This window comes from Prochlorococcus marinus str. MIT 9515 (assembly GCF_000015665.1).
In the GTDB taxonomy this organism is placed as follows: Bacteria; Cyanobacteriota; Cyanobacteriia; order PCC-6307; family Cyanobiaceae; genus Prochlorococcus_A; species Prochlorococcus_A marinus_P.
In genome coordinates, this window is the sequence record NC_008817.1 from 1,090,200 (window position 1) to 1,147,870 (window position 57,671).

At 28.7% G+C, this 57,671-nt stretch carries 65 protein-coding genes (1 of these 65 only partly in view); 36 read left to right on the forward strand and 29 right to left on the reverse strand.

The features are described from left to right. Positions 1–105: 105 nt before the first annotated feature. Positions 106–345 (reverse strand): hypothetical protein, encoded by a 240-nt coding sequence (locus P9515_RS05970; RefSeq protein ID WP_144038781.1) that lies wholly within the window; start codon positions 343–345, stop codon positions 106–108. Between the two features lie 488 nt (positions 346–833). On the opposite strand from P9515_RS05970, the gene P9515_RS09765 reads away from it, so the two are divergent. Beyond that, entirely contained in the window at positions 834–1,001 is a 168-nt protein-coding gene (locus tag P9515_RS09765; protein ID WP_187146017.1) for a hypothetical protein, read from the forward strand. 337 nt (positions 1,002–1,338) lie between these two features. Here P9515_RS09765 and P9515_RS05975 read toward each other — a convergent pair whose 3' ends face one another. Then, complete coding sequence (locus P9515_RS05975) at positions 1,339–1,626, reverse strand: hypothetical protein (protein ID WP_011820543.1); 288 nt, start codon at positions 1,624–1,626, stop codon at positions 1,339–1,341. A gap of 565 nt (positions 1,627–2,191) precedes the next feature. On the opposite strand from P9515_RS05975, the gene P9515_RS05980 reads away from it, so the two are divergent. The 3 genes from P9515_RS05980 (at position 2,192) to P9515_RS09770 (ending at position 4,344) form a co-directional block, all read left to right on the forward strand. Further along, a complete protein-coding gene (locus P9515_RS05980; protein WP_011820544.1) occupies positions 2,192–2,431 on the forward strand; it encodes a hypothetical protein in 240 nt (79 codons plus the stop codon). A 1,014-nt stretch (positions 2,432–3,445) separates the two neighbouring features. After that, entirely contained in the window at positions 3,446–3,964 is a 519-nt protein-coding gene (locus tag P9515_RS05990; RefSeq protein WP_011820546.1) for an AbrB family transcriptional regulator, read from the forward strand. 125 nt (positions 3,965–4,089) lie between these two features. After that, entirely contained in the window at positions 4,090–4,344 is a 255-nt protein-coding gene (locus P9515_RS09770; protein ID WP_011820547.1) for a chlorophyll a-b binding domain-containing protein, read from the forward strand. Between the two features lie 460 nt (positions 4,345–4,804). On the opposite strand, the gene P9515_RS06000 is transcribed toward P9515_RS09770, so the two are convergent. From P9515_RS06000 to P9515_RS06005, 5 genes are all read right to left on the reverse strand, one after another. Next, entirely contained in the window at positions 4,805–5,230 is a 426-nt protein-coding gene (locus tag P9515_RS06000) for a cupin domain-containing protein (protein ID WP_011820548.1), read from the reverse strand. 576 nt (positions 5,231–5,806) lie between these two features. Next, the gene (locus P9515_RS09775; protein ID WP_011820549.1) at positions 5,807–5,962 is read right to left on the reverse strand and encodes a hypothetical protein; all 156 of its coding nucleotides are present in this window, start codon (positions 5,960–5,962) and stop codon (positions 5,807–5,809) included. A gap of 286 nt (positions 5,963–6,248) precedes the next feature. Next, a complete protein-coding gene (locus P9515_RS09780) occupies positions 6,249–6,419 on the reverse strand; it encodes a hypothetical protein (RefSeq protein ID WP_011820550.1) in 171 nt (56 codons plus the stop codon). A 582-nt stretch (positions 6,420–7,001) separates the two neighbouring features. Continuing rightward, positions 7,002–7,151: a hypothetical protein gene (locus P9515_RS09785; protein ID WP_011820552.1), complete on the reverse strand. Its 150-nt coding sequence runs from the start codon at positions 7,149–7,151 to the stop codon at positions 7,002–7,004. Between the two features lie 2 nt (positions 7,152–7,153). Further along, a complete protein-coding gene (locus P9515_RS06005; RefSeq protein WP_011820553.1) occupies positions 7,154–7,909 on the reverse strand; it encodes an NAD-dependent DNA ligase in 756 nt (251 codons plus the stop codon). A 148-nt stretch (positions 7,910–8,057) separates the two neighbouring features. Here P9515_RS06005 and P9515_RS06010 point away from each other — a divergent pair, with 148 nt between their 5' ends. Both P9515_RS06010 and P9515_RS06015 read left to right on the forward strand, forming a co-directional pair. Further along, positions 8,058–8,237 carry a hypothetical protein gene (locus P9515_RS06010; RefSeq protein ID WP_011820554.1) on the forward strand — a complete coding sequence of 60 codons (180 nt, stop codon included), beginning with the start codon at positions 8,058–8,060 and terminating at the stop codon, positions 8,235–8,237. 557 nt (positions 8,238–8,794) lie between these two features. Further along, positions 8,795–9,031: a hypothetical protein gene (locus P9515_RS06015; RefSeq protein ID WP_011820555.1), complete on the forward strand. Its 237-nt coding sequence runs from the start codon at positions 8,795–8,797 to the stop codon at positions 9,029–9,031. A gap of 399 nt (positions 9,032–9,430) precedes the next feature. Here the strand turns inward: P9515_RS06015 and P9515_RS06020 are convergent, their stop codons facing one another. From P9515_RS06020 to P9515_RS06035, 4 genes are all read right to left on the reverse strand, one after another. Continuing rightward, positions 9,431–9,679, reverse strand: a complete 249-nt coding sequence (locus tag P9515_RS06020; RefSeq protein WP_011820556.1) for a DUF1651 domain-containing protein — start codon at positions 9,677–9,679, stop codon at positions 9,431–9,433. Then, positions 9,679–9,876 carry a hypothetical protein gene (locus P9515_RS06025; RefSeq protein WP_041710739.1) on the reverse strand — a complete coding sequence of 66 codons (198 nt, stop codon included), beginning with the start codon at positions 9,874–9,876 and terminating at the stop codon, positions 9,679–9,681. Before P9515_RS06025 ends, P9515_RS06020 begins: the two co-directional genes overlap by 1 nt. Before the next feature lie 191 nt (positions 9,877–10,067). Beyond that, positions 10,068–11,378: an NRAMP family divalent metal transporter gene (locus P9515_RS06030; protein WP_011820558.1), complete on the reverse strand. Its 1,311-nt coding sequence runs from the start codon at positions 11,376–11,378 to the stop codon at positions 10,068–10,070. Between the two features lie 34 nt (positions 11,379–11,412). Then, complete coding sequence (locus tag P9515_RS06035; RefSeq protein WP_011820559.1) at positions 11,413–11,844, reverse strand: DoxX family protein; 432 nt, start codon at positions 11,842–11,844, stop codon at positions 11,413–11,415. A 269-nt stretch (positions 11,845–12,113) separates the two neighbouring features. On the opposite strand from P9515_RS06035, the gene rluF reads away from it, so the two are divergent. Further along, entirely contained in the window at positions 12,114–12,836 is a 723-nt protein-coding gene (rluF, locus tag P9515_RS06040; protein ID WP_011820560.1) for a 23S rRNA pseudouridine(2604) synthase RluF, read from the forward strand. Between the two features lie 143 nt (positions 12,837–12,979). Here rluF and P9515_RS06045 read toward each other — a convergent pair whose 3' ends face one another. After that, positions 12,980–13,213 (reverse strand): Nif11-like leader peptide family natural product precursor, encoded by a 234-nt coding sequence (locus tag P9515_RS06045; RefSeq protein WP_011820561.1) that lies wholly within the window; start codon positions 13,211–13,213, stop codon positions 12,980–12,982. Between the two features lie 242 nt (positions 13,214–13,455). Here P9515_RS06045 and psaM point away from each other — a divergent pair, with 242 nt between their 5' ends. Both psaM and P9515_RS06055 read left to right on the forward strand, forming a co-directional pair. After that, entirely contained in the window at positions 13,456–13,557 is a 102-nt protein-coding gene (gene psaM, locus P9515_RS06050) for a photosystem I reaction center subunit XII (RefSeq protein WP_041710626.1), read from the forward strand. Between the two features lie 377 nt (positions 13,558–13,934). Next, the gene (locus tag P9515_RS06055; RefSeq protein WP_011820562.1) at positions 13,935–14,237 is read left to right on the forward strand and encodes a hypothetical protein; all 303 of its coding nucleotides are present in this window, start codon (positions 13,935–13,937) and stop codon (positions 14,235–14,237) included. Between the two features lie 68 nt (positions 14,238–14,305). Here the strand turns inward: P9515_RS06055 and P9515_RS06060 are convergent, their stop codons facing one another. From P9515_RS06060 to P9515_RS09795, 4 genes are all read right to left on the reverse strand, one after another. Then, positions 14,306–14,536, reverse strand: coding sequence for a hypothetical protein (locus P9515_RS06060; protein ID WP_041710740.1), 231 nt, complete (start codon positions 14,534–14,536; stop codon positions 14,306–14,308). A 326-nt stretch (positions 14,537–14,862) separates the two neighbouring features. Beyond that, on the reverse strand, positions 14,863–15,015 hold the full coding sequence (locus P9515_RS09790) for a hypothetical protein (protein WP_187146018.1): 153 nt from the start codon (positions 15,013–15,015) through the stop codon (positions 14,863–14,865). A 309-nt stretch (positions 15,016–15,324) separates the two neighbouring features. Continuing rightward, entirely contained in the window at positions 15,325–15,690 is a 366-nt protein-coding gene (locus P9515_RS06065; RefSeq protein ID WP_011820564.1) for a hypothetical protein, read from the reverse strand. A gap of 528 nt (positions 15,691–16,218) precedes the next feature. Next, positions 16,219–16,395: a hypothetical protein gene (locus P9515_RS09795; protein WP_011820566.1), complete on the reverse strand. Its 177-nt coding sequence runs from the start codon at positions 16,393–16,395 to the stop codon at positions 16,219–16,221. 886 nt (positions 16,396–17,281) lie between these two features. On the opposite strand from P9515_RS09795, the gene P9515_RS06070 reads away from it, so the two are divergent. From P9515_RS06070 to P9515_RS06095, 6 genes are read left to right on the forward strand one after another with little or no spacing between them, the layout of a single operon-like run. After that, entirely contained in the window at positions 17,282–17,812 is a 531-nt protein-coding gene (locus tag P9515_RS06070; RefSeq protein ID WP_041710742.1) for a DUF2231 domain-containing protein, read from the forward strand. Continuing rightward, positions 17,809–18,486, forward strand: coding sequence for a DUF2231 domain-containing protein (locus P9515_RS06075; protein ID WP_011820568.1), 678 nt, complete (start codon positions 17,809–17,811; stop codon positions 18,484–18,486). Before P9515_RS06070 ends, P9515_RS06075 begins: the two co-directional genes overlap by 4 nt. Continuing rightward, positions 18,483–19,418, forward strand: coding sequence for a cytochrome c oxidase subunit II (locus P9515_RS06080; protein WP_011820569.1), 936 nt, complete (start codon positions 18,483–18,485; stop codon positions 19,416–19,418). The genes P9515_RS06075 and P9515_RS06080 overlap by 4 nt, the downstream gene beginning before the upstream one ends. 8 nt (positions 19,419–19,426) lie before the next feature. After that, a complete protein-coding gene (locus P9515_RS06085; RefSeq protein ID WP_011820570.1) occupies positions 19,427–21,118 on the forward strand; it encodes a cytochrome c oxidase subunit I in 1,692 nt (563 codons plus the stop codon). Positions 21,119–21,121: 3 nt separating this feature from the next. Beyond that, on the forward strand, positions 21,122–21,718 hold the full coding sequence (locus P9515_RS06090; RefSeq protein WP_011820571.1) for a cytochrome c oxidase subunit 3: 597 nt from the start codon (positions 21,122–21,124) through the stop codon (positions 21,716–21,718). 46 nt (positions 21,719–21,764) lie between these two features. Further along, positions 21,765–23,333, forward strand: coding sequence for a GMC oxidoreductase (locus tag P9515_RS06095; protein WP_011820572.1), 1,569 nt, complete (start codon positions 21,765–21,767; stop codon positions 23,331–23,333). A 513-nt stretch (positions 23,334–23,846) separates the two neighbouring features. Here P9515_RS06095 and P9515_RS06105 read toward each other — a convergent pair. Together P9515_RS06105 and P9515_RS06110 are read right to left on the reverse strand one after the other, a co-directional pair. Further along, complete coding sequence (locus tag P9515_RS06105) at positions 23,847–24,098, reverse strand: Ycf34 family protein (protein WP_011820574.1); 252 nt, start codon at positions 24,096–24,098, stop codon at positions 23,847–23,849. 20 nt (positions 24,099–24,118) lie between these two features. Then, complete coding sequence (locus P9515_RS06110; RefSeq protein ID WP_011820575.1) at positions 24,119–24,298, reverse strand: hypothetical protein; 180 nt, start codon at positions 24,296–24,298, stop codon at positions 24,119–24,121. 1,264 nt (positions 24,299–25,562) lie between these two features. Between P9515_RS06110 and petP the strand changes: the two genes are divergently transcribed. After that, entirely contained in the window at positions 25,563–25,991 is a 429-nt protein-coding gene (gene petP, locus P9515_RS06120; RefSeq protein ID WP_011820577.1) for a cytochrome b6-f complex subunit PetP, read from the forward strand. Between the two features lie 76 nt (positions 25,992–26,067). Here petP and P9515_RS06125 read toward each other — a convergent pair whose 3' ends face one another. The 4 genes from P9515_RS06125 to psbF all read right to left on the reverse strand — a co-directional run bounded on the left by P9515_RS06125 (position 26,068) and on the right by psbF (position 28,883). Beyond that, positions 26,068–26,349, reverse strand: a complete 282-nt coding sequence (locus tag P9515_RS06125) for a DUF3303 domain-containing protein (protein WP_011820578.1) — start codon at positions 26,347–26,349, stop codon at positions 26,068–26,070. Between the two features lie 979 nt (positions 26,350–27,328). Continuing rightward, complete coding sequence (locus P9515_RS06130) at positions 27,329–27,742, reverse strand: hypothetical protein (protein WP_011820579.1); 414 nt, start codon at positions 27,740–27,742, stop codon at positions 27,329–27,331. A gap of 647 nt (positions 27,743–28,389) precedes the next feature. After that, entirely contained in the window at positions 28,390–28,575 is a 186-nt protein-coding gene (locus P9515_RS06135) for a hypothetical protein (RefSeq protein ID WP_011820580.1), read from the reverse strand. A 14-nt stretch (positions 28,576–28,589) separates the two neighbouring features. Next, positions 28,590–28,883, reverse strand: coding sequence for a cytochrome b559 subunit beta, long form (gene psbF / locus P9515_RS09370; protein ID WP_071818456.1), 294 nt, complete (start codon positions 28,881–28,883; stop codon positions 28,590–28,592). A 207-nt stretch (positions 28,884–29,090) separates the two neighbouring features. Between psbF and P9515_RS06145 the strand changes: the two genes are divergently transcribed. From P9515_RS06145 to P9515_RS06165, 5 genes are all read left to right on the forward strand, one after another. Further along, on the forward strand, positions 29,091–29,459 hold the full coding sequence (locus P9515_RS06145) for a hypothetical protein (RefSeq protein WP_011820582.1): 369 nt from the start codon (positions 29,091–29,093) through the stop codon (positions 29,457–29,459). 437 nt (positions 29,460–29,896) lie between these two features. Beyond that, positions 29,897–31,069 carry a hypothetical protein gene (locus P9515_RS06150; RefSeq protein WP_144038782.1) on the forward strand — a complete coding sequence of 391 codons (1,173 nt, stop codon included), beginning with the start codon at positions 29,897–29,899 and terminating at the stop codon, positions 31,067–31,069. A 199-nt stretch (positions 31,070–31,268) separates the two neighbouring features. Beyond that, positions 31,269–32,249 carry a class I SAM-dependent methyltransferase gene (locus P9515_RS06155; RefSeq protein WP_011820584.1) on the forward strand — a complete coding sequence of 327 codons (981 nt, stop codon included), beginning with the start codon at positions 31,269–31,271 and terminating at the stop codon, positions 32,247–32,249. Further along, positions 32,250–33,422, forward strand: coding sequence for a hypothetical protein (locus P9515_RS06160; RefSeq protein WP_011820585.1), 1,173 nt, complete (start codon positions 32,250–32,252; stop codon positions 33,420–33,422). It abuts the gene before it with no gap. A 150-nt stretch (positions 33,423–33,572) separates the two neighbouring features. Further along, complete coding sequence (locus tag P9515_RS06165) at positions 33,573–34,400, forward strand: class I SAM-dependent methyltransferase (RefSeq protein ID WP_011820586.1); 828 nt, start codon at positions 33,573–33,575, stop codon at positions 34,398–34,400. Positions 34,401–34,759: 359 nt separating this feature from the next. Here P9515_RS06165 and P9515_RS06170 read toward each other — a convergent pair whose 3' ends face one another. Continuing rightward, positions 34,760–35,272: a 2'-5' RNA ligase family protein gene (locus P9515_RS06170; RefSeq protein WP_011820587.1), complete on the reverse strand. Its 513-nt coding sequence runs from the start codon at positions 35,270–35,272 to the stop codon at positions 34,760–34,762. 436 nt (positions 35,273–35,708) lie between these two features. On the opposite strand from P9515_RS06170, the gene P9515_RS06175 reads away from it, so the two are divergent. From P9515_RS06175 to P9515_RS09800, 3 genes are all read left to right on the forward strand, one after another. Further along, entirely contained in the window at positions 35,709–36,419 is a 711-nt protein-coding gene (locus P9515_RS06175) for a YdcF family protein (protein ID WP_011820588.1), read from the forward strand. 749 nt (positions 36,420–37,168) lie between these two features. Continuing rightward, positions 37,169–37,372, forward strand: a complete 204-nt coding sequence (locus P9515_RS06180) for a hypothetical protein (RefSeq protein WP_011820589.1) — start codon at positions 37,169–37,171, stop codon at positions 37,370–37,372. Between the two features lie 309 nt (positions 37,373–37,681). Beyond that, on the forward strand, positions 37,682–37,858 hold the full coding sequence (locus tag P9515_RS09800) for a hypothetical protein (protein ID WP_011820591.1): 177 nt from the start codon (positions 37,682–37,684) through the stop codon (positions 37,856–37,858). 593 nt (positions 37,859–38,451) lie between these two features. Here the strand turns inward: P9515_RS09800 and P9515_RS06190 are convergent. Continuing rightward, positions 38,452–38,808 carry a hypothetical protein gene (locus P9515_RS06190; RefSeq protein WP_011820592.1) on the reverse strand — a complete coding sequence of 119 codons (357 nt, stop codon included), beginning with the start codon at positions 38,806–38,808 and terminating at the stop codon, positions 38,452–38,454. 893 nt (positions 38,809–39,701) lie between these two features. Between P9515_RS06190 and P9515_RS06200 the strand changes: the two genes are divergently transcribed. Further along, a complete protein-coding gene (locus tag P9515_RS06200) occupies positions 39,702–41,045 on the forward strand; it encodes a sodium-dependent transporter (protein WP_011820593.1) in 1,344 nt (447 codons plus the stop codon). A gap of 320 nt (positions 41,046–41,365) precedes the next feature. Next, positions 41,366–43,069: a protein adenylyltransferase SelO family protein gene (locus tag P9515_RS06205; protein ID WP_011820594.1), complete on the forward strand. Its 1,704-nt coding sequence runs from the start codon at positions 41,366–41,368 to the stop codon at positions 43,067–43,069. Between the two features lie 338 nt (positions 43,070–43,407). Here the strand turns inward: P9515_RS06205 and P9515_RS09805 are convergent, their stop codons facing one another. Both P9515_RS09805 and P9515_RS06210 read right to left on the reverse strand, forming a co-directional pair. Then, positions 43,408–43,569: a hypothetical protein gene (locus P9515_RS09805; RefSeq protein ID WP_011820595.1), complete on the reverse strand. Its 162-nt coding sequence runs from the start codon at positions 43,567–43,569 to the stop codon at positions 43,408–43,410. An 80-nt stretch (positions 43,570–43,649) separates the two neighbouring features. Then, positions 43,650–43,832 (reverse strand): hypothetical protein, encoded by a 183-nt coding sequence (locus P9515_RS06210; protein WP_011820596.1) that lies wholly within the window; start codon positions 43,830–43,832, stop codon positions 43,650–43,652. Between the two features lie 131 nt (positions 43,833–43,963). Here P9515_RS06210 and P9515_RS06215 point away from each other — a divergent pair, with 131 nt between their 5' ends. Together P9515_RS06215 and P9515_RS06220 are read left to right on the forward strand one after the other, a co-directional pair. Further along, the gene (locus P9515_RS06215) at positions 43,964–44,254 is read left to right on the forward strand and encodes a DUF1651 domain-containing protein (RefSeq protein ID WP_011820597.1); all 291 of its coding nucleotides are present in this window, start codon (positions 43,964–43,966) and stop codon (positions 44,252–44,254) included. 285 nt (positions 44,255–44,539) lie between these two features. Continuing rightward, on the forward strand, positions 44,540–44,746 hold the full coding sequence (locus P9515_RS06220) for a high light inducible protein (protein WP_011820598.1): 207 nt from the start codon (positions 44,540–44,542) through the stop codon (positions 44,744–44,746). A gap of 1,460 nt (positions 44,747–46,206) precedes the next feature. On the opposite strand, the gene P9515_RS10070 is transcribed toward P9515_RS06220, so the two are convergent. Further along, a complete protein-coding gene (locus tag P9515_RS10070) occupies positions 46,207–46,335 on the reverse strand; it encodes a hypothetical protein (RefSeq protein WP_011820601.1) in 129 nt (42 codons plus the stop codon). Between the two features lie 43 nt (positions 46,336–46,378). Next, positions 46,379–46,672, reverse strand: coding sequence for a hypothetical protein (locus tag P9515_RS06235; protein ID WP_011820602.1), 294 nt, complete (start codon positions 46,670–46,672; stop codon positions 46,379–46,381). A gap of 691 nt (positions 46,673–47,363) precedes the next feature. Here P9515_RS06235 and P9515_RS06240 point away from each other — a divergent pair. From P9515_RS06240 to P9515_RS06260, 5 genes are all read left to right on the forward strand, one after another. Continuing rightward, a complete protein-coding gene (locus P9515_RS06240) occupies positions 47,364–48,302 on the forward strand; it encodes an O-fucosyltransferase family protein (RefSeq protein ID WP_011820603.1) in 939 nt (312 codons plus the stop codon). 96 nt (positions 48,303–48,398) lie between these two features. Beyond that, positions 48,399–48,953 carry a class I SAM-dependent methyltransferase gene (locus P9515_RS06245; protein ID WP_041710629.1) on the forward strand — a complete coding sequence of 185 codons (555 nt, stop codon included), beginning with the start codon at positions 48,399–48,401 and terminating at the stop codon, positions 48,951–48,953. A gap of 146 nt (positions 48,954–49,099) precedes the next feature. Then, positions 49,100–49,555: a WbuC family cupin fold metalloprotein gene (locus P9515_RS09205; RefSeq protein WP_011820605.1), complete on the forward strand. Its 456-nt coding sequence runs from the start codon at positions 49,100–49,102 to the stop codon at positions 49,553–49,555. A 44-nt stretch (positions 49,556–49,599) separates the two neighbouring features. After that, complete coding sequence (locus tag P9515_RS06255; protein ID WP_011820606.1) at positions 49,600–50,568, forward strand: GDP-mannose 4,6-dehydratase; 969 nt, start codon at positions 49,600–49,602, stop codon at positions 50,566–50,568. Next, positions 50,568–51,680, forward strand: a complete 1,113-nt coding sequence (locus tag P9515_RS06260) for a DegT/DnrJ/EryC1/StrS family aminotransferase (RefSeq protein WP_011820607.1) — start codon at positions 50,568–50,570, stop codon at positions 51,678–51,680. The genes P9515_RS06255 and P9515_RS06260 overlap by 1 nt, the downstream gene beginning before the upstream one ends. A gap of 33 nt (positions 51,681–51,713) precedes the next feature. Here the strand turns inward: P9515_RS06260 and ychF are convergent, their stop codons facing one another. After that, positions 51,714–52,805: a redox-regulated ATPase YchF gene (gene ychF, locus P9515_RS06265; RefSeq protein ID WP_011820608.1), complete on the reverse strand. Its 1,092-nt coding sequence runs from the start codon at positions 52,803–52,805 to the stop codon at positions 51,714–51,716. 147 nt (positions 52,806–52,952) lie between these two features. Here ychF and P9515_RS06270 point away from each other — a divergent pair, with 147 nt between their 5' ends. The 3 genes in view from P9515_RS06270 to cysS are tightly spaced (at most 23 nt apart) and all read left to right on the forward strand, a layout consistent with a single transcriptional unit that may run on beyond the window. After that, positions 52,953–54,014, forward strand: a complete 1,062-nt coding sequence (locus tag P9515_RS06270; protein WP_011820609.1) for an efflux RND transporter periplasmic adaptor subunit — start codon at positions 52,953–52,955, stop codon at positions 54,012–54,014. Next, the gene (gene polA, locus P9515_RS06275; protein WP_011820610.1) at positions 54,011–56,941 is read left to right on the forward strand and encodes a DNA polymerase I; all 2,931 of its coding nucleotides are present in this window, start codon (positions 54,011–54,013) and stop codon (positions 56,939–56,941) included. The genes P9515_RS06270 and polA overlap by 4 nt, the downstream gene beginning before the upstream one ends. Before the next feature lie 23 nt (positions 56,942–56,964). Beyond that, positions 56,965–57,671: the start of a cysteine--tRNA ligase gene (cysS, locus tag P9515_RS06280; protein WP_011820611.1), read on the forward strand. 772 nt of this gene lie beyond the right edge of the window; 707 of the gene's 1,479 nt are visible here — the first part of the coding sequence; it begins with the start codon at positions 56,965–56,967; its stop codon lies beyond the right edge, outside the window.

A 57,671-nucleotide genomic window follows, 5' to 3' on the forward strand; every position in this document is an offset into this window, starting at 1 on the left:
TCCATAAGCGACCTCTTTTCTCATAGCGCTTTATTCCTCTATTCCAGCCACCGTTTCTAAGTTTCCAACTCAAATTTCAAGCGGCGCAATTAGTAAGCTTTTCATTTATTTAGAGAGTATTTGGTCGAGGTATTTGGCATACAAGACATTATTCATTTGTTGACTCATAGGGAGATAGGTCAACAACATTAAAATTTCTTTCTCATCATTTTTAGTAATTACATATTGAGAATCTTGTTTCTTAATCCATAACTTACATTGTGCAAATGAGGGATAATTTGGCTCATTATCAATAATCCAATCAGCTAATCCACTAAATAATTTTTTTTTAACTTCTTTATTCAAAAAAATAATCAATTTCATTACAATACTAAAAATTAACCTCTAACCTTGCGAGTTAATCTTCATTAGAAATATACATAATTAATATACGTATCATTTTTTTGAGGTCATTTTGAAGGTCAAATATGCAAAACCACCAAGTAATAATAAACTAGCGACTATATAAGGAATTGCTATTCCATAAGTATAAGTCACTTAATCTTTCTTTTTATTTTTCTTTTTTTTAGTTCCTTCTATATATGGAACAAGTAAGTCGAGTAACCACCTTTTAAATATGTCTATTGGGTTCTTCATTTTTTTATCTAATAAAGTAAATAATCCCACCAACAAATGTGCTTCCTACAAGGATCAAGACCATAACAACTGCAATTAATTTTGGTAAGCTTCCAATCATTTAACTGATTAAAGAAACAAGAAGAGTCATTATCTTTTCTAAAATAAATTTTTTATCCATTAAAAAAAAAGGGTTTTGTTCTTCTATATTAGAGCGAATGTCAATTATCAACAAAAAAAGATTGACTTCCAACTGGAAAGAAATCAACCTTAATGACTTAGTTATGTGTAGTAGGCACTGGTCTAAAGCTAATCAATTTAACGCACCTAAATCATTGATCTACGCTATTAATAACGCACCTAAATCATTGATCTACGTTATTTAATTGGTTGGCTTTTTTAACCAGTAACAAAAAAATAGTATGGATATTTTGTTTTGTATATGGGTAGTTATGCTGGTTTATCTAACTGAAACATGGGAACTCAATAATTACTGATAATTTTCCACCTTTCCCTTCAACAGTTTGACCATCTAGATCCTTTGCAAATAACGAAACACCTACTGACTAGATACAAGGTTGAAATGCTTCAACATATTCATCAAACGCTGTATTTTTAACTATGATGGTTACGAGCCAAAATCCTTTAGACATTAAATAAAAAATAAATTCTTAGTACTTTAATTGGAAATATCGATGTGAGTAGTAAGCGTTTCATTTTTTCTTATTTAATACCTAAATATCTCTCACAGTAGTAGTTGGCTAACTCGCGATTATCATAATTTTTTATTTCCTTTAAATTAAGCTTCTTTATCGCTTCATCGCCTGTGATTTGATAGCTTGAATTTAGTTTCGCGCAGGTATCTTTTACTTCTGATTCTTTATCAAAAGGAGTTCTGAGATAAAAAGTAAAAATAAATAGGAACAAACCAAAAGTTATTAATTTCCTATGATTTCTCCACCATTCATAGGAGTTTAAGTTTAAAACTTTTTTAAATTCTTTCTTAGCCATAAAAAAGAGAGGGTTTACATCTATATTAAATCGACTGTCAAAAAATGGATCTTATATTTCGAAATTTATTTGCCACACATTTAAAATGAAATCAAATACTATAATTCGATGATTTATAAATAAATTTTGAAAAAATTCCTAATAATAAATAAAAGATTTCTACTAAAAAACAAAGGTAAATGTTAATAATGAAGAATAAACCTCATTCACTGAGAGCTTTAAAACAATTATTAATTATGGCGGAGGAGGCTTAATTGGTGTTTTTATTATTCGTGGTGTCATGGAAATTCTTTCCAATTAGGTTCTTTTTATCTATTTATACGAGGTTCATTTAAAAGTACACTAATTCTCTAGCTTTAACCTTCAAAAGTGCTTTACAAGTTAACTAATCGCCACTAAATCAAGTTTTATATGGTTATTTATTCATATACATCGGTTTTTACGATTCGGTTTTGACGTGTAAACCGAAGTTCGGTGTATTTGCCCTATATAATCATTCGGTTTTTAACCTTACAAATATCGCTTATTAACATGAAAATAGATATGTACTAATTCAGAGGAAAAAATGTATTCAATGTTTGATCTATTCTTTGATACTCCAGCATATAGACCAGTATATGTAATCTCTGATAGTGAGATGAAGGAGTTACAAAGAACACAAACTCAAGATGAACTTGAGGAAATTAGTCATCAAAAGAAAAGACTTGAAGAAGCATACAAATCTCAAGTCAAACATCTAGATGAAAGAGCAAAAGAGTTAAAAGCTGAACTAAAAGCTATTGAACCCGCCAAGAAAAAAGTTTAGATTTTGATTTTTTATGTGAAAGAGGGTTTACCCCTCTTTTTTTTTGTTCCTAAACCCCACTATTAATCTAATAACAATAAAAGGACAATATAGAAGTAGATACATGAGCCGTTATGAAACTCATTACTCCTTTCAATATCCTTAATCGAAACTTCAATGAAATGGATTTAATTAAAGATGTAATGAAAAAAAGAAAAATTGGCCACTGAAAAATCGAATGAAGATTATAGAAAAATGTATAAAAATCTCAATTTGCTGATTAGTTCTTAATAAAAAATTTTCAGGCACTTTGGGAGCACTAGTTCACAGGTTAGAATCCTGTCGCCCCGACACTGAAAAACAAATTCATACTAGAGTTATACAAACTATCTAAGTTTAGATTGACTTTCCAAAAACCAATCAATTAGCTGACCTATTTAACACTGGGTACTTTGTCTTTTTTATTTAGGGGGTAGGAATAAATGATGTAATTGTTAAAATAACATTGCAGATTGCAAAAAAAGCTCCCTTATTTTACTTGCAGAGGAAATTAAATAAGATATGAAGAAAGATTTGGATACAAAAATAAGGATACAACTCATAAGATTTTTATCTAAATAAATTATAAATTTCTAAAGTTTATTTTTCTACAATTTCTTCAAAAAAAAAGATCTACTTTACTTGATAAACTTTAGATCGCCCATTACATTTTCTCACTGCCCAAGGGATAGTGGTATCTATACTCTCTTGTTCTATACAAATGTTTTGATAATTTGCCCAATTCTTCAATGAGATTAGATTGAAAGCAATAATACTGAAAATCAGTATTAGTAATATTAAACAAATGCTTATAAAATATTTAAAAAATTTTTCATCAAAAATATTCATTTTTTATTAAATTTTAATCTTGTTTGCATTTTGAGATTAACAAATAAATTTTAATGACACATTAAAAAAGGAAATTTTAAATTATTAACTTGTTTATCTCAAATTAAAACGTATTAATTAATTAAGAAAACAATTTCTTTTTTCAAAATGCCTTCTTTATTAACACTTTTTTTTTATATTCTTGCTGGAGCAGGTTTAGGAACTTTAATGATCTTCACAGGCATTCCCGCTGCTTCTTTATTGGGAGCTATCATTGGAGCTGGAGTTTTAAGTGCAAGTGGTCTAATTGATGTTGCAGTTTGGCCATTAGGTACTAAAACAGCACTGGGGATAGGAATAGGAACTGTAATAGGCACTGGTATTAACCAAGAAACTTTAAGCGAATTACAAAACTTGTGGAAGCCAGCATTGATAATTACATTTTCCTTATTAATAACTGGACTTTTAATAGCATTTCTAATAAGTAAATTTCTAGGAATTGATACTGCCATTGCAATATTAGGTTCGGCTCCAGGAGGGACAATTGGGATGAGCTTAGTTGGATCTGAGTATGGAGTAGGCGCTTCAGTTGCTGCTTTACACGCGGTCAGATTAATAACCGTTTTATTACTAATTCCTGCTCTTTTAAATTTACTTGGTTTAAAAGATGGTATTAATACTCCTTAATTAAATTGACTATATTATTTTCTAATTATCAATGGCATAATATAAGAGAGCTTTTAGAAAGAGAACAAGAATACGATTAACAGTAACTATTTTTCCTTTTTAAGATATAGAAAATTTCTAATAAAATGATTAAATTTAAAGATGGTTTTTCAAGCGAAAGTTATTATCCAGATAGTAATTATAATCTTGAAAAGAACAATACTTCTATAGAGACTCCAGTTTCAGAAAATCAAATATCCAATATGGGTGAATTTTTTGAATGGCCAAATACCTATTGGTTTATTGCAGAAAGAACAAATGGTAGGTTAGCAATGATTGGCTTTATGGCTGTAATTATTAACTACACCTTATTTGGATGGATAGCATATCCAATCCTTTAAATAAATATGGAATTTTTTAAGGAGCTTTGGCATAATCAACCAATTACAGTTCTTGGTGTAGGTGCAACAATAGTACTATTGGTGATGATTTATATCAGATTACTCAATATATATAAGTAATTATTGATAGTCGAAGGTACTTTAGAGAGGATAATGACCCTATTTTTTTCATGTCCATTAATACATTTCTTTTGCTGTTATTAGTTATTGCAAATTACACAAACTTATTTTTAAATATAAAAAATAGAAGAAGATGAAATGCTTACTACTTGCACCTATTTATTAAATGAATAAATCACCGCTTGAATAGCTATAGTAATTGCTCTCTTTGTCATTGGTTGATGTCTTATTGCATATTTTAATGTACAGAGGAAACCACATATAGACCAAAGTAGAATTAGCACAATAAAAAAGAGGGGTTTATCCCTCTCAGTTTAGATCGAATCCAAATCAGTTTTATTTATTCTTCCGGGGTCAAAGTAGGTACACCTTCTACTGAAGCCACAGCAACCCACATAACTGCTGAAGAATCACCATTATTAGCCATTGTGTGAGCGGGAGTATTTGCTGAGAGAACAAATGAATCTCCTTCCTTAAAGGTTTTACTAATCCCTTTCTTTTCAGCAAGCGTTAATTCACCGCTTTCAATATGACCTAGTAAAGGAGCTGGATGAGAATGTATTGGTATAGTTGCTCCATTTTCAACTTCTACTCTAATCAAACGCATTTCAGCTTTTCCTTTTGGATACTTAAAATTATCACCATCAATATTTTTTGAAGAGGTGAAAATTTCTTGAACATCAACAGGAGATTCTGCAGCGATAGTAATATTTGGGTTAATAAGCATTAATGCAAAAACTAATGCTATGAATAAATTCTTGATCATGAATTTGAATTTATAGAAAATTATTTAGACTTATGTTATTTATTTTTTAAATATCTGTCAGTATTTGATTTAACTATTTAATTTTTTGTTAGTTGACTGTTAAACAATACAAATATAAGATCGATCTTGAAAGACATTATTTAATCGACTTATTTAATAAGAGAAACTAGGTCGTCCAATCGAGAGCTGAGGCTATATATTTTAAAGGCATTTATCTGTACGATATTGAGACTCAAACTCGTTCCAGCTAATTATATAAACCCTACTCATTTTGTGAAAATATTGACTAATCTCAGATTAACAAAAGAGTTCTTTAGGAGAAATAGATCGCAGGTTCAAATCCTATCGACCCGAATCTTAGAATCCAATTTTTAGAAAGGTTTCCCAGCCTATCTTTTTTTATTGGTTACATTTTAGAATAATCCTAATGAGAGAAATTTTGCTATGCCTTGCAATACTTTTCTGTCTGAAGTCGCTTACTACAGAAAAACTCTTAAATAAGTAATAAACAAACAATCGTTCCAATACTAAAAATTAAACTCCAACCCTGAGAATTAATTTTCATTTATTTTTTACTTAATCTCTTCCATGGATACTACGGAAATTACCAAAAAATTCGAACTGCTCTCTATTTATACCCAGATTCTGTATAAGCTTTGAAGTTGTAAAAAGCCCCATTCTAAAAGTTGATTTACTTGAAAGAGTAAATTGATTGTTTTTTGAATTTGCCATAAATCAGATAAAACATAATTACATATATAGTAATTATTTTGCTTTTAAATATCTATAAACTTGAAGGATTACCCTCTTAACATTCTAATTAATTTCTAATTTTCCTCATAAAACTATTCGTTTAATTAATTCCTATTTGAATTACTGAAATCAACTTTTTCAAATTGATTAAAAGTAAAAAATCTTTTCATAAATAAGCTTTTAGCCTTAATCAACTATCTAGGAAATGATAAATATTTTTTGTTAAGCAAAAATTAATCAAATATTTCAAGAAAATAAAATTTCATTAATAATGAAAAAAAGGAACTTCTTCAACTTGTCGTGGAGCATAATCACAAATACCAAATTGCATACATTCAATTTGATCATCAGTTAATTTCCTATCAATTGAGAAGATCTCAAGCAAACTACCAATAAATTTTTGAATTTTATGTTTAATGGGATTCCCGCAAGTCATAATTAACCTCCTATGATCTAACAGTTTTATAGTATTAGTGATAGGAAAAAATCAAGAGTGGTAATACCTAAAATAAAAATCCTCAATATAATAGGGTTTAAATATTTCACTATATTCATAATCAGTATTTTTGCTCTATAAAATTCTAATCATCACCTCTAAGTTAAACCCAATGATTGAGGTTTAACTTCATGAGTAAGTACAAGACGAAATACTTTAAAAAAACAAAAAAAATCAATCACACCATTTGGTTAGATAAATTAATAAATCAACTTGAAACAAAAAGAAGGGAGTTTGATCATGAATACATTTAGAGACAAACACTTCAAAAATGGATTGAACCCTAAGAATTCTTTTTATTATTGTCTTCGTAGTTGCGAACTCAAAAGCACTTATGAAAATTCTATAGAGGAATGTGTGGAAAATTGTGAACTTAAACTATTACCAAAGAATCTCGATTGCTAAAAATTAAAAGCTTTTGTCTGTGATTATTCTTTGGAATATTAAATACTAAAATAAATACTTCAAAATTAACTAATCTTGTTTTTTATTTTAGATTGACTGTCAAAAACTAATTGCCACTTAATTCTTATCTACCACTTCTCCTCCATGCTCTCTCGCTATTACATCTAAACACCTAAGAATATCTTTATCTTTTAAAAGATCTGTTTGCTTCAAATAACTAAGAAGAGTTCTTATTTGATCAATTGTGTTTTCCTGTAATTCTTGCATAATTAAAAATTTATTGCCATCTGCCAGTAAGGATAGCAACCAACAGATTTTTCTCTAATTAATTGTAATTTTCTGGAATTTAGTTTAACTACTATTCCATCTGTTGGATATTGAGTAAATAGTTTTTTTTCAGCCCATTGTTTTCTATACATTTCAACTTGAGTTAAATACTTTAAACTCTTATATTCTGGAATTGTAAAACCCAACTTCTTCAAATACACCAAAGAATCATGTTCATTTAATCTGCCATTAATTATCTGAAAGCCACAAAAGCTGAGATGATCGTTTTTACTGGCTTCATTCCGAAGATAACCACCTGCCTTTCTTTGAGAATAAGTTGGCCTTTCATTTTCCAATGGGGCAAAGAGCTCTCCTCTCACTTGGATTAAACCTTTAACTTTTATCTCATTTGGAACATCAAGAATCTCTTTTATTTTGTTAGTAACATCATCACCTTTTCTTGAAATTGCTTTTATTAATTGGCCATCAATATATTGAATACCGATTGCGCAACCATCAATTTTAGGTTCAATAATTAATCTTGTATTTGGCAATAATCCTTCTAAAAATTCTGAAATTTTATCTTTTGGCAATGATGGTAAAGGTAATATTGATTTTTTATGAAAGTAATTAGCTTTTGGATTTACTCGATATAAATTAGCTTCTAATTGATCGAATTGGACATCACTAATTAAAGGAGTTCCCATTCTATAATTATGGTCATACCATTCAATTCTTTCTTCTAAATAAATTGTCATATATTTCTTAGCACTTTAAAAAAGAATCTAATTACCTCTTATTTTAGATCGACTGTCAATTAATTATTTCCTCTTAAAGATGAACTTAATATAAGGAATTATCAAATTAAATTTATGCTTAAATATTCCAGTTCTCATTAAATTACACATGTATTATTCAGAAACTAAAGTGATAATGGGTGGGCTAGCCCATATTCCTATCTTGATTTTCATAGTAAATTTTATTAAAGGTAAGTTTATAGCCATAGCAGAGAAAGTAAAAATAGTTGAAAGTAAAAAAGAGGCAATAAAAATAAAAGAGAGCGAAGTCAAAGCGGAACATCCATAAAGGGTAGAAAAAGTTAAAAATAAAGAGGAATTTATCCCTCAAAATTCCCGATCCACCAGAGAAAAAACTTTTTATGGGAAGGTTTATCAGCCTGTCTTTTTTATTTCTTTCTATTAAGGGGGATAATATAGCATAGATTATTCAACACCTTCGATACCTTACTTTCAAATACCGCTCTATATGAGTAAGAGAAAACATGAAATAAAAACAAATATTACTCACATTTAAGAAATGAAAATCAACCTGAAATCTCCCTAAACGAGTAAAAAATCTAAAACAATATTTGGTATTCGTTTAATAGATACAGGAATTATGGTTATTTCAAAAAAGCTTGTAAGATATTCAAAAGGATAATGCATTTAAGGGTACAAAAATTGAACTTTAAAAATAAATAAAAAAATATCCTTTATATTTTAAACGTAATTTATACCCATGCTCACATTATTCGTGAGCATTGAATTTATTTTACGTTCAAAGAATTAACTTAAAAATGGTATAAATTTGGCTTGATTAGAAATCAGATCTATTTTAATCTTCTATGAAATAATAATTAAAAAATGTTTGCAGCAAATCAAACTAAAAAAACAGAAATAGAACTTCAAAAGAATATAAAAATTATAGATCCTTTAACAATATGGCTTATTAGGATTGCATGTTTATTGATAATTATTGTTTTTAGTGGTCTTTTAATAGGTCTTCCCATTGCAATATCAATTGGGCAGTCTTTAATTAATAACACCTTTTTAAACGCTAAAGAAATCTTGAGAAATCTTTTTGAAACATCACTAGCGTGATTTATGTGAAGACTAGAAATTGATAAAGCTACAGCAGCTAGTGTTAGTTTGATTAGTAAAATAATATAATCGGATGAAGAATTTGATTAATAACTATCTAAATACAGAATTTCTATAAGAGCATAAAAAATTTACAAACTACTAAACATTTTTTAAAAATCGTTATTTTTATCTTTGTCTTCCTTTTTTGCAATTCTTTTTAAAATTAATTATGAAAATTTATCTTCAGAAAGTCTTTTTTTAATCTTTACCCTTCCTACTTTTTAATAATTTAATTCAAATTGATTTTAATTTATTTTAACAAGACTAGGTTTTGCAAGTAAAGCTAAAAAGGATTTAAAGTCTCTACATAAAAAGAGCAAATTGGTAGCTAGAGTTTTGATAATACAAAAAATATATTTAAAAATAACTCTTAAATATATTAGTTTTTTTCCATCCTTCTTCTAATAATTTCTTATATTCTTTTCTCGCATCTTCAATACTTTCCACTCTGCTACCTTTGATTACTGGTTTACTTGCACTTTTATAAACACAACCATAACTAATCTCCATTGCATCAATACTTTGAGAGGGTTTAGAAACATCTTCAAATGGTTTGAATACTTTTATTCGATTTCTATTCTTATTTATCAAACAAAAAATCTCCATTAATCACCTTTGAGTCTTAATTCCGGGAAGCAATTAGCAATAATTATCAACTGATATACCTCCTCACTATCATAATTTTTATTTGGAACTCCACTTCCTACTTCTATTCCTTTAGCTTTCATCTTCTTTAAAATAAGATCTTGTCTTTCTTGGCTAGACATTGACTTATATTTTTTTATTCTTTCTTTTTTATCCAAAATTAAGAAAATTATCATTATTGTCTCAATAATATAAAGCAAGCTCCATTCTTGTGAGTAATCTTAATTAAATAAATTTTTTAATATAAAATAATATTTTTAATAAAATATCTATAAATCATGAAGGATTTCTTTCCTATTATTCCATATCTAAACTAAATGTCTTGCCTAAATTTAAGAAAGGATAAAAATTAATTAGAAGAACCAACTCCAAAGAATGAATTAGCAATAAATAACAAACTAAATGCAGTTAGAAATATTAATCCTATCCAACAAATACTTTTTAAGAAGAAACCGAATCTATGCTTAGTAGGGACTAAATCACTGTTGATAGTATCCATTGCCATCCATGCAAAAATTGGAGCAGTCAAAAAACTTCCTGTCATTGCTCCGAAAACAAAATCTTTAACCCCTATTCCACCCGACCTTGCAATTAATAATGCAAGCAATGAGGCAAATATATGCAAAACCATCCAGTTGCGAAAACGAGTTTTCTCAGATGATGATTCCATATGTCCCTTATCAGTACCTTTCAATAAACCTTGTATTGAAGAAATGCTCCTTGGATAGGCATCTAGACAAGTTAATGTTGTACTAAACATGGCTGCAAATGAAGCGGGAATAATTATCCACTTAGACCAATCTCCAATAGAGTTTGTATATAAACGAATTAATTTTTGAGCAAAGAAAACACCGCTACCTGAAAGCATTTCATCTCCAGTTCCATACATTGTTATCGCGCCGAGAGTTACAAAGAAAATTGCTGTAACAACGGTTATTAAGTAACCAAGATTAAAATCAAATTCTGATTCTTTAACATTTGGTTTATAATTTGAATCCTTAGATCTTGAGAACATCCATAAGGAGGGCCACACACACAGTTCCACAGGACATGGCATCCATCCCATCAAGGGTATTAAAAAACTCAAATTTGATAATTTCCATGGACTTATCTTTGGTTCAATCCAACTAACTGAGAGTGATTCATTAAATGAGCCTTTTGATAAAAGGGATATGACAGCAAATAAAGTTAGAAAGGTTAATAAAGCCACAAGAAATTTAGAAATCCTATCAAGGGCTCTATATTCCCCAAATAATAGAATCAAACCACAAACAATAAGAATTCCAATGGATAAATCCATTGCAGGAAAGTCAGAAAATAAGGGTATAGAAGTTAGAAGAACGCCAGAAACAAAACTTACAGCCGCTATAGTAAAAGTACCTGTTATCAAACTAACAATTACGAATATCGGTAGATAAAGAGAATTTTTCTCTTTAAATCCCTCCAGCAAAGATTTGCCAGTGCTTGAAGTGAAACGTGTACCGACTAGTAAAAAAGGGTACTTTAGTAAATTTGTAATTAAAATTAGTCCAACCAATCCAAAACCAAATCTTGCACCAGCAGTTGTTGATGACAAAAGATGTGATCCTCCTATTGCTGCTCCAGCTAATAAGATTCCCGGCCCAAGACTTTTTTGTATGCCCTGCTTTGTTAAATCCATTTATAATGTCTTTTGATGAGATATTCAAGCCTATCTAATTATCTTCATTCAAATCAGAATACTCAATTTCTTTTGTTTCTAGGTTTGAAGATGGATTTAAGTAATTAATCTTAGATTTATCTATCGCCACTAATAATCCTCCAATTAATGATAGATTTCGAGTAATCGCCATTAATTGAAATGGTACTAAGTGAAAAATAATTGTAGTAGGGACTAAAAAAATAAGAAGCAGCGTACAAGCAAGTTTAGTTTTTTCTGAAAAGATCAAAAGAACTGTACCGCTTATCAAAAGAACTATTGCTCCAATTAACATAACTATTGAAAATGATTCGGGGAATCCTCTGCTAGCTATGTAATTAACTTGACTACCAAAATTTGTAATTTTTCCGGGTATTGCATTTACAAAAATTGCGCTTAGCAATAATTTACCAAGAAAATTTAAAGAATAGAATTTTCTTAAGTCCATAAAAAAAAGTTTCGGTTAATACATAAATAACGTTCTTTCTTTTTATTTTCAAGTTATTTGACTTTTCTAAATAATTAAGAAACTGCCTTAAAATTAAAAATCATCTTGGGACTCTAAGTAATTAATGAAGTAAACTTAAGAATTAATCCTTTATCATTAGAACAATAAATTAACAACTATTATATGAATGCTAAATCAATCTATTAAAGTCATTACTTTTTTCGTGAAGTCAATTAAATTTAAAATAAATAAAAGGTAACTTTTTCAAAATGGCTACCAGAATAAATAAATATTTAAGTGAAGTAGGTTACTGTTCAAGAAGAGTAGCAGATAGATTAATTGAAGAAGGAAAAGTAACCATTAATGGTAAAATTTCAGAAATAGGTACCAAGGTAAAGGAAGATGATCAAGTAGAAGTTGAAGGAATAATAATAGATAAACCAACTAAACAAAAATATATATACTTAGCCTTCAATAAACCTGTAGGAATTGTTTGCACAACCGATAGAAGAGTTGAACCTGACAATATAATAGATTTCATCAATTATTCTACAAGAATTTTCCCCATTGGAAGATTGGATAAGAACAGTGAGGGACTTATTTTTTTAACTAATGATGGTGATATCGTAAATAAAATACTTAGAGCAAGAAATAATCATGAAAAAGAATACATAGTAAGCGTTAATCGCCCGATTAATAGAGACTTTATTCATAACATGAGTAATGGAGTTAAAATATTAGACACCATTACTAAGAATTGTTTCGTAAAACAATTGGGGGTAAAAAAATTTAAAATCATACTCACTCAAGGACTAAACCGTCAGATTAGGCGAATGTGCGAGTCATTGGGCTACAGAGTACAATCTTTAAAACGTATAAGAATTATGAATATTAAGTTAGACATCCCAACTGGAAAATATCGCGAATTTACCAAAGATGAACTCTTAGAATTAAGTGGATTACTTGAAAACTCTTCAAAAACATTTAACTAATTAAAAGTCTCTCTTTGTCGAGAGTTTAAAATTTTTTAATTTCAATTTTCTCCAAAACTATCAAAGAAAAAATTTTTTTTATTCTATCAGTAATAAAAAATCAGACTATCAAAGCTTTTACAAAGAGTTTTGAAAGATTAATTTTAATTTCCACCTTCTCCAAAATTATAGGAAGGCGATGTATCTTGACTTTTAATCTTTACTCCATTAATAACTTTATTAGAAATATTTTTTAATTCGCTACCTGTAAATTTAAATCCTGAATCATTCGCAATTTTGGCAATCTCATCTGCAGTTCCAACGCTCATAACTTGATTAAGAAAATTTTTGTTTTTTTGTATTTCAATTAAAAATTTTTTTATTTGGTCTTCTGACACCAGAAATATAATGTGACTAATATCAATAATAAATTCTTTTCAAAAAATTTTAATAGTCTCAATTAAAAAAAAAAACAAAAGTTTTTAAATAATGTATAAATTTTTTCTTTTCAATGTAAATATCTTATTCTTGTCTCAAAATTTTGGAGAATCAGTTAATTTTAATTGCTCGCACCGCTATGCTTTAATCTGTTAATTATTTATTGATTGGCAAAAAAAATCGTTATTAAAAAGAATCAATTATGGAATCATCTCAAGAGATAATTTTAATCGCTTTAGGATTACTGATTGTAATCTTTGCAGGAACTTTAGCATTAAGACTTGGTATAAGTTTAAAGGATTAAAGGAAATGAACTTCAAATCATTATTTCCCTTAATTGTTGGATTATCATTCTGGATATATGGAAACATACTTTTGGTAATTAAGCTGCAGACAAAAAAAACTAAGATGAAAATTACAGATAAAAAATAAACTAAATTAAAAGGTCTACCCATTCAGGAAAATAATATAATAAGTACTTGAATTTGAAACAAAAGCGACAACATAAGTAAAGAAATTTACGATGACTTTTTCCATTATTACTGTTAGAAAATAATCAAAATATTCTTTAAATAATGTCTTTAGGAATTTATTTGATTCCAATTTTGGTTTTAGGTTCAGTTTATCTTTTCAGATCAATAATGGATCTTATTCAAAAGAAAAAATAAAAATTTATTAACTATGAAAAATTCAAAAAATAAATTAAACTCTCAAAATAAAGAATCAGAAAGAACAAGGGGGGGATCCACCTCTCAAGATTCGCTTGACGAGAATAAATCTTCTGCAAAAGAATATCTAAAGAAAGTTCAGATTAAAGAGCGTTTTCATTTAAATTCACTCATAACAAAAAATATATCGCTTTTTACTAAAAATCCTAATTATAAAATGTTGGCTTGGCTTATTGTTCAGCTAATAATTTTTTCATTATTTATTTTTGCAGTTAATATTTTCAAAAAGAATCTTATACCTTATTTCAATTCATAGATTTTAGGAAAGGGTTCAATTTTATTCTGGAAATTATTATTAAAAAAAAAAAATTGCAAAGTAATATCTTAATTTGTTTTTTCTATTGTCCATCTATAACCACCTTTCCTGTTATTTTCTCGATAACAAATTCCAATTAAATCACCGTTTTTTCTTCTCAAAGAACACTCTATTCCATCTGGAGTTTTGTAAAAACTTGAGGAATTAGGACAAACCTCTTCACCTTCTTGATTCATTTTTTCAATAATTAATGCCCAGACTTCTTTTAAATCATTATCCTTGAAAGTATTGAATTGCATTTTAATTATTTTTATAAACAATATAAAGCTATCAAAAAATCTTTAAATTTAATCTTTACTGATTTCTATATCATTACCTACATTCTTAAATGATTAAATTTACTTTTCCATATTCTTTAATATTTCCTTAAAAGTATTGTTAAGCTCCAACTCTGCGAATTAATTTAAATTTAATTATTCAAAAGATACTGCTTAGTCTACTTTTTCTTAATTTGCTCAATCACAAAAAACCTAAGCAAATTTAGAAGGTATGTCATGATAATTACCTTTTAATCTCTCAGAGAATAAAAAAGCTAAATTAAAACTTATTTTAATAAATTATCATTCTATCTAACTACTACTTTACCGCCATAACCTAAAGCAATTGAATCTAAAAGTTTAAGAACGTCGTCATCTTTAACATGCTCCCATTTCTTCCAATATTTAAGTAAATCATTTAATTTTGCTCTTGTTTCTTGAGTAAATTCTGAAAGTTCCATAACTAATAGTTAATTGCCATACATATTAGTTATGCTTGCTTAAAAATTATTTCGCAATAATTGTAATTTTCTTAAGCTAGTTTTATTATTAAAAGAGGCGAAATTAAAAATATTTCTTATTTATTTTATTAGTAATTATTAAATATAGATAATTACCCATTCCAAGTAAAAATAAATCTAATTAGATTTGGCAAGGCGGAAAAGTTTAAGACAATATTTCCATCTAATTACTAAAAAAGAATTTATCCCTCCAATATATATCGGCTAGTGATTTTAAAAAGAACCAATAAAAGATAATAAATATTATTTTTATTGAGTATAGAGAATCAATACATCATCTATTGGTAATTGAGTATTAATGTTTTTGCCTATATTAGCCCATTCAATTAATTCTTCCTTTGTTAAATTATAAAATCTTTTTGAAAAGCAAGTATTTAACATATCTGGTAATACTCCAAAAATTTCAAAGATATCTTTTTTGCAATAAATATCCTTAAGGTCACAATAATGCCAAGTACTTTGTTCATCTTTAGAAAATCTTTCATAGATAGCTTCTGGGATTATTACTTCTTCTGTCCAATCATTTTCTATATCTTTATTATCCTTTTTAAGATCATCTTCCTCTCTCTTTCGCAGATTTTTTAACCAGTTATTAATTTCAAAGTGATCATCCATAAGTTTTAATCTTTTTTAATAATCTTAAAAGTTAGAGATACCAAATCATCAATTAAAACTAGACTTGGGATCAAAGAATCTATTGAAATATTATTTGCTAAAAAATTGATTTAGCTCTATTAGCTCTTCGTATAGTTTTCTTCAAAATATGATTTTTTATGGAAAGGTCAGATATTGCATAAAGAGTTAAAAAGAATACTGCCTTTGCAAAAATTGAGATTTGCATAATAAAGAGAAACTTATTTATATGGAACCAAATCACGACAGATAAGCAAGTCCTCAACTTATTTAAGTACTACTTAATTAATAATCCAAAAAAAAAAAAGCTTATTAACATTAGCTTAAAAATTTTTTAATCTTAAAAAATTAACCTTGGATTTCATCCGAATTTATTACCGATTATGGGAGCAGATCCTTAATTTTTATCAAAGTAATAATTAATCTTCAAAAATTTAGGGTTATCGGTGATTTGAGGTTAATAAGCCAAAAGTGAATTTACTTATAAATTTGTAAATCTAATAATTTTAATTATAAAAAGATTCCTTTACTCTGTATAAACATATGAAAAGCAGGATTATGAAGATATAGATCATAAGAAGCTTTAGCTAAGAAAATCATTAAACCTGAAACAGCCAGAAAAATTATCTGATCTTTTGAGGCATTATCAAAATTAAATTTTTTTGAAGAAAATGTTTTTGCTTTCATAATTAAATTTAGCTCTAATTATGGTTTAGCAAAAATAATTAAGATGATTTTAAAAATATATATTTTTTTTATATTCTAAAAGAAAAATCTTTGGCTAATTATTTATTACTTCTATATTTTTGTGTATAGATATAAATTATTATTTTATTATTTATTCGAAACTGGTTTTCTCCAAAATCTAATAAGAAATTATATTCCTTTGAAATCTTGAATTAAAATTCCATAATGCCGATTATAATCATCATCTTTATTTTGATCTGAAGAAATTATCTCACCAACTTTTAATCCAAGAATAAGATAGTAAACCCAAATAAAAATATCACCTCCATCTAAATATGGAAACCAACTAAAGATAAGTCCAAGTAATAATCGAACTCCTGCTCATATGATTTCCATTGTTATAAAGTCTCATAGAAAAAGTATTGAATGAAAAAGAAGAGGGGTCTAATTAAGTTATCAAAAGACTGTGATATTTATCTCTCATAAAGTTTAAGATCATTAAAAAAAAATTTATTAATCACAATTTTCTCTAGATAATTTTCAGACTCTATTTTTCTTTGTTTATTTTTATCTTCATTATGTAAATTAAAAACCTTTTATTTTTAGACAAATCTTATTGCTGCAGAATATTCCTGTAATATGCATTTAATTAATTTTAATTTTCATTAAATAAAATATTCTGATAGATAAATAATTATTATGAAGAGGTAAAAATAACTTTTACCTAAATAAATATATATATATATATTCTTGGTATGAAAATTAATACATTAAAAGGTTTCGAAAATTGTTGCTTATCTAAAAATTTATATATAGATTTGAAAAAGAAGCTTTTTATTTAATAAAAAATATCTTTTCAAATATGGTCCATTCAACATTAAATTTTATGGCTTATATCTTGATCAATACTTTTTCTATATTTTCAAGTTTGCTTCCTGCATTGAATGAAAAAAATCTTCCATGGATTGATGTTATTCATCCTATTGTAGTTCATTTTGTAATTGCAATGGCTCTAGGCGCTGTAGTATTTGATTTTGTTGGAATAATATTCAAAAAACCTAATTTATATGAAGTAAGTTTTTTAAATCTAACCGTTGCAACAATTGCTATCTTTATTGCTATTGTGTTTGGTCAAATTGAAGCTGGACTAAGTAATCCATATGGAGTCTCAAGAGATATTTTGAACTATCACAGCACAATAGGATGGTCCTTAGCGGGGGTACTCTCGGTCATTACAGGATGGAGATATGTTTCAAGACAAAGCAATCCTCAAGTCCTGTCAAAAGGTTTTGTTTTTGTAGATTTAATTTTAGCCGCCTTAGTTTGTACTCAAGTGTATTTAGGAGATATGTTGGTTTGGATTTATGGATTACATACAGTTCCAGTTGTTCAAGCTGTTAGAGAAGGATTATTATGATAATTTTTAATAATTATCTTTTTTTTCAAATAGGTGGTTTAAAAAGTATTTACAGCCTTTTCTCTCTTTTAATAAAATCACCAATTAGTGAAATATCAGATAAATTAGGGCCAAATGATTTGCCTTATAAAATTCCATTACATCCAAATCTTGTTCATTTAACTATAGGTTTATTTGCTATTGGAATATTCTTTGATATTGCAGGAGCATTTTATCCTTTTGAGAAAAGAATTCTGAGATTTCTTGCTTTTCCAGTAACAAGAGTGGGATTTCATGATGTTGGTTGGTATAACATTCTTGCGGCTTCCTTTATAACTTTCTTTACAGTTGCAACTGGTTTTTTTGAAATGTTGCTCGCAGTTCCAATACCTGAAGTCAAAAGTATTTTAGGTCAAAGTGCGATTTCTACAATGCTATGGCATGCCATAGGCGGAGTGGCTATTTTATTTGTAATGATTTCGATGACTATATGGAGAGGTTATCAAAGATTTGTTTTTAGGAAGGATTTCGGAAGACAAGTCTCTTGGTCTTATATATTTTTAGGAGCCTTGATTTTAATTTTGATGGGGCTACATGGCAGTTTAGGAGCATGGCTTGCAAGCGATTTTGGAGTTCATATTACGGCTGACCAACTTCTTGTAAGAGGAGAAGATCTTAATCAAATATTCCAATGAATACTAAAATAAGAAGATTAAAGAAAAAGAATTTTTCAAACACTTTTATAATAATTATTGCAGTATTACTAAACTTGCTAGTAAGTCTATTAATGGGTTATTGGTCTTATAGTTGGTTACCAATACAAGCCTCAGAGGCTGCTCATTATGTAGATAATCTATTTGCATTTGAAACCACTATTGGTACTTTTATCTTTCTGGGCTGTACAGGAACAATGGCTTGGATTTTAGTATTCAATAGAGCTCCTAAGTATGACGAAAGCAATGGTGAACCTTTAGAGGGAAATTTAAAACTTGAAATTATATGGACAATAGTTCCTCTTATTTTAGTTTTAGCAATATCAATATATTCAACAGGTGTTAATAATAAACTTGAAAACTTAGGGTCAAAAATAAAATATGATTTCGGCTCAGAGGTACCTTTTGTTGAGGAGAAAAAAGTTTTTGATTATGGACCTATTGACGTGATTTCAAGGCAATGGAATTGGGAGTTTGTTTATCCAAATGGAATACATAGTTCTGAATTACATTTGCCCGTTAATAAGAGATCAAATTTCAGATTAATAACAGAAGATGTAATTCATAGTTTTTATGTCCCAGCATTTAGATTAAAACAAGATATTATTCCTGGAAGTGTAATTACATATTCGCTTACACCTACTAAAGAAGGTGTATATAGATTGAGAGACGCAATGTTTAGTGGTGCCTATTTTTCACAAAATCAAACAAATGTAATCGTAGAGTCTGAAGACATTTTTTTACAATGGATTAATGAGACTGTAAAAAAAGAACCTCAAAATGGATTAAATCCTGCTGGCCGTTTGTACGATAAAAGGCTAAGAAATGGTAATAGAGGTTGGGCGACAGTTAAACCTGCTCCTGATCCAAAAGTTAATGAGGTGGGTTTTGAAGAAAGACCCCATGATAGTTGAAATTTCCTATGACAATTGTTAATTATGATCCAAGATTAGTTAAAACTAAAAATCCCTATCCCAAAGGGCCCAATGATTGGAAAAGGTTTTTTAGTTTTAATACGGATGCAAAAGTAATTGGCATTCAATATATTGTCACAGCTCTTTTTTTCTTATTAATAGGTGGTCTTTTAGGGATGTTGATTAGAGGAGAGTTAATAACACCACCATCAGATCTTTTTGATCCAACCGTTTACAACGGTCTGTACACTATGCACGGAACAATCATGCTTTTTTTGTTCCTATTCCCTATTTTAAGTGGTTTAACAAATTTACTTGTACCTCCCATGATAGGAGCGCCAGATATGGCTTTCCCAAAACTTAATGCCTTAGCATTTTGGCTAGTCCCAGTTTTCTCAATAATACTTCTTTTAAGTTTTTTTGTTCCTGGAGGGCCGGCCTCTTCAGGTTGGTGGTCATATCCCCCTATAAGTATTCAAAATCCTCTTGGAAAAATAATAAATGGGGAAATGTTATGGATAATAGCAATATCTTTATCTGGGATTTCTTCGATCATTGGTGCTGTCAACTTTGTCACAACAATAATAAGAATGCGAGCCCCTGGGATGGGATTTTTCAAGATGCCAATTTTTATTTGGACTGTATTAGCAGCTCAATTATTACAATTACTTGGATTACCTGCCTTAACTGGTGGAGCGATAATGTTATTTTTTGATCTAACATTTGGAACAAGTTTTTTCAGAGTTGAGGGGGGAGGAGACCCTGTTTTGTTTCAGCATTTTTTCTGGTTTTATTCTCATCCTGCCGTCTATGTGATGGTTTTACCTGTATTTGGAATATTTTCTGAACTTTTTCCTGTTTATTCCAGAAAACCTCTTTTTGGATATAAATTTGTTGCTATCGCTTCTTTTGGTATAACTATTCTTTCATTAGTTGTTTGGGTTCATCACATGTTCTATACAGGCACACCAATGTGGATGAGAAATTTATTTATGTTTACTACTATGCTCATTGCTGTGCCTACAGGTGTAAAAGTATTTGCCTGGATAGCTACATTATGGGGCGGAAATATTAGGTTAAGTACACCCATGCTTTTTTGTTTGGGGGGATTATTTAATTTTATTTTTGGAGGAATCACTGGCGTAATGCTTGCAACAGTGCCAGTAGACATTCATGTTGGAAATACATATTTTGTTGTTGCTCATTTTCACTATATTATTTTTAATACCATTGCTTTTGGAATATTTGCAGCTATTTATCACTGGTTCCCAAAATTTACTGGAAAGATGTTTTATGAAGGTTTAGGAAAAATTCATTTTACTCTTACTTTTATAGGAGCGACTTTAAATTGGTTACCGCTTCATTGGGCTGGTTTATTAGGAATGCCGAGAAGAGTTGCCTCTTATGATCCTGAATTTGCAATTTGGAATGTACTAGCAAGTATTGGAGCTTTTATTCTTGGAGTTGCCTCTATTCCTTTTATTTTAAATATGGTTAGTTCATGGGTTAGAGGTAAATCAGCTCCCCCAAATCCTTGGAAAGCTATAGGGCTAGAGTGGCTACTCCCCTCTCCTCCGCCTCACGAAAATTTTGAAGAAGATATTCCAACGGTTTTAAATGAACCTTATTGTTATGGCTTAGATAAACCATTCGTCGAAGATGAGAAATTTTATGTAGAAAAGTCACTCAAAAAACATTAAAAAATGGTTTCAAAAAATCAAACTCTAACCTTAAATCATAAACCAGGCCATATTAAACATGATGGTCATAATATGACTGGATTTATAATATTTTTATGCTCTGAAAGTATTATATTCTTTGCTTTTTTCGTAGGTTACAGCGTCCTTAAAATTAGTGCACCTGTTTGGTACCCCTCAGGTATAAATGGTATCGATGTAAAGATGCCACTAATTAATACGGTAATTTTAGTCTCTTCAAGTTTTGTGATTTACTTTGCAGAAAAATATCTACATAAGAAAAATCTGTGGGGGTTCAGAATCGTTTGGTTCATCACAATGATAATGGGAAGTTACTTTGTTTATGGTCAATATGTAGAGTGGTCTGAACTCACTTTCAGCTTACAGAGCGGAGCTTTTGGGGGGATGTTTTATTTACTTACCGGTTTTCATGGTCTCCACGTTATAACAGGGATCTTACTAATGGGGCTTATGTTGTATAGATCATTTCTTCCAAACAATTATAAAGGTGGAGAAATGGGGGTTGAATCAGTAAGTCTTTTTTGGCATTTTGTTGATGTGATTTGGCTCCTTTTATTTGGTCTTATTTATTTGTGGCAATAAATTTAGTATTATTATTTCTAAATGAAAATTATCAAATTTTCAAAACATGATAATAGATGATCATCACTATGACTTCATAATAATTGGAAGCGGTGCTGGTGGAGCCACTTTAGCCCGTCAATTATCAAGAAAGGGGAAATGGGTCCTAGTTCTAGAGAGGGGAGGTCAGCTTCCTTTAGAAGAACAGAATATTATAGGCACGGATTTATTTAGAAAAACAAGATATCACCCTGAGGGGGAAAATTGGCTTGGTCCTGATGGGGATCCTTTTGCTCCTCAAACTGTATATGCGCTTGGAGGGAACACTAAAATCTGGGGTGCAGTTTTAGAAAGGATGCGAACTGAAGATTTTGAAGATCTTTCTTTACAAGAGGGAACTTCTCCATCATGGCCCATATCATATGAGGAACTCGAACCATTTTATAGAAAAGCAGAAGAAATTTATAATGTAAAAGGGAGGCAAGGTATTGATAAAACAGAGCCTAATAGATCGAGTGGTTATGATAATCCCCCAAAATCTATAGACCCTTTATTCAAAGAGATACAAAATATTTTGATAGAAGAGGGATTTAATCCCTATTATCTACCAATTAGCTGGCCTGAAAGTTCTCAAGATATTGATTTTGATAACTGTGCAATGTTTCAAAAAGGAGATGCCCAACTTTATGGAATTTATAATTCAAATCAAGATTTCCTGAGAATTAAAACCAACGCTAAAGTTTTAAAACTAGATGTAAACTCTTCTGGGAAATCTGTCAAAGGTGTTGAGGCAGAGATAGATGGGGATAAATGGCTTTTCTCCTCAGATATTGTTATTCTCTCAGCTGGAGCAATTAATACTCCTATAATTTTATTAAATTCAAAATCTTCATCACATCCAAATGGTTTAGCTAATAGTTCAAAAATGGTTGGCAAAAATTTGATGAATATTCAAATGACTTGTATTCTTCAAAGAGCTAATAATCTCACCAGTGGATATTTTTCAAAAACCTTAGGATTAAATGATTTTTACTTTGGGGATAAAAACGTTAATTTCCCATTAGGTCACATACAAACTGGAGGAGGAGTACTTAGGGATGCTTTTTTTGCGGAATCTCCGCCAGTTCTATCTTTAATTACAAAATTAATACCCGACTTTGGATTAAAGAATTTAGCAAAAAGGTCAATATCATGGTGGGCAATGACGGAAGTCTTACCAGATCCTGAAAACGCAGTAACCATTCAAAATAATAAGGTAAAAATTAATTACATACATAACAATCTTGAGGCACACGATCGATTAGTTTATAGATGGCTTGACACTTTAAAAGTTATTGAGAATAACCCCCTTTCTATATCAATAACCAGAACGCCGGCACACCCAAGAGGATTAGCTCCGCTAAGCATAGTTGGTTATTCCTGCGGGACTTGCAAGATGGGAAATGACCCGAAAACCTCAGTAGTTAATAAAAACGGGAAGTGTCATGACCTTGATAATCTTTATATTTCAGATGCGAGTATATTTCCAAGCTGCCCAAGTATTGGGCATGGTTTAACAGTTATTGCTATGTCCCTCAAATTAGGAGATTATCTTACTTATGGAAATCTTTATAAACCATTAATATGCAGACCTTAAGAATCTAATTAAGACTAATATTATCCGTAAATTATTAACTTATGATTTAAAAACTTTTCCTATATTTAAAATCAATAAATCATATGAAATAAATTTCGAATTAATTATAAAAGCTATAAATTTTAGATCGAACCAGCCAATATCAACAAAAAACCCAAAATGACAGAAATTCCCATCATAATTATCATCTTATAGAACCAATTTGGAATCTTATCATTATAAAGATTCCAATGCTCACTTTTTGTGTCCATTATTTTTTCCATCCTCATATGATTTTCTAGGATTTCAAAAATATCTTGGTAAGGCTTTAATGCTGTATAAATAAAATATTTCATAAGCATAAAGGCAAGAACTTCTATAATATTAACTAAGTATTTATACTCGTGAGACTTTTATGCTTTTCATCAAACTGATTTCTAAATTTTATTGTTAAGTATCAAATACTTACAGGAAGGTTTAAAACTAAAATTCTTTTGATAAACAAGTATTCTTTGGATACAGTTATGTATTTCTTTAAGCAGGAACCTGAATTCCAGGTTTAATTTTTGACCACCGACCAATCTCCTCATAAAAACTAGAACAAGATCTAACATCCCATTCAATTGAGACATTCCCATTTTTTTCTTCAACTAGGCTTACATGTATTAATGGATTTTTAGCATTAACATCTGGATAAGAAGTTAGATGTTCAACTTTATGATTTTTTTCTACATCATGATATGTCTTACACCTATCGACCCATTTACAATTAATACAAATACACATTTTAAAAAAAGAAAATTAATTTAATTTTTAAAGTTGCCAAATTTTTTATTTAAAAATGCCGATTCAGTTTGGAATTTTAGTTTTTCCAAATAATTTTGTTGAAATTTATTATTACCTGAACATTGCATCCCAAAAAGTAGATTGATATCTATCTCATTGAATAAATTGTTATTTATTTCCTTATTTATTCTTTCTTTCATTAGAGATGATTTTTATTATGAACTATAAACATGACAACATTTCTCGATAATAAACAGAGTAAAAATACTTACATGTAAAAAACAATATTAATTCGTGTAAATTCTGTTTAATTAGATAAATCATTCAACATATTTGACTTATTCATTTGATATTTTTAAACAATTATTTTTAGATTTTTCTTGAGTAAAATTTTATCAATTGTAAAAAACCTTTATAACTTTTCTCTAAAAATATTACGATGATCTAGAGAGTTTTCTAAAGAATGTTTAAAAATTTATATAGTACTAATCAAAAAGCATAAGTAACAAGAATAATCTGAAATTTCCTGGTAGATTTAGCGATTCATCATAAAGATTGCGAAACCAGCAAAACTAAATAATTTAGCAACTATAAAAAATGGAACTAATTTTTGAACTTTTAATCCAAAAGGTAGAATTTTGTTGATGCCTTCCATAGCTTTTTATTATTTGTTTTAGACCCTAACAAATCTTCCATAAATATTTTGTTAATAGTATAAATAAGCTACTTGAATTAGTGACCTTAATCACTCAATTTTTTTTTAAAAGGATTTATTCTTGATATTTATAATATGATTAACTATTTACGATCTCTCCTCACAATCATAAGTTTAGATTTCTGATGTATTTTTCATATGAGGAAGGTTGATTATAGATTTTTTCTAATAAGTCTTTAGCATTATTTCTATTTGAGCTCGAGTTTCTTTTAAAAAATAATATAAACTGTAAAAGCTGAAAAATGAATCCTATTATTGCAAGATTTAGAAAAATAATTTGCCAATATTCCATCTTCATTTAAGTTGTCTCTTAGTAAATGTAAACATAAATTTTCAATTCGAAAAGTACATTTAATTCAAATTATTTCAAAGCCATAACATATTAAGTATATTTTGATTTTCATTTATTTATTTTTGAGTTAAGACATAAATTTTGTTTTGAAAATTGCTCGTTACATGTTTGAAAGATTTCAATAAATCAATTATAGAATGCCCGCTTAAATTCATTAAATCAATTTTTTTTAAAAGCAAATAAAGATAGATATATCTTTATATCTTTATATTCCAGTCAAAAAATAGATGGATTTTTATAAATTTAGTCCTCTTTCTTCCATACAAAAAGAATTTATAATTAAAAAGATTTATTTTTCAGAATTAAAAATTTTTTTGAATTTATTGAAATAATAATTAAATAGACTTTCAAGCAATTCCTCAATTCAGTTAAACAGTGAGTATAATTACTTATAAAAATGAAAATTTTTGAAAGGGCGAAAATAGGTTCAACAGTTCAAATTAAACTTGATTTAGCAAAAAATCGATTAGAGAAAGAGAGTCTAAAGGCAATTGAAGCTTCCTCAATATGCAAAATAATTGATTTCAAAATTACTGATGGTAAAGGTATAGGAGTTATTTTAAAATTATCGAATGGGAAAGAAGAATGGTTCTTTGAAGAAGAGATAGACGTTCTCGATGAAAATGGTGAAATTATCGAATACATAGAAATCTTAGAAGAAAATAATTTGTTATTTGAAATTTTCAATTTCATTAAAATAGTTTCTTGGACTTTATTAGCATTAATAATTCCTACAGATTATAAGCAAAAACATAAAATTAAAGATCTTATAAATCCACTAAATTTTCTTAGTTGGTTATTAAATTCATTTAAAGATGTTTTATAAAATCTTCAAAATGCACTATAAAAATAACTTATATTTATCAACATTAAAGCGAATCTCATTTTGGCGAATTATCCAATTAACGATATAGCGCTACTGTCTCATCTAAATCTGCACAAGGTTCAATAGTGATTTCCATTAAATTTTTCCAAGGACGCCATTGTTTCCAGATAATTTCTAATGAATTTGAATTTACTACAGAATAACCTTTTCCTCGTTGAGGTAAGAACACCCAAGATTTAACATCGTAGCCTTTTGGTCTATTTTGCGGTCCTCCTTTGTCATACCATTCCGTTAGCATTTTAGCTCCATTCTCCTGTTCGTTAGGATCAGTAAATTTATAAGAAATCAGAAAAAGCATAAACAAAGATGAGCTAATTTACCCTTATTTTAAATCGACTGTCAATCATTTACACATTAGGAACTAATTTAGAAGCTGTTGTAATTTATTTATCTACAAATAGGATTCTTGTAATAGTAAAAGTTATTGTAACTTCAACATCTACTCCAAAATTATTGCCCCATAAAATCCCCTTTTCCATATATAGATTATAGGAAGTTTATAAAATTCCCAAGTCATAAGTTTTCTAATTATTTACTAATTTATTTGCAACAAGAAACCCCTCCAGAAATTCCAATCACCAGAGAGGTTGTTAAATCGATTCGTACTATATTGAACCAATCTATGTCTTGGAGTTGAACGTAGAGTTAACTCGTTGAGGTTTGGCCTCATTTAATTTATAGCACAATAAATAAAAACAAACTTTTTAAACTTCTTAATACAATATTGCAATCTTCATCAATCACTTCATAACCATCTTTCTATTAATGATCTACTCTTCTTCAATTTATCAGTTATTTATTAGTCATTCTAAAAGTTAAATAGACAAAGCAAACAAGTAATAATAAATTTACAGTCCCATAAGTAATTGCTATCCCATACATATGCATCACTTGCCTCGTTTTTTAAAATAAATTTGTGAAGTTAGAGATAACTAATAAACTAAACATAATAGAAATGTATTTATAATCATAAAAAATTTTCTAATAAACTAAGTTTATATAAACCCTCAGCTATTTATATTAATCATTATAAATAGAGGGTGAAATAAAAGACTATCTAGGACCTATAAACCTATTTAATAATTTCCAAAATTATATATTGATAAGTCTCAATTATCCCCCGTTTTCAATTAGATATATTTATGGAGAGATAATATATGGAAGATATTAATTTGAAAACTATTCCTAATAACGAACCAAGTAAGATAATGTAGTGATTTCTCTAGGACTTAAATATTCTGAGAATAATAAATAAGTTCTAACATTTTTTTAGATAATTAACTAAAAGGTGAAGTGTTATTAGTAGGAGCTATTAATAATATCTCAAATACAATTCCTGTTAAGGCTATGGGTAATACCCAAATACCTATGAATCTATGGTCAAAGAATCTTAAATAATCATTACCTTTGAAAACATTTTTTAAAGCAGTATATAAAGTTTCAGGCTGCTTATAAGAAGGTCCTGTATTTGAAGGTGAGTAAGGTTTTATAAAAGCAGATGATGCATAGAGTTTTGAAATTTTCTTTATAAAAAATATAGGCAAAACCCAAATAGCTACAAATCTAGCTCCTAACCACTGTCTTGCGTTTGGAAGTGCGTACTCTTTTATAGATTTGTTCTCTGGAATGCCAGATTCTAAATCTGCATAAATATTTTCTAAAGTTGTTTCTTTATTAGGTTTAGTAGTCATGTAATTTCTTCTATTGAGACTATTCTATCATTTTCAATTTTTATAAATTATTACTTACAAATTAATATACAAAAACTTAATAAAAATATTCCTAACTACCAAAATAACTAAAAAGCAGTTAGGAATATTTTCTTTGGCTAGGTTCATAAAGACGGATATTAAACCGCTGCAGATTCGCCAAATATCTACATATTATTTATATATAAAAAACAAATTTTTTTAAAGTAAATAATATACAAATTTATGGATATTTTTTTAATATATAAGTTATTTTTAATACAGAAATTCAACGCAGAAATTCAATAAAAATAATCTGGTAAAAATTTAAACCTCATTTTCTAAGATTGCTAAAAAGAAAATGAGGTCAAAGAGAGGTTCTCATTACAAACCGAAGGTATCAAAGCTTACGGCTAGTAGATTTCCCTAGTTTCTACTTTTATATTTATACATTGAGTTCATCAATTAAGGAAGATTTATTTTATACAATTAAGTGTCTTAAATTTTTTTAATTAATATTTTTATTGAAAGCCAATAAAAATATTAACAATACTCATTGAAAGATGGAAAAAAGCGTATAAGGAAATTGCAAAGAAGAAAAATTGCTCTTGAGGTATCATGATAATTCTTAAATTTATTAATAAAACGTTTTAATTCTTTGTAATAAAGATATTTTCTATTATCAAGTTTTCACCTGATGAATCATTTTTTGTAATCATTTTTTTTGGGTTATCATCAAAAGATGAATTAAAAGCTCCCCATTTTTTAAGCCAAAATAATGTATAGAAGAATGCAAGAATAAAGGGAGCTCCCACAATTAAGAATCTGATATCCATTCAAATCTCCCTTTTTAATAAGATTTAAACTGCATCGCCAAAATAGCTCCTAGGAAGAAAACAGTTGGAATTCCCAATGCATTTACAGCGGCAGTTCGTACAGTAAATACTGGGTAACCTTCCTCAGGCCTGTTTGTATTAATAATCGATGAATCTTCCCATACTTGATAATTTTTAAAAGGAGCCACACCCTGTTTTGGCAATCCAAAAGGTGTCAATCTAAATACATCCCATTTGCCTAACCAAAAAACTGTAAAGATCCAAGAAAAAATTATAGGAGTAATAACTAGTACAACTCTAAAGTCCATTTTTTAAAAGTTAATTTGTTATATATTTTGACCTTTTAAGAAAAATAACGTTCATATCTTTAACTTATATTTAAGCAAAAACACTTATTAACATAAGTTCTTATCAAAAGTTACTTTCTGAAATGATTTATTGGTTAGATTGAAGTATATTTTTTTTTATTTACAAAATAAATCTATTGTAGATTTGGTTCAATCTCAATAATAATTATGGAAACATTTAGATTCCTACTTTTTGGTATTGCAGGTTTAAGTGTGATATTTTGGACCGCGATCATAACTTTATGGCATACTTACATGTTCCCAACCTTCTTTAATGAAGATAAAACTTTTAATTCTGCCATAACCCAGAATAACCCTATTGCTTCAGAGCCTATTCTTGGTAATTTGGTTAACAGTAACAACTTTATAAGCAGAGAGAAATATTCAATGAAAAATCTTGTAATAGCTGATTTTTCATCTACAGAAAATAGTTTTAAATTGAACAAACTTTATACTACTGTGATGATTGGGGTATCGTTTGCAACTTTTATATTTCTTACATACGGATTAAGTAGTTCTATTACCACGGTTAGTTAAATGGAATCAATATATACTTTAGTTTTTATAACTTCTTTCCTTTATTTAATTTTTGATTCTTTTAAAGATTTCAATATTAAGTAAGTTTTCTAGTTCATTTTTTATTATCTAATAAGAATTTTCTTCTTATAAAAAAGAATACTAATGTAGTTATTATCATCACTGGTGGATGGAATGATATCGAATTCAAATATTCGTAATAACTAAAGTTTTCCAATTACTTCTTAAAAATATTGCATAATGACTATATATCATATACTTACATTTAATTGATCTAAATAATTCAATTCAATGTATAAAATGAGAATGAATTTTGTTTTAAAATAAGAATTGGATTGAAAAACTCTCTTTCACGAGGATTGTTAAGTTCTTTTGGAATTAGCAAATACTTTATAAACTGGAGTGATAATTGAGATAAATTTTATGATATTTTAGTTTTGAAAGAAGTTTCTAACATGAAAATAAAAGTTTTAATAATAAATTTTTCTATTTTAGTATTTTTTCTGCTTGCTCCTGCAGTTGCTTTAACTTTTTATAAGAGTGTAAAAAAAACATTTGAAAATCCAGCAAATAAAATTTTTTATTTATCAGATCACTTAGAAAAAGATGAAGTGAAAAATATATTAGCAATGCTAAATAACCCAGTTACTTATCAGTACAAATCTTTCACTTCTTGGGAACCTAAACAGATAAATAATGATCTAATGAAAATACAGGGTAAATATAATACAAGGAAATCATTAAATGAAAATTTAAATAACTCAAACTGGTTCTTCGGTGGATCTACGATATTTGGAATTGGCGCAGTTGATAACGAAACAATTCCCAGTAATTACGCATCCATTACAAGTGAAGAAGTTATGAATTTTGGAAGAGAAGATTGGGCTTCAAGACAATCTTTAAATCAACTCGTTAATTTGATTGGTGACGGATTACAGCCTAAAAGAATAATTTTTTATGATGGTGTTAATGACATAAGTCATCAATGTAGTAATCTCACAAAAAATGAAAAAATACCATTCCATAATAGAGAAACAATTTTTAGAGATTATATAAATAAAGGCGAATCTGATTTCTTAAGTTCTTTAAAAGTATCCTCTCAAAATTTCTTTAAAAGATTTCGTACTTACATTATTTCACCATATAAACATTTGATTATTAAATTATATAGGTCCGGAATAGTTAAAAAAAATCCATACAAATTAACAGAAGAATTACAGTGTGCCAATAATCCTATAAGAGCAAATTTAGTAGCTAAGCATTTAGTCAATAATTGGTTTGTAGCGTATCAAATAGCTAAGTCTAAGAATGTAAGTTTTTTAGCCATACTTCAGCCAAATATGTTCACCTCTAATTCAAGTATTTTCATAGACCCATATTTCGAAAGATTCTCTTACTTAAAACCTAGTTTTGATGCTGTATATCCTGAGATAAGAAAAGAAATGAGAAATTCATGTAACTATGATCTCGATTTTTGCAAATCATTAATTGATGGATCTCAATGGTTAAAGGGAAAAGAAGAAGAGCTTCTAGACTTCTGTCATCTTACTGGAAGAGGTAATATTATTATTTCTGAAAAATTGAATCAGGTAATTTTAAAAAATAAATAAATAAAAATATTGCTAGTAATTTTTATTATTCTTTAATACCATCTTGTTGGAACTTCTTTTTTATTTTATTAAATAATGAGAAACTTATGAGGAGTTTGAATAATAGAATATTTCTAGACTTTCATTATAATTATCAAACACGTCTTGACTTGGTATTATGTTACTTAATATCAAAATGAACTAAAATTAGACTTTTATAATGGTTTTAAACTTTTGCAAGAAAATAATCTTAAAGTTCATACCATTAAAAGTTGTTGATAAATTCTTTTACTACCAATTATTGATTATTGCCCCATTTATAAAACTATATACTAAATATACCGGAGCAAGTTTACCAAAATCTAGAGAACTTTTAAAAAAAGTAGGCGTATACCCTCTTTTAGATCATTATTATCAGCCATTATTTAATGATGCCAGATTAAAAAAATCTTTAAGAGAACCAAGACATCTTCCAGGAATTAATTTAAATCATAATGAACAAATTGTTTTAATAAAAGAACTAATTTATAGCAAAGAGCTTTTAGATCTAAATCTTACTAAATTTCCTGAATCAATTTACGATTTTGATATTAGAGGAGCTTTTAAATTTGGAGATGCAGAATTTCTTTACCAGATTATAAGACTTTTAAAACCAAAGAAATTTGTTGAAATCGGATCAGGCAGCTCAACAAAAATTGCTTACCAAGCCTTGATGAAAAATAAAGATGAAAGCAATATTAAATGTGAACATCTATGTATAGAGCCCTATGAAATGCCATGGTTAGAAGATCTTGGAGTAAAAGTAATTAGAAAACTTGCAGAGGATTGTGATACAAGTATTTTTTCCAGTCTTGAAGAAAATGATATTCTTTTTATTGACTCTTCACATATAATCAGGCCACAAGGGGATGTGCTTAAGGAATATCTTGAAATAATTCCAACTTTAAAAAAAGGAGTATATGTGCACGTTCATGATATTTTCACACCAAGAGATTACTTAGACGAATGGATAAGAGAGGAAGTACATTTTTGGAATGAGCAATACCTTCTAGAGGCCTTGTTGTCAGATTCAAATAAATATGAAGTAGTTGCAGCACTAAATCACCTTTACCACAATAACTTTAATGAACTAAAAATAGTTTGTCCATACATTACAGAAGGATTGGAACCCGGTTCATTTTATTTTAAAATTAAAGCTTAAATGTTTAAGATTGCATTCATCAAAGAGGCCTGTTATCAGGATCTATGGATTGGTGACAATAAAGATACCTCTTCTGATCTTATAAGGTCAACTTTGTTTAGAACTGGGCCTATAGGATTGTTAGAAACATTTGGAAGTGATTTTTTCATAGTAAATAGTAACAATTCAAAAGCTGGTGAAAAGATTAGATTTTGTCAAATACCTAAAAATTATATTTCAAAAGAAGATTATAAATTAATTGAAAGAACCAAGATTAGAATAAACTCATCTAGATTTCCCTCGAGATGTCCAAATGATTTTTCCCAGGATCCTGAGAAAATAAATTGGTCAAAATACGATATTGTAATTAGCCTTAACTTTGCTGTCCCAATTTCAATAAGAAGAAAATATCCTAATATTTTATGGACTTGCATGACAGGAGAGGGGAGATTTCCTATTCAAAGTTCATTTTGGGATTACTTTATTTCTCATGATTATCCAAATACTCCAATAGCTAACCTTAAAACAATTAATATGCCCTATACATTCATACCACCTAGATATGTTTTTGATACATTCAGAAATTCTCAAAATAAAAAAGGCATCTATTTAGAAGTTAACAGCAAAAGTAATCCATCAAATAGCATCGCTTTATTTAAAAAATTTGATTCATTAAAATTAAATATTGAATTTCACTCTGAAGAAATTGAGGAAAATTTAAAAAAACTTGCATCATCCAAATACTTCATTAAGTTAAATGGGCGTCCTGTGAGAGGAAATAGTTTTTTGGAGGCAATGTCAGCAAGTTCTCTTTGTTTACTTAATTACAATGATTGTTATGGTCAGATTCCTTTTCATCAATATTGTTACTTTAAAGATGAAAAATCTTTAATTGATAAACTTCAATTTCTTGAAAAAAATAATGATTTTCTTCTTGAACTTTTAAATTATCAAGATTTAGTACTTAAAAATATGATTGAAAATGTAAAGATTCAATTTGAAAATGCCCTCTTAAAAAAAAGAAAGTCTTTGAATTCAAAAAAAAATAAGTTATCTTCAAAAAAGATTGGGCTTAAGTCAATATTCAAGAAATCATTGCAACCAATTATTGTTGGTACTTGTCATGAGAGCCTCATTAGAATTAATGATCCAATTATAGATCCAACAAAATATCTCCCTTCAATATTAGAGTAAATTTCGAGATTACTTTAATTTCTTATCAAAAATCATTTTCATTTTGCGAAGGAGTTTAAGGTTATTCTCCTAAATTCTTGCATAGTATAGGATATCTAAAATCTTATATCCTTAATCGCATGGTATATTTTTGAGTGATTAAAAATTTTTATGAAAAAGATAGTTTGTCCAATATGTTCTGATGAGGGGGAATTTTCATTTATATCAAAAAACCATTATGAAATTTATTGCTGTAAAAATATAAACTGTAAGCACTACTTCTTGCCAGATCCTCAAAAAGGACAAGGTATTCACTTAAGGAATGATGATCTAACAATTGAATCTGATAAAAATCTTAAAGAATTCGGAGATAGAAATAAAAGACTTTTAAAACTATTTCTCAAAAAAATACCTCGAAGCAAAAAATATAAATTCCTAGACTTTGGATCAGGTTGCGCTCATATATCACGAACATTTAAAACTTCTTTGAAAAAGAAAGCAAAAATTTACTGTTTAGAAGCAAATCAAAAATGTAGAAAATTTTATCCTCAATGGGATCTTATACCAGTTAATAATTTAGATGCTATTGAAGAAAAAATTGATTTAGTTTATATGATTGAAGTGATTGAACATTTAAAAAACCCAAGAGAAACATTATTAAATTTGAAGAAAGTTATGGATAAAAATAGTCTTTTATTTTTATCTACACCGCCTGGATACAATGATGAAAAATTAACAAATGCATATGATAATCCAACCCATATTCACTTTTTCACGCCTCAAAGCCTTAATAACCTATTGACCTCAATTGGTTTTAAAAAGCTTTCTTTCGGTTCTTTTTCAGAAATGTATCCTCTAAAAAGAAAACAATCGATTGTGAAGGAAATTATATATAAATTTAAAGTTTTTGTAAAAAAGACTCTTATAAAAAATAAAGGGAAAAGCATTAAAAAAAAATATCCTTTTCATTTAGTTGGATTTACTAAATTGGATATTTGATTACTTAAATTCTTTAAATTTATATAATTTTAAATCTAAGCTAAGAATTAGGTAATACTTTAAATTACGATATTCAGTAATGAATTATAGAGTTTTTCCAATAACCTTTTTTGATAAATATTCTTTATATATCGTGGGAATTCTAATCACAAAATCCCTCTCAAATTATTTATTAACTTCTATTTTGTAGAACAATAAAAGAACTTATGAATATTAAAAAATATCTACGAGTACTTTAATGTACTAGGTCTTAGAACGAATCTAGGAACAAAGATTTTCTTTTTAGCGATTAACTCATTTAAATTTGGTAGAAATCAGAAATAAAAAATAAAAATATCACCTCTTTAATTTGAATTATTTTAATTCAAATCAAAACTTTCTAAAATCTTCCAAAGATGTATATCCTCATCTACTTGAACTAAAGCTATTTTTGACATTTTGATTGGTTTATTAAATTTAGGTAATTTTGAAATTAATATTTTCTTTTCTTTTATTTCATGATTTCCATAAGACAAACTAATATGAGGAGAATAGTTATTTCCCACATCAAATTTGTTTAGTTCGTAGATATTTTTTCTAATTTCATTTAGAGGTCTAGATTTTTTTATTGAAATATAAAATGATTCATACTTTTTTTGTTTAAAATCGTAACCTTCTACATTCAACATAATTACGGAATTACTTTCGCCAAAAGTTTTTAATTTATTTAAAAAAGGTTTATCAATACTCAAATAAGGTCCTGCAAGAGTTATATGAGTTTCAAAAAATGGGCTTTTTAATTTACTTTGAACTTTAACTTTTATTTCATTTAAAATATTAGTCTCTTTAGAAGGGAATAGTCCCCATAGCCAATAACCTTTATTTATTCTCATTTTATTAATTTAGATAATTAAGGGTAGAAAAGTGAAAAGGTATATTTTTTGAAATAAGAACTTAAAATTTAGTATAAAACCACCTAAGAAAAACATAGAAAAAATCTATTAATCATTAAAAATTCTTATAAGAATATATTAGAAAAAAGACTTTTAACTAGAGAAATATTTTCAGATTTTGATTAAAGATTCCTCCTATCTATTTAATTGAATCACTTAGTAATAAGTTAAAATCCTTTTTCCATGATTTATTTGGAAGCGATTTGAAATTATTCGTTTGGTGATTATTTATAAAGGTTTTAATTAATAAAATCTATTAAAAATATTTTTTTTTAATTCTTTAAGCTTTTTTGAATTAGAATATTTAAAGATAATAAATTTAGATACGTATTTACTAAGTAAGTTACTGCCTTTAATTTTTTCTCCATTAGGTATTGTGTTAATACTTTTGGTTATTTTTATTATTAGAAAAAAATTAAGATTTATTTATTCCGCGCTTATTATTTTATTAGTCTTTAGCAATGGGGTTTTTTCTGAATGCTTATGGCGATTGCTAGAGTATCCATGGAAAAGATTAGAATTTTCCTCCATTAATTCTGCAGATGGTATTGTTGTCTTAAGTGGGGGCAGGCATTTACCACTAGGTAATACCAAAATAATTGAATGGCATGATCCAGACAGGTTTCTAGCTGGTATAGAACTTTATAAAGCTAATAAATCAAATAAATTGATATTTACTGGAGGAGTAAGTCTACTAACTTCAAATTTACCTCCTGAGGGAACTATCTATATCAAGGAAGCAATATCAATGGGTATTCCTAAAAAAGACGTTTTAACTACATATCCTGTTTACAATACCCTAGAAGAAGCTGAAGCAGTTAAGGCATTACTATACAGAGAAAAACCCTTAAGTAAAAAAAAGATAATCTTAGTTACTAGTGCATTCCATATGAAAAGAGCAAAAAAAGTTTTTGAGAGAGAAGGAATGAATGTTTTACCTTATCCTGTAGATTTTAAAAGTAGTAGAAATTTCATCTCGTCATTAACTAATATATTTAAGTGGATTCCAAGCTCTTCTAATCTATATAAAAGCTCAATGGCAGTTAGAGAAATTATTGGGAGAATGATATATAATTCTTGGAGATAGAAGTTAGATTAAGACTTTATTTAAATAGCAGAGATATTTCTTTTAATGCATTTTATATTATTTCCTAATAACATTTAACTTTATAAAAACCTAAATAAATATATTAAAGGTAAAAATCAATAAGATATAGAATCACTTTTTTATTTCAAGTATGATTATTATTTAAATATCTATATAAAAAGGCAATTATATAGATGAAGTTTCAAGCGTGTAGTTAAATATGAATTAATCAAAGTTATAGAAATTATTACCAGTCTCGATTTTTTTATGAATTAAATTTTATCTCTTTTTATATGAATATACGCTAAATAAATTTATTAAAAGTCATTCAGATTTGAATCATAAAAACTTTTTAATAATGATTAATAAATTTTAAAAATGGTGGAGAAATAATATTAAATTTATAGCTTATAGAGGTTTTTTAATCTTGTTTTTTTTTGTTTATTTGTTTATCCAATAATTAAAGAACCAAAATATAAAAACATATTAATTTTCCTCACTAGAAAAGTTGATTAAAGTAATTTTAAGGAGGATGAAATAGAGAAAACACTTTTATGAGAACCTCTTAAAATATTATGGTATTGTTATAAAAACAGGGTTATAAAAATTTCTTAGGATTTAATGCAAGTATTCCTCAATCAATATAATTAATCACTTTCAAAAATAAATTATCTATATGAAGTGGATGATCTAAAATACAAGCCCTAAATAACTGTTTATAATAAAGGGAATAAAATTTTAAAATTTAAATGTTTAATTCTATAAATAAAGAAGATTTACCTTTAAAAGATTTAGTCACCTCTGGTTTATTAATATTTATAGTATCTACAATAATTGCAAATTTATACAATCCCTTGTGGGGGTTTATTTATGCTTTGGGTAATATTCTAACTCTTGCTTTCTTGAGCTGGCTTTATCAAGATTCATGGAATACCCATCGGAAAAAAAAATAGAACACAAAAAAATTCATAATGCGAATACAACTCAAGAGATCAATTAAAATCAACGTTAGTAACAAAAATTTTTTAAAATAGTAAAACAATAGTTAACTTAAAAATTGAGTAATTCTAATTTTGATAAAAATGGAATAGATAGTAATGGAACTCATTGGCTACAATATGCTGCTTTTACTTTTTCTGCTATTGCCATTTTCACTACTTGGGCTTTCTTTTTTGATTATAAATTCCACAACTTGATAGTAAATATTCTTAGAGTTATAGATTGTAGCGGCTTTAATTGTAACGGGGTTTACTAAAGTTCACATGGCTAATCCAGATCAAAAAACAATCTTAATTGAGCAAGCATTCAAAGATATTAAAGAAATTTGTAAAAAGTACCAAGATGATTCGGGTTCATCAAATTTAGAGGTTAAAGCTCTATTAATTGAAATAGCAAATTTATGGGAAGCAGATGTAAAAAATAAATTTGGTTTTAGATAAAAAACAATTAATCAAAAATCTTCAACTTAAAATTCACACAAAATATACGAAATAATCTCTAAATACTTTATTTATTACAATTTATTTGTTCCAATATTTCTATAGATATAGTTTAAATTATGTAAGAAATAAATCTTTATCACCTTTTAATACTTTTATACCTTTTATAGATCTGGTCCAATAATTAGTGCTTTTTTTTTTATTGAATCATATCTGCTATTTCTGTTTGCTTAATATCTAAAAATCTTTGCGAATTAGTACCTTTAGCGAGAACCAAAACTCTTTTTTCATGACAAGTTAAACAAACATTCTAAAATAAAATTTCATTATCTCTTTTAGTTGAAGAGATAGGGTATCTATCTCTAAATAAATATTATTTAAAAATTAAAATCTCTTTAAAAAGTAAATTACTACTTCTGTACTTTTAAGTTAGAACCATACTTTATTTTCACAAGATAAGAAGCTAATAGCGACAGCACTAAAAAAAATAATAAACTTTCCAAAGTAGATTGAGGCATAACCATAATTGAGTGAGAGAAAATTACTATATTTCTATGAAAACGAACTTTATGAAAAAATCAAATCGTAATGTTTTAATTCGCTAAATATTTCTCTGATCGCCTTATTGCTCTTATAGCTCCTTTGTAATCTCCTTTGTTATATTTTTCATCACTTTTTTGTTCTAGTAACTTGACAATTTTATTTTTTTTAACTTCATCAATTTTCAACTTATGATCATTTATTAAATCGAATTTTGACTTGTATAGTTTGGATAATTCTTCTTTGAAGTTTTCAATGATCTTTTCATCACAATATTTAGAATTTAAGATGGACCTTACTTCCCTTTTTTCTTCTATTGCTCCTTTAAAATTTCCCTCTCTAAATTTTTTTTCGCTAGACCTAGTCTGATTAACTATATTTTCAAAAGAGAATTTATCAGAATTCAGCATTTTTTGAATTTTATCTCAGTTAATAATAAATCTAACAAATTATATTACATAGATTTTTAGTTATTTATATCTTTTTAACCTATTAAAAGTTATTTCTCTAGAAACAAATAATACACTATTTCATTTGTTGTTTTTTCCATCCTTTGAGGTCTATAGTTATCTGAAATTTCAACAAGTCAAATTATCCAAAAAGTTCCTGTTATTAAATTTAAGGCTTTTGTAAATATACAAAGGTGCTATATTGTGATTAAGAAATTCTGAAAATATCTTCATATTCATAATCTGAGTTTTAAGTTTTAGACTTTAAAAATTTCTATTTCTTAATTGGATAGAGTTATTCCAAAAGAATAAATTTTTATTGAAAATTGATAATTGATTCAAAGTAAAAAGGTTTTAAAAGAAGATTTATTAAACATTTAAATTGATTAACTGATCCAACGAGTGATTTTTTTTCCTTCATAAATATGTCCAGAGGCTTCAACAATTGGTTTTGTATCGGGATTTATAAAAATATCACATAAAACATTCTTATTACCTTAAAAAATTACTATTGCTTTTTTTGGGATTATCTGAAGATTTACCAATATAAAAAGTCCCAACACTCATCTCACTGCACATTGCTTGTTGTTCCGGTTTCCTCATATAGGCTTCATATTCTTAAAGGTATTGCTAAATCTAAATTCAAGAACTGTAGTTTCAATCGCCATAAATTAATGAATTAGATATCTATAGCTTAAGTTCTTTTTCAACAATTACTCAAAATATAAAGCACTTTAAAAAATCTTAAATATCATGGAAGTATTTAATTATTAAAAAATAAGTTTTTATTCAAAATAATTATTAATTATTTTTATAAATAAGTTATAAATCAACTATAAATATCGTTTAATATTTTGGACTCAAAAATTTCTCAAAGAGAGCAATGGACAAGTAAGCTCGGATTTATTCTTGCTGCTGCTGGGAGTGCTGTGGGACTCGGCAACTTATGGGGATTTGCTTACCGGGCATCTCAAGGAGGAGGAGCTGCTTTTGTAGTTTTATACATACTAATTGTATTAATTGTTTGTCTTCCAGTTTTTGTAGCCGAAATGGCTTTAGGAAGAAGTGCAATGGCAAGTTCATTACTGGCTCCGGTGAAATTAGGAGGGAAGAATTGGTATCCACTAGGAATTCTTTTCTTTATAGCTCCTTTAGGTATTGCTTCATATTACTCAGTGATAATGGGATGGACGGCAGACACTTTATTTCACTCATTATTTTTTGGATTACCAAAAAATCTAGGCGAAGCTGAAAATTTCTTTGGTTCTATAAGTACTGGAAGTAGTGTTTTGTTGGGGCATTTATTAAGTCTTCTACTTACAGCTTTTATAGTTTCGTCAGGAATAAAAAAAGGGATCGAGAAAGTCACAAGATATTTTATGCCTATCCTCTTTATAATTATTGTAATTCTAGCAATTTGGGCAACTTCCCTTTCAGGAGCATGGGAAGGATATAAAGCTTTCTTATTTAAGTTTGACTTTTCAGAATTAAGAAACCCTCAAACGATAAGGAATGCTTTTACTCAGGCATTCTTTTCTTTGAGTTTAGGTATTGGAATAATGGTTACCTACTCTTCATACTTAAATAAAAAAAGTAATTTACCAAAATTAAGTATTGGTGTTGCTTCATTAGATACCTTAGTAGGACTAATGGCGGGCTTAATTACTTTCCCAATAGTTTTAACCTTTGGCTTAAGTGATGCAATCTCTGAGTCAACAGTTGGGGCATTATTTATTTCTATCCCGACAGGATTAGGTTCCTATGGTTTTGCAGGTAGGTTAGTAGCTGTTGCTTTTTTTGCATTAGCTTATATAGCTGCTATTACTTCTTCTGTTTCTCTTTTGGAAGTGCCTGTTTCCTCATTAATGGATAAATTTGGATTTAAAAGGGGTAAATCTGTATGGATAATCACTTTATTTCTATTCTTAGCGGGAATTCCATCAGCATTAAATTTAAATATCCTTGGAACGGTTGATTCAATATTTGGGGGCGTATTACTTATCTTCGGAGGATTCCTAGTATCGTTCTTCATGGGATGGGTGGTTCCAGGAAAGTTCAATGAAGAACTTAATACTTCTAAAGTAGGCAAAAAAACTTATCTATATTTAAAGTTTATGTTGAGATGGGTATCGCCTCCAATTATTGCTTTTGGATTAGTGATAAGTATTTTTGACTTACTTAAAAGCTGGGTATCTTGAGAGAAAAAACGGAATATATTCTTAATTTTTTAATATCGGTTAATAAAGTTTATTTTATGAAAGTAACTAATATAAAAAATTTATTAGCTTGCAAGATTTTTATATAAAAAAAATTTACAATAGGTTTTAACAACAATACATTTTTATTGGTTATTCTGCGATAAAACAAATAAGAATTTTTAGACTAACTAACTTTTTTAACTGAATATTTTGTAGAAAACAAATTAGTTTAAATTTATCTCTATGAAATAAAATATAAGATAATGATAATTATTTACTTTGAGAAATAAAAACCTAATTGATAATAAAGGCGTAAATTAATGTCACAAAAACCTGAATCACTTAAAGATAAAGAAACTAAAAATTTTTCTGAGTTTTCACAATTAGCAGATTTTTCTTTAATGAATTCTCTCAAAGCTGATCCTCATTCAACAAAAAACGGTAATGATCACAGGCCTAGGCCAGTTTATTCAGGTCATTATGTTCCTGTCACCCCAACACCAATTCCAGAACCAAAATATATCGCTCATAGCAAAACATTGTTTGATGAATTGGGATTAAGTTCTGATCTTACAAAAGATAAAAAGTTTTGTAGTTTTTTTTCAGGAGATATCGAAGTTTCAGAGTACCCAATGCGACCCTTTGGCTGGGCAACGGGGTATGCATTGTCTATTTATGGCACTGAATATACTCAGCAATGTCCTTTTGGGACCGGTGATGGATATGGGGATGGTCGAGCAATTTCTGTATTCGAAGGTTTATTTAATGAAAAAAGAATGGAGATGCAACTAAAGGGAGGTGGTCCTACACCTTATTGTCGTGGTGCAGATGGCAGAGCAGTCCTACGATCAAGTGTTCGCGAATTTCTTGCACAGGAATTCATGCATGCCTTGGGAATTCCCACTTCAAGATCTTTAATACTTTATGTATCAGGAACAGAAATAGTTAGAAGACCATGGTACTCAAAGGGTTCAAAGTACTATGAGCCTGATATCATGCTTGATAATCATGCGGCGATTACTACTCGTGTTGCTCCATCATTTTTACGTGTAGGCCAGATTGAGCTATTTGCTCGCAGAGTTCGAAGTAATTCTCATAATGAAGCTTTTAATGAGCTAAAACTTATAGTGCAACACCTTATAGATAGGAATTATAAAGAAGAAATTGATCCCAGCAAATCATTTGCTGAGAAGATTATTAAGTTGGCTTATTTATATCGAGAAAGACTCATATCACTTGTCAGTAATTGGATGAGGGTTGGTTATTGCCAAGGGAATTTTAATAGCGATAATTGTGCGGCTGGAGGATATACTTTGGACTATGGTCCTTTTGGTTTTTGTGAATTATTTGACCCAAGATTTCAGCCTTGGACTGGAGGTGGAGAACATTTTTCATTTTTCAATCAGCCTTTTGCTGCAGAAATTAACTTTAAGATGTTTTGTTTATCTCTCAAACCTTTACTTTTAGAAAATAAAAAAGACATAGAAAAATTAGAGCAAATCAAAAATGATTTTTCTAAAGTAATGAACAAAAAAATTCAATTAATGTGGGCACGAAAGCTTGGTTTAGAAAAATACGAAGAAACTCTTACCCACGAACTTTTCAATCTTATGTTTACCTCTAAGGCTGACTTCACTATTTTCTTCAGAAAGCTTTCCAATATTCCCGAAAATATATCTTCTCTAAAAAAGAGTTTTTACGTACCTCTTACTGATGAACTTGAACAAAAATGGAACATTTGGCTCAAAAAATGGCAAGACTTTATCAAAAAAGAGATTGATATTAAAGAAATATCAAAATCAATGAGACAAGTAAACCCAAAATTTACTTGGCGTGAATGGATGATAGTTTCTGCATATGAAGATGCTGAGGAGGGTAACTATAGCAAAATAAAAGAATTACAAACTATTTTAAGCAATCCATATGAAGAGCAATCTTTGGAAACAGAGCAAAAATACGATCGCCTAAAGCCAAATCAATTTTTCAATTATGGAGGTATTTCACATTACAGTTGTTCATCTTAATAAAGATATTTTTTAATTATTGAAATTAGTAAATGATTAAAATATATTCTTTATTTGTTGATTGACATTGGTATCCTATCTGCTCATATTGAGCCAATTTTTTTATTGCAAGAATATTTTCAATACTTTTATCGTAATGTTATCAGCCATTAATACTTTAAAAAAATATCTAAGACTTTACATGGATTTTTTACATAAAACTTTTGCATGATTGAACTAGGCTAAATTGACACATAGCAAAAGAGGAAAACAACTATAATGACGCTAAAGTGAGTAATTTTTTATAAAAGTTAAACATTTACAAAATAAGTGAAGTTATTAAAGGCACACAAAATCTTCTACTTTTTATAAAGTTTTTCTAATTTTTTTATTTCCTCCCTTAATACTTTGCCTTTCTCATTCAATTTATTATTTTTATTAATTAATGGAATAACCCACCAAGCTTGGAGACCAAAAAAAACAAATATTAAAATTATCAAATCAGGAGTTCCAGGCGACATAAATATCTTAAATGATTTGTTTAATGAGTTAATCCACAATAAAAGTCGATTATTACTTTTAACAAACAAACTTTATAAGTCTAAGCAGCTTCCAAGTCAATACGAAGTTCCTTACTCTTATATATTACTGCCTCTTTAATATTAATTAATTTTTTTATTCGCTCTTGCCTTTCCTTATCCGTTATTAAGGAATTCTCTATAACCTCTTGTATTGCTAAGCTGATTTTCTGAAGCTGAAACTCTAAATCCTCTCTATGATTCATTTTTTTTTGAGATAATTGTTTCCCAATTAAAATAGAAGTTTTTAAATAGTAAATAAGTACTTAACCCAAAAAAAGTTGACAGAAAGACGCATTGAACATATAACTAATAGTACATATGTATTATATTAACAATGGCACTTGGCGGAGCTAATGTATGGTCCAATTTCTCTTACGGCATTCGTATTGATACGCCCAAAGGCTGCCTTCTTAATGCCGAAGGCAGCAGACTTATCTTCTTTGAAAGAAGCAGAAAATCACCAAAGAACAATGTCAAAATCTTTATCCATTTATTTTACACAAATCACCTTGGAGAGCCCGCAGGACTAAAATCCACTAACCAGCTCAATTTAGACGAAGCTTGGGTACAATGGCATGAACTTCAAGAACATGGATGGACAGAAGTTGCTCACAATTTTGGCTAGGAGAACATCTAAAAGCTGAATTCATCATGCTCTCATAAGAACACTTAATCGAATCAGGCGAAATCAAACCGAAGGACCTAGTAAAGTAATTTTCAAACATTCAAGAATGAGAATCAACCTTGAAATAAACACGGTCTAAAAGACAAAAAGCAAAAAGTTACCACACATTTTTAACACAATTGTACCTTAATTGATACAAACATTGTAAAATCAGGCTTTTGAAGCCTATTTGCTTTACATTTGTTAATCCTCATGTTACATTAATTAACAATCTAGCAATTAGTAATGGCTGACTCACAAGTAACAACAGAATCAGGTGGAAGACAGAATATGTTTCCAGCTGAAACACGTCCATACATTGATGAATCCGTCTCTTATGATGGTTATCCTCAAAATGCTGAGAAGATTAATGGTCGTTGGGCAATGATCGGTTTTGTTGCTTTGTTGGGTGCTTACACGACAACAGGTCAAATTATTCCTGGAATCTTCTAAAAATGGAACCAATTACGCCTGAACTATACAAAAAGTTGGTTAAAGCATATGAGTCTAATAGATAATTTTTATTATTAAAAATTTCACTCACAAAATTCCAATTTAATACCAATTAATAATTTAAAGACTAAAAAAATTTATTCCATAAAAATCTAATGGCATGTTTACAATGATCTGAATAATCATCGAAATTGGAACAGGATTAATTTTGTGGCTAATTTTACCTGATATATTTTAGATCTTCATATCAAATAACCACAAAGAAATTAAATAAAATAATTAAAACCTAAATATTGGCAAAATGCTGAAAAAACTAATGTAAGAATGTCAATGATGAGATTTTTAGCCCTCATAGTCAATTAAGGATAATTTGGACGGATATACCAAGAATTTCCAATAAGAGCTTTGATATCTTCCTCATTTCTTTACTTTGTATTTTTGTAAGCGCCAGTAATAATGATTGAGAAAGATAAAAAAGAAGTTAACCAGAAAAAAAGGTTTGAGTTTACTTTTTCTTACTATCAATAATATAAAATTTATATTTTTAGTTTAATTAAACTGAATAACTAATTATCAACCAAGATTTTGAAAAATAAAGTCACATTAATCTTAAAAGTTTGACTTTTAATAGACTCTAGAGTTTTTAAAGAGATACTATATTACCTTTTAAATATTTTGCTCTCTAAATTAATTGTCATGAGTTTTCAAACAATAAGGAAAATAGTAAGCCCTTTTTAATTTCATTAAATTGTTACTGTTAAAGGAGAACGTTTAAGCCAAAAAAGCCTATTATTTTCAACTCTTTAGAATAGTTTCAAATAAAATTACAAAATTTCTATAATTTGATAAAGTTTAAATCCAAAATATTATTATTTCTTCCTATTGTTTAATCCACCTCTCTTAATCCACAAAAACCAAGTCAACCAAATGGGAGGAATAAACTTTATTAGAGATCCAATCTTATATACATAAAAAGGGGCATTATCCCCAATAAATAAATTCAAGATCATTGAAGATAATAATACCCAAATTAGAATAATAAAAATATTTGCTCCCAATAAAGCAAACTTATTTTGCCTAAATATTTTTGGCATAAAATAAAAAGTTATTACACCAATATTAAATCAAAGTAGGATATAAAAGAATATTTTTCAAAAATACTTCAAATTTAAAATCCATAACCAAATAAAAAATATATTAAATTTTATCCCCTCACCTAATAAAATCCCTAAAAAATAAGGTGGGAAAAAGAATATCGAGCAAATTGAAATCAAACTAAAAAGAGCAAAAGAGCTCCTAAGGAAAATATTCTTTCTTTTTTTTCTTCGGAGTTGTTTTAAGAAATTCCACTCCCATTCGATTAAACCGTAAAATTTCTCAGAAAATAAAAATAAATATTTCATAAATGTTAATTTTCATTTGTTTTTGAGTCATGTAACTCAATTTTTCCAGCAAGTCTCTTAAACCATACCAAGATGAAGATCTTTTCTCAGCTCTTTAGTAATTTCCTGCTTTCCTTTTGATGTTAATTTATATCTCCTTAATAATTTTCCTAAGGTTTTTGAATTTATAGAAATCCAAGCATTCATTATTTATTCCTCGTTTTAATTTTAATAGACTAAATTTCTAATCTTAGCAATAAACTTTAATTCCTTCCTCAGAAATATAGTAAATTTTATCGTCTGAACTAACGAAAAAAGTTAGACCTTTATATTGAGATCTACCAAATTTGATTAATCTATTCTTATGTAAATACCAATTATTAGTATTAATATCAGGATTATTTGCGAGTTCCTTTGGGGAAGTTATTAAAGATGAAAAATTTTTTGTTTTAATTATTCGACTATTTTTTTTCTTATAAATCAATAGAAGAAATATCGCGATAAAAAATAGGAAAATTGAAAAAAGAACTAATAATTTTGTCATTATCCAGCACTCAAGAATTTTGTTTAATAATTACTTTATTAATAAAATAATTAAGTTAAACATATAGATAGAAAAACTTGTTTTGATTATTGCATTTTTGAATACTTAATATCTGTAAAAATAAAATATTTGTGTAGCCACAAATTTAAGCTAGTTCAAACCTTAATGAAAACTTATTTAGCTATGAGATTTGATAAGAGATTAAAAGTAGATCAAATTTATTAAATAAATAACTGATTGAGTAGACCTAAATAAAAATTTTAGAGGATATTACAAATATGGGAGTGATATCATGCAAAACACTCCAAATTTACCCCAGCCGAATTATTAATATTTGGGCTTAATTACTATATTGGCTTAAATCTACTTAGTAGCTAGTTTTCAATAACATGTCTTAATTTTATCAATATTTTTTTTCGAATTTTTATTTGATATATAAAAGAGCGAAACTCAGTTTTGAAAGTCCTTTGTTAAGTGCAAGAGAAAATAAAATTAATCATTTAAACAAGATCCCCAATTAAAACTTTTCGATTGAAGCAATTCTTACAAAAAAAAGAAAGCCTAATTTTTTTCCTTTATAAATCTTTTGTTTTGAAATATTATATTTAGCAGTATTACTTTATTTTTATTCTCACATAAAAAATGACTAACTACTAAAAATAAATTTTTACCACAATCATCTATAGTCACAATGTTATTAACTCATTATTGGGGAACTGAGGTCTCAATTAGAACTATTGGTTTAGCAAATGTTATTTTGAAGAATATTGGTTATTCGATTTTGGGGGAGGACCTATGTCTCAAGGTTAAAAGCTATAAATTGGGAGAAGAATTGGATCCTTTTGGTATGGAATTGTGGAAAGATGGTAGAGAATTTGAAGTTAATTCAAAAATTAGAAAATATGACGATTGCGATCTATCTACTTTATTAAGTAAAGGGAAAAAACAAAACGAGAGTTTAATTTATGAAGGACTTTTTCAAGAGGGCTGGTTTCTTAAGGAAAATGAAGAACGTATTAGGAACATGTTCAATCTACCAAACGTTAGTATAAGAGATCCAAATGACATGATTGTTTTTGTAAGACTTGGAGATGTTGCTCATATAGCACCTCCTTATTCCTATTATCAGGATGCTATTGAAACAATTCAACGAGACCTTTCACCTAAATCCAAATCTTATTCAAATGTCTCATCAATGAATAATAGTTATATCGCAACAGATTCGCCCAATCACCCAATAGTAAAAAGACTAATAAAGAAATATTGTCTTAAATTAGTAAAGTATAACGATGTAGACACTATTCTTTTTGCGAGAGAATTTGACAATATAATTCTTACCGCTGGTACATATAATTGGCTTGCAGCATTCTTGTCTAAGGCGAAAAATATTATCTACCCTGAACACGCGCATTTCTGGCATGGAGATATTTATGGAATATTTAATTGGACAAAAATCAAGTGGAGAAGTAAGGCTCCATTAAGATATCTAATTATCAACAGATATTTTCAACAATATGACGATTTTATTCATTTTTATCGTTACTTAAAGAGGATCATTCGAGGTGTAATAATCTCTCCTGCTATTAAGATAAAAGGCTTTTTAAGAAAGATAGGCAATTTTAAATTTTAACGTTACTCGAATATAAATTATTAATTAGATAATCCAAAATTAATATTCAGCATTTATCTTATTTGCTAGGTTTTAATTAAATAAATAGTCCTAATTATGTTAAAGCTTCATTTAGGCTGCGGGAAGAGGTATTTGAAAGGATATAAGCATATCGATTACTCTTCTTACGACCACATTGACCATAAACAACCTATCTACCCCTTGCCATTTATTAAAGATTCAAGTGTAGATGAGATTTATTGCTCTCATGCATTGGAATATTTTGACTACAACGAGGGAATCAAAGTATTGAATGAATGGAAGCGCTGCTTATCCGAGGGTGGAATTTTAAGATTGTCAGTCCCCGATTTTGATCAGTTGATCAAAGTCTACGAACAGAATAATAACGACATAAACTCAATTATTGGTCCTGTATTTGGTCGTTGGGAAGTAGAAGAAAATAAATTTATATTCCATAGAACAGTTTACACAAGACAGAAATTATTACAGGCTTTAGAAAAGGTTGGTTTCAAAGAAATATGTGACTGGGATCCATTAGAATTTCATGGATGTGAGTCAAACAGTTTCGACGATTATTCAAAGGCTTATTTTCCCCATATGGATTTTGCAAAAGGCTTTCCAATTAGTCTTAATATTCTTGGAAAAGTCTAAATTACTTATGCAAGTAATTTTTAGTTTATTATTCCTTAATTAACTTTGATTGAAAAGGAAGTTAGCAAAATACTATATTTATTTATTTTATTATTTTATATGTAAATCTCATTCTTTAGATAAGGCTTATAAAGTAGATTAACTATATGAGTAACAAAAATGTCATGTCATTGACAGCAGATGATAATTCAGTAATTAAAACTATTTATTCAATTATAGAGCCAGACATAATGCTTCATCAAGTCGTTAAACCTAAAAATACATCCCCAGGGAGGATAAATGTTTCTCCAGATCATGAATCACTTCAGGTTGCTCATATTGGATTAAAATTCAACCAAACGTTTAAACCTCATAGGCATGTTTTTCATGATAGAAATATGCCTATGGCTCAGGAATCTTGGGTAGTAATTTCGGGGAAAGTAAAAGTATTTCATTATGACTTGGACGACAATATAATTAATGAATCTATTCTTCTTCCAGGTGATTGCACGATCACTTATAGGGGCGGACATAACTATTTAGCTTTGGAAGATAAAACTGTTGTGTATGAGATTAAAACTGGGCCTTATCACGGAGTTAAAAATGATAAAACATTTATATAAAATTCACCTCATTAACCTGTAAAATAAGATTTTCTTGTTGAATTATGACCAAGGCATTTATCACAGGTATAAATGGTCAGGACGGATCATATCTAGCAGAACACCTTTTATCACTTGGTTACGAAGTAGGCGGACTTGTAAGAAGAAGCTCAGTTGCTGAAAATCAGACTTATAGAATTAATCCTATAGAAAGTAAGTTAAAAACATATTATGGCGATTTAATTGACCAGAATTCACTAGCAGATGCCTTTCGACATTTTAAACCTGATTTGATTTTTAATTTAGCAGCTCAAAGTCATGTCAGACTTTCTTTTGATATGCCAGGTTTTACTGCACAAGTAAATGCAGTTGGTGCTTTAAATGTTTTTACTGCGGCCAAGGAGAATTGTGAGGGTGCAAGAATCTATCAAGCCAGCTCCTCTGAAATGTTTGGAACTTCAGTTGACCCAGATAATTATCAACGAGAAACTACACCAATGCATCCCGTAAGTCCTTATGGATGTTCAAAATTATATGCATATAGTATTGCTAGAAATTTCCGAAGAGCCTATGGTCTTCATATTTCAAATGGCATCCTTTTTAATCACGAATCCCCAAGGAGAGGGACAAATTTCGTGACAGCTAAGGTTGTAAAAGGTGCTCTTGACATTAAATACAAAAAAGAAAAATTCCTAGAATTAGGGAACCTAGATTCATACAGAGATTGGGGACATTCTTACGACTATACGAAAGCAATGATTAAATTATTAGAATATAGTGAACCTTTGGATATCGTTATATCTACTGGGAAAGCCCACTCAGTCAAGGATCTATGTAAAGTGGTTTTTTCGAAACTTGGCATGGATTATGAAGAACATATAAAAATCAATCCTAAATTCCTCCGCCCTCAAGAACTTCCATACTTACAAGGAGATTCGACAAAAGCAAAACAAATCCTTGGATGGGAACCGGAATTTACTTTTGAAACTTTAGTTGAAGATATGATTATGCATTTTGAGGCCTCTTACAAATAATGAGAGAGCCTTTAAATCAATATGAACCTGATATTACAGAGGATGATATTGCAGCAGTTAATAAATACTTAAGGTCTGGAGGTTACGTCACTGAGTTTAAAAAAACCAGAGACCTAGAGAAATCAATATCAGAATATTGTCAAACAAATAATGCAGTCATTTTCCCAAATGGAACGCTAAGCTTATTAGCAATCTTAAAGAGTTTGAATATAGGGAGAGGGGACACCGTAATAGTGCCAAACTATACAATGGCTGCAACGGCTTTTGCCGTTATTGAGACAGGTGCTGAAGTAATATTTTGTGATGTTGAATTACCTTCTTGTTGTATATGTTTTGATTCCTTTAAGAAAGCTATTGAGTGTCAAAGGAAAAGACCAAAAGCGGTTATGTTAATGTCCGCCAATGGCAGATATCCTAGTTATGAAATTAATGAATTTATTTCTTTTTGTACAAATAAAGGTATTGAGGTTGTAGAAGATAGTGCTCAATCTTTAGGCTCAAAGTATAAAGATGGTCAACATATAGGAACAAAGGGTGTGGCCGGGAGTTTCTCCTTTTCAATGCCTAAAATCATCACGGCAGGTCAAGGAGGGGCGGTCATCTCTAATGACGAAAACCTTATCTTTAAATTAAGAAGTTACAGGGACTTTGGAAGACTATCAGGGGGGAATGACCTACATCCAGAAATTGGACTAAACCTCAAATATACTGACTTGCAAGCGACATTAGCATTATCTCAAATCAATAGAATAGACCGTTTAGTAGAAATAAAAAAAAGAAACTTTAAGCTTTTAATAGATTCAGTACAGAGTGAATATCTTTATATAAATCAAAATGATCTAAAATATACGACACCTTGGTTTTATGAGTTGATGACTCCACATCGAGAAAGCCTAATTAATTGGTTATCTGAACAAAATATCTTTACTAGAAATATGTATCCTGAGTTAAATCGTCAAGGAGCCTTTTCATTTCATCATCAGCATAAACATGAGTTTAAAAATAGCAGTTTTATCAGTCGTAATGGTCTTTGGTTGCCATCCCACACTAAACTTAACCACAATGATATGAACAGAATTATTGAGGCTTTAAATACTTTTAGACCTGTGTAATTTGGGTAAAACTTTATTAATAGCAATTGATAATCACACGTTAAATAAGAACTCCATAACATCTCCCTCATTCACTACATATTCTTTCCCTTCACTTCTTAGTAATCCCTTATTTTTAGCGTTAGCCATAGAACCTGACTCTAACAAGCTTTTATATGAAATTGTCTGAGCTCTAATAAATCCTTTTTCAAAATCAGTATGTATTACTCCTGCCGCTTGAGGTGCTGTCATTCCATCTTTTATTGTCCAAGCTTTTGTCTCTTTTTCTCCAGTTGTAAAATAAGTTTTTAATCCTAATAATTTATAAGTAGATTTTATTAAGGATTTTAATCCTCCTTCCTCTACACCTAAACCTATGAGGTAATCCTTTTTATCTTCAGGCCCTAACTCAATTAATTCAGATTCAACTTGTGCTGATATTTTTATACATTCTGTATTTTCAGTTTTTGCTAACATTTGGACTTTTGAAGAGAGATTATTACCTTCAGCTAAATCATTTTCATTTAAGTTAGTTGCATAAATAATTGGTTTTGCAGTAAGGAATCCCAATTGTTTAATCATTAAATTCTCTTCAACGCTCAAAGATATTGATCTAACTGAAAGACCTTTTTGTAACTTATCCTCAATTTTTTCTAATAAAGCATCTTCCTGTTGTGCTTCTTTGGATGTTTTAACTTGCTTCTTAATTCTTTCTCTCCTTTTTTGAAGCTGAGTTAAATCAGCTAGATTTAGCTCTAAATTAATAATCTCAATATCTTCTAATGGATCAATTTTTCCTGAAACATGAATAACTTCACTATCTTCAAAACATCTTACGACATGAATAATTGCATCAACTTCTCTAATATTGGATAAGAACTTATTGCCTAAACCCTCTCCTTTACTGGCACCTTTAACGAGACCTGCAATATCGACAAATTCAATCTTGGTAGGAATAACATTTTGACTAGAACTTAATGTAGCTAACTGATGCAGCCTATGATCAGGTACTGAAACGATACCTTTATTTGGTTCAATAGTACAAAAAGGAAAGTTTGCAGCTTGGGCTTTTGCATTTTCAACAAGTGCATTAAATAAAGTTGATTTCCCAACATTTGGTAATCCTATAATACCGGCTTTTAACATTTGAAAAAATTTATAGATAAATTAGTCAAGGAATCATCTTCTTGTAATATAGAGTTTACTTAACCAATCATGGATAAGTTAATCATAATCGTTTCGATTATTCACTATAGTTTCTACATATCCTTATTGCCTGCCTAAACAAAAGATATGCTTAATTTAATAAAAAGATTTTTAAATATAAAAAATGGAATCATATTAATTGTACTAACAACTTTTTTTGTCTTTTTAAGTAATTCCTTTAAGAAAAACAAATCAAAAGACATATCCAATTTTGTAGTTCCCGTTGAAAAAGGAATTCTTTCTGAATCAATTAACACTAGTGGAGAAGTAAAGGCAACAAGAACAAGCAATATCGGTCCAAGAAAACAAGGAATAATAAAAGAATTAAAAGTAAAAGAAGGTGATCTTGTAAAAAAAGGCCAGATTTTGGCTACTCTTGATGATGAAGATTTCATCTATAAACTTGAAGAACTTGAATTAAATTTAAAAAAACAAAAGTCTCAATACTTGAGAAGAGAATTTTTATATAAAGAGGGGGCAGTGAGTAGAGAGGATTATGAAAGCTATAAAAATAATTACAATACAAGTGAAGCTAAATTTAGTGATGCAAAAGCTGAAGAAAATTTTTATTTAATAAAAGCTCCATATCCAGGGAAGATAACAGCTAAATATGCAGAGATTGGGGCATATGTTACACCCAGTACAAATTTAAGTTCAGACTCTAAAAATAAAAACTTTATTTTTGAATTATCCGAGGGTCTTGAAATAATTGCTAAAGTTCCGGAGAGTGATATTGGAAGGATAAAAAAAGGTCAAGAGGCCTCTGTAAGGATAGAAGCTTATCCCTCAAATAAATATAGTGCAATAGTAAAAAAAATAGCTGAGAGGGCAGTTAAGGATAATAATGTCACTTCATTTGAAGTAACGTTGAAATTCAAAGAAATTTCTGAAGAAATAAAAATTGGTATGACAGCAGATCTTGAATTTAAAGTCAAAAGTAATGAAGAAAAGATCTTAGTTCCAACAGTTTCTATTGTCACTGAAAAAGGTGAAAAAGGTATTTTAAAAGTAGATAAAAATAATTATCCTAAATTTGAAAAAATAGAAATAGGTATTAGCAGCGGTAATAAGACTTCAATAATTGATGGTTTAAAACCAGGAGAACAAATCTTTATTGATATTCCACCTTGGGCGAATAAAAGAAAATGAGTTTGAAATCACAAGACTCAAAAAAACCAGTTTTACTTTTAGTTGATGGACATTCTCTCGCTTTTAGAAGTTTCTATGCGTTTAGCAAAGGAGTTGATGGAGGATTAACCACTAAAGAAGGATTCCCAACAAGTGTCACTTATGGATTTTTAAAAAGCCTTCTAGATAATTGCAAAAAAGTCAGTGCTGAAGGAGTTTGTATTACTTTTGATACAGAAAAACCAACTTTCAGACATGAATTAGATCCAAATTACAAAGCCAATAGGGATGTAGCTCCAGATGTTTTTTTTCAAGATATTGAACAACTAGAAATCATCTTAAAAGAAAGCCTTAATTTACCTATTTTCAAATCCCCAGGATTCGAAGCTGATGATCTATTAGGAACAATCGCTAATGATGCATCCTCAAAAGGTTGGTGTGTAAATATTCTTTCTGGGGATCGAGATTTATTTCAATTAGTTGATGATCAAAAAGATATTTATGTTCTCTATATGGGCGGAGGTCCTTATGCTAAAAGTGGGAATCCGACTTTAATGAATGAAAACGGAGTCAAAGAAAAACTAGGAGTTTATCCAGATAGAGTTGTCGATCTTAAGGCCTTGACCGGCGACAGTTCTGATAATATTCCAGGAATAAAAGGTGTAGGACCAAAAACTGCAATTAATTTATTAAAAGAGAATGATACCTTAGACGGTATTTATAAAACCTTGGATATTATTCAAAAAAATGAGGATAAAAAATATCAGGGATTTATAAAAGGAGCCGTTATGGAAAAGCTAAAAAATGATAAATTCAATGCTTATCTTTCAAGAAATTTAGCAAAGATAGATGTTGAAGTTCCCTTGGTATTGAACAATGGATATGAACTAAATGAAATAAATCAAGACTCTCTATCGGAATCCCTTAAAAAACTTGAATTATCAACTTTACTGAGGCAAGTTGATATTTTCAATTCAGCCTTTAGTAAAGGTGGTTTTAATAAAAATAATGAGGAAAAACATAAGGACAAAGAATCAAAAGATTCACCGTCAACAGATTTAGAAGAAATAGAAAATAAACTCCCAAAAATCAAAGTAAATATAGTTAATGATTCAGAATCACTAGATCAACTCGTTAAAAGATTAGAGATTACTAAGGAGATTGTTGCCTTAGACACTGAGACAAATAGTTTAAATCCTCTAGATGCAGAACTTGTTGGTATAGGTTTTTGTCTTGGCGAAGAGAGTAATGATCTGTTTTATATACCCCTTGGTCATCAATCGCAAAAAGATGAGATGAATCAATTAGCAATTGAAGATGTATTCCTTAATTTAAGAACTTGGATTGAAAGTCCAGAGAAAGAAAAAACTCTTCAAAATTGTAAATTTGATAGACAAATATTTTATAATCATGGGTTAAATCTAAGCGGAGTTACTTTTGATACCCTACTAGCAGACTACATTCTCAATAATCAGGAAAAGCATGGATTAAGTGAAATTTGTTTTAGAGAATTTGGATTTAAGCCACCATCTTTTAAAGAAACAGTTGGAAAAAATAAAGACTTTTCATTTGTCGACATTAATCATGCAAGTATTTACTGCGGTTATGATGTATTTCTAACTTACAAAATTGCGAAAATTTTTAAAGAAAGATTTAGAAAAGAAAAAAAAGAATTAACAAAATTATTTAAAGAAATCGAATTACCTTTAGAGCAAGTTTTATCAGGAATGGAGATGAGTGGCATCAGCATAGATATCACTTATTTAAATGAACTTTCTAGAGAATTAAAAAGTACCTTAGCAAATATTGAGGAAAATGTTTTTGAAATAGCAAAACAAGAATTTAATTTATCTTCTCCAAAACAACTTGGCGAAATATTGTTTGATAAGTTAAATCTTGATAAAAAAAAATCAAGGAAAACAAAAACAGGTTGGAGTACTGATGCAGTTGTTCTCGAAAGATTAGTTGAAGAACATGAGATAATTCCCTATCTAATAAAACATAGAACTCTTAGTAAACTTTTAAGTACATATATTGATGCTCTTCCCAACCTAATAAATAAAAAAACTGGAAGAGTTCATACTAATTTTAATCAAGCAGCCACCGCCACTGGGCGATTAAGCAGTAGCAATCCAAATCTTCAGAATATCCCTGTCAGAACCGAATTCAGTAGAAGAATAAGAAAAGCCTTCTTGCCTGAAAAAGGTTGGAAATTATTATCAGCAGATTATTCTCAAATTGAATTAAGAATATTAGCTCACTTAGCCAATGAAGAAATTCTTATAACTGCGTTCCACCAAAATGATGATATTCACTCTTTAACAGCGCGATTAATTTTTGAAAAGAAAGATATAAATTCTGACGAAAGAAGAGTTGGTAAAACTATTAATTTTGGAGTTATTTATGGAATGGGAATAAAAAAATTCGCACGTTCTACAGGTGTAAGTACGACAGAGGCAAAAGAATTTTTAATTAAATACAAAAAAAGATATGCCAAAATTTTTAAATTTCTAGAACTTCAAGAAAGGCTTGCTCTCTCAAAAGGTTATGTAGAAACTATTTTCGGAAGGAAAAGGGAATTTAAATTTGATAAAAATGGTCTTGGTAGATTAATCGGAAAAGAACCGTATGAAATAGATTTACAAACTGCTAGGAAAGCTGGAATGGAAGCTCAATCATTAAGAGCCGCTGCAAATGCTCCTATTCAGGGTTCTAGTGCTGACATTATAAAAATAGCTATGGTTCAATTAAACAAAAAATTATTAGAGATGAATATTCCAGTTAAAATGCTTTTACAAGTTCACGATGAATTATTATTCGAGGTGAAACCAGATTTCTTAGAAATAACAAAGCAATTAGTTAAAGAAACTATGGAAGATTGTGTAAAATTAAAAGTACCACTTCTAGTGGATATTGGAGTTGGAAATAACTGGATGGAAACCAAATAATCTTCAAATAAATACTTTTTAATATGATCAAATTATTTAATACTTTAAGTAAAAACGTTGAAGTTTTTAAACCAATAGATGAAGAAGTAAAAATATATTGTTGTGGCGTAACTGTTTATGATTTATGTCATCTTGGGCATGCAAGAAGTTATATAGCTTGGGATGTCTTGAGAAGATTCTTAATTTATAGTGATTACAAAGTTAAGTTCGTCCAGAATTTTACTGATATCGACGATAAGATTTTAAAAAGAGCAAAAGAAGAAAATAGCTCTATGAAGCAGGTTTCAGAAAAAAATATTGCTGAATTCCATAAGGATATGGATGCCCTAGGGATTATGAGGCCAGATAGTATGCCTAAAGCTACAAATCATATTTGCAATATTTGTTCATTTATAAAAGTACTTGAGAAAAAAGGTTTTGCATATGCCAGAGGTGGAGATGTTTATTATTCTGTTTTTAAAAATAAAGATTATGGAAAACTAAGTAATCAAAATATCCTAGAGCAAAATATAAATCAGCAAGGCAGGATGACTTCAGATGAAAGCAACAAAAAAAATAATCCCCAAGATTTTGCTCTATGGAAAAAAGCAAAAGAGAATGAACCATCTTTCGATTCACCTTGGGGGAAAGGCAGACCTGGATGGCATATTGAATGTTCTGCGATGGTAAAAGATGAATTAGGAGAAACAATTGATATCCATTTAGGAGGGGCTGATCTTATTTTTCCTCA

Excerpts from the sequence above, each read along its gene's own strand:
- P9515_RS06010 (WP_011820554.1), top strand. The coding sequence starts at position 8,058 with ATGTATTATTCAGAAACTAAAGTGATAATGGGTGGGCTAGCCCATATT.
- P9515_RS06015 (WP_011820555.1), top strand. The coding sequence starts at position 8,795 with ATGTTTGCAGCAAATCAAACTAAAAAAACAGAAATAGAACTTCAAAAG.
- P9515_RS06065 (WP_011820564.1), bottom strand. The coding sequence starts at position 15,690 with ATGGATGATCACTTTGAAATTAATAACTGGTTAAAAAATCTGCGAAAG.
- P9515_RS06145 (WP_011820582.1), top strand. The coding sequence starts at position 29,091 with ATGGAAACATTTAGATTCCTACTTTTTGGTATTGCAGGTTTAAGTGTG.
- P9515_RS06075 (WP_011820568.1), top strand. The coding sequence starts at position 17,809 with ATGATAATTTTTAATAATTATCTTTTTTTTCAAATAGGTGGTTTAAAA.
- P9515_RS06190 (WP_011820592.1), bottom strand. The coding sequence starts at position 38,808 with ATGCTGAATTCTGATAAATTCTCTTTTGAAAATATAGTTAATCAGACT.
- petP (WP_011820577.1), top strand. The coding sequence starts at position 25,563 with ATGAAAATTTTTGAAAGGGCGAAAATAGGTTCAACAGTTCAAATTAAA.
- P9515_RS05980 (WP_011820544.1), top strand. The coding sequence starts at position 2,192 with ATGTATTCAATGTTTGATCTATTCTTTGATACTCCAGCATATAGACCA.
- P9515_RS06000 (WP_011820548.1), bottom strand. The coding sequence starts at position 5,230 with ATGATCAAGAATTTATTCATAGCATTAGTTTTTGCATTAATGCTTATT.
- P9515_RS06170 (WP_011820587.1), bottom strand. The coding sequence starts at position 35,272 with ATGAGAATAAATAAAGGTTATTGGCTATGGGGACTATTCCCTTCTAAA.
- psbF (WP_071818456.1), bottom strand. The coding sequence starts at position 28,883 with ATGGACTTTAGAGTTGTACTAGTTATTACTCCTATAATTTTTTCTTGG.
- P9515_RS06205 (WP_011820594.1), top strand. The coding sequence starts at position 41,366 with ATGTCACAAAAACCTGAATCACTTAAAGATAAAGAAACTAAAAATTTT.
- ychF (WP_011820608.1), bottom strand. The coding sequence starts at position 52,805 with ATGTTAAAAGCCGGTATTATAGGATTACCAAATGTTGGGAAATCAACT.
- P9515_RS09795 (WP_011820566.1), bottom strand. The coding sequence starts at position 16,395 with ATGAAAGCAAAAACATTTTCTTCAAAAAAATTTAATTTTGATAATGCC.
- P9515_RS06270 (WP_011820609.1), top strand. The coding sequence starts at position 52,953 with ATGCTTAATTTAATAAAAAGATTTTTAAATATAAAAAATGGAATCATA.
- P9515_RS06210 (WP_011820596.1), bottom strand. The coding sequence starts at position 43,832 with ATGAATCATAGAGAGGATTTAGAGTTTCAGCTTCAGAAAATCAGCTTA.
- P9515_RS09800 (WP_011820591.1), top strand. The coding sequence starts at position 37,682 with ATGGCTAATCCAGATCAAAAAACAATCTTAATTGAGCAAGCATTCAAA.
- P9515_RS05975 (WP_011820543.1), bottom strand. The coding sequence starts at position 1,626 with ATGGCTAAGAAAGAATTTAAAAAAGTTTTAAACTTAAACTCCTATGAA.
- P9515_RS06110 (WP_011820575.1), bottom strand. The coding sequence starts at position 24,298 with ATGAAAGAAAGAATAAATAAGGAAATAAATAACAATTTATTCAATGAG.
- P9515_RS06070 (WP_041710742.1), top strand. The coding sequence starts at position 17,282 with ATGGCTTATATCTTGATCAATACTTTTTCTATATTTTCAAGTTTGCTT.
- P9515_RS06215 (WP_011820597.1), top strand. The coding sequence starts at position 43,964 with ATGGCACTTGGCGGAGCTAATGTATGGTCCAATTTCTCTTACGGCATT.
- polA (WP_011820610.1), top strand. The coding sequence starts at position 54,011 with ATGAGTTTGAAATCACAAGACTCAAAAAAACCAGTTTTACTTTTAGTT.
- P9515_RS10070 (WP_011820601.1), bottom strand. The coding sequence starts at position 46,335 with ATGAATGCTTGGATTTCTATAAATTCAAAAACCTTAGGAAAATTATTA.
- P9515_RS09790 (WP_187146018.1), bottom strand. The coding sequence starts at position 15,015 with ATGGAACTTTCAGAATTTACTCAAGAAACAAGAGCAAAATTAAATGAT.
- P9515_RS06130 (WP_011820579.1), bottom strand. The coding sequence starts at position 27,742 with ATGACTACTAAACCTAATAAAGAAACAACTTTAGAAAATATTTATGCA.
- P9515_RS06090 (WP_011820571.1), top strand. The coding sequence starts at position 21,122 with ATGGTTTCAAAAAATCAAACTCTAACCTTAAATCATAAACCAGGCCAT.
- P9515_RS09785 (WP_011820552.1), bottom strand. The coding sequence starts at position 7,151 with ATGCAAGAATTACAGGAAAACACAATTGATCAAATAAGAACTCTTCTT.
- P9515_RS09205 (WP_011820605.1), top strand. The coding sequence starts at position 49,100 with ATGAGTAACAAAAATGTCATGTCATTGACAGCAGATGATAATTCAGTA.
- P9515_RS06030 (WP_011820558.1), bottom strand. The coding sequence starts at position 11,378 with ATGGATTTAACAAAGCAGGGCATACAAAAAAGTCTTGGGCCGGGAATC.
- P9515_RS05990 (WP_011820546.1), top strand. The coding sequence starts at position 3,446 with ATGCCTTCTTTATTAACACTTTTTTTTTATATTCTTGCTGGAGCAGGT.
- P9515_RS09780 (WP_011820550.1), bottom strand. The coding sequence starts at position 6,419 with ATGACTTGCGGGAATCCCATTAAACATAAAATTCAAAAATTTATTGGT.
- P9515_RS09775 (WP_011820549.1), bottom strand. The coding sequence starts at position 5,962 with ATGGCAAATTCAAAAAACAATCAATTTACTCTTTCAAGTAAATCAACT.
- P9515_RS06095 (WP_011820572.1), top strand. The coding sequence starts at position 21,765 with ATGATAATAGATGATCATCACTATGACTTCATAATAATTGGAAGCGGT.
- P9515_RS06035 (WP_011820559.1), bottom strand. The coding sequence starts at position 11,844 with ATGGACTTAAGAAAATTCTATTCTTTAAATTTTCTTGGTAAATTATTG.
- P9515_RS06240 (WP_011820603.1), top strand. The coding sequence starts at position 47,364 with ATGTTATTAACTCATTATTGGGGAACTGAGGTCTCAATTAGAACTATT.
- P9515_RS06245 (WP_041710629.1), top strand. The coding sequence starts at position 48,399 with ATGTTAAAGCTTCATTTAGGCTGCGGGAAGAGGTATTTGAAAGGATAT.
- P9515_RS06165 (WP_011820586.1), top strand. The coding sequence starts at position 33,573 with ATGAAAAAGATAGTTTGTCCAATATGTTCTGATGAGGGGGAATTTTCA.
- P9515_RS06020 (WP_011820556.1), bottom strand. The coding sequence starts at position 9,679 with ATGGAGATTTTTTGTTTGATAAATAAGAATAGAAATCGAATAAAAGTA.
- P9515_RS06080 (WP_011820569.1), top strand. The coding sequence starts at position 18,483 with ATGAATACTAAAATAAGAAGATTAAAGAAAAAGAATTTTTCAAACACT.
- P9515_RS09805 (WP_011820595.1), bottom strand. The coding sequence starts at position 43,569 with ATGTCGCCTGGAACTCCTGATTTGATAATTTTAATATTTGTTTTTTTT.
- P9515_RS06005 (WP_011820553.1), bottom strand. The coding sequence starts at position 7,909 with ATGACAATTTATTTAGAAGAAAGAATTGAATGGTATGACCATAATTAT.
- P9515_RS06135 (WP_011820580.1), bottom strand. The coding sequence starts at position 28,575 with ATGGATATCAGATTCTTAATTGTGGGAGCTCCCTTTATTCTTGCATTC.
- P9515_RS06160 (WP_011820585.1), top strand. The coding sequence starts at position 32,250 with ATGTTTAAGATTGCATTCATCAAAGAGGCCTGTTATCAGGATCTATGG.
- P9515_RS09765 (WP_187146017.1), top strand. The coding sequence starts at position 834 with ATGTCAATTATCAACAAAAAAAGATTGACTTCCAACTGGAAAGAAATC.
- P9515_RS06220 (WP_011820598.1), top strand. The coding sequence starts at position 44,540 with ATGGCTGACTCACAAGTAACAACAGAATCAGGTGGAAGACAGAATATG.
- P9515_RS06260 (WP_011820607.1), top strand. The coding sequence starts at position 50,568 with ATGAGAGAGCCTTTAAATCAATATGAACCTGATATTACAGAGGATGAT.
- P9515_RS06060 (WP_041710740.1), bottom strand. The coding sequence starts at position 14,536 with ATGCAATTCAATACTTTCAAGGATAATGATTTAAAAGAAGTCTGGGCA.
- P9515_RS06085 (WP_011820570.1), top strand. The coding sequence starts at position 19,427 with ATGACAATTGTTAATTATGATCCAAGATTAGTTAAAACTAAAAATCCC.
- rluF (WP_011820560.1), top strand. The coding sequence starts at position 12,114 with ATGGCTACCAGAATAAATAAATATTTAAGTGAAGTAGGTTACTGTTCA.
- P9515_RS06105 (WP_011820574.1), bottom strand. The coding sequence starts at position 24,098 with ATGTGTATTTGTATTAATTGTAAATGGGTCGATAGGTGTAAGACATAT.
- P9515_RS06055 (WP_011820562.1), top strand. The coding sequence starts at position 13,935 with ATGAAAAATTCAAAAAATAAATTAAACTCTCAAAATAAAGAATCAGAA.
- P9515_RS09770 (WP_011820547.1), top strand. The coding sequence starts at position 4,090 with ATGATTAAATTTAAAGATGGTTTTTCAAGCGAAAGTTATTATCCAGAT.
- P9515_RS06235 (WP_011820602.1), bottom strand. The coding sequence starts at position 46,672 with ATGACAAAATTATTAGTTCTTTTTTCAATTTTCCTATTTTTTATCGCG.
- P9515_RS06155 (WP_011820584.1), top strand. The coding sequence starts at position 31,269 with ATGGTTTTAAACTTTTGCAAGAAAATAATCTTAAAGTTCATACCATTA.
- P9515_RS06180 (WP_011820589.1), top strand. The coding sequence starts at position 37,169 with ATGTTTAATTCTATAAATAAAGAAGATTTACCTTTAAAAGATTTAGTC.
- psaM (WP_041710626.1), top strand. The coding sequence starts at position 13,456 with ATGGAATCATCTCAAGAGATAATTTTAATCGCTTTAGGATTACTGATT.
- P9515_RS06125 (WP_011820578.1), bottom strand. The coding sequence starts at position 26,349 with ATGCTTTTTCTGATTTCTTATAAATTTACTGATCCTAACGAACAGGAG.
- P9515_RS06255 (WP_011820606.1), top strand. The coding sequence starts at position 49,600 with ATGACCAAGGCATTTATCACAGGTATAAATGGTCAGGACGGATCATAT.